Annotated in this window: 47 protein-coding genes and 1 tRNA gene (1 of these 48 only partly in view); 22 read left to right on the forward strand and 26 right to left on the reverse strand. The window is 60.3% G+C overall.

Annotated features, from left to right (window positions below; translation table 11 throughout):
* Positions 1-81 precede the first annotated feature (81 nt).
* The 4 genes from ACWUI2_RS04620 to ACWUI2_RS04635 form a co-directional block, all read right to left on the reverse strand.
* A complete protein-coding gene (locus ACWUI2_RS04620; RefSeq protein WP_486981692.1) occupies positions 82-768 on the reverse strand; it encodes a PEP-CTERM sorting domain-containing protein in 687 nt (228 codons plus the stop codon).
* A gap of 204 nt (positions 769-972) precedes the next feature.
* Positions 973-2,532: a family 20 glycosylhydrolase gene (locus ACWUI2_RS04625; RefSeq protein WP_486981693.1), complete on the reverse strand. Its 1,560-nt coding sequence runs from the start codon at positions 2,530-2,532 to the stop codon at positions 973-975.
* A gap of 80 nt (positions 2,533-2,612) precedes the next feature.
* Entirely contained in the window at positions 2,613-3,521 is a 909-nt protein-coding gene (locus tag ACWUI2_RS04630) for a Gfo/Idh/MocA family protein (protein WP_486981694.1), read from the reverse strand.
* Between the two features lie 87 nt (positions 3,522-3,608).
* Positions 3,609-4,652, reverse strand: coding sequence for a Gfo/Idh/MocA family protein (locus ACWUI2_RS04635; protein WP_486981695.1), 1,044 nt, complete (start codon positions 4,650-4,652; stop codon positions 3,609-3,611).
* Between the two features lie 149 nt (positions 4,653-4,801).
* On the opposite strand from ACWUI2_RS04635, the gene ACWUI2_RS04640 reads away from it, so the two are divergent.
* Positions 4,802-6,694: a family 20 glycosylhydrolase gene (locus tag ACWUI2_RS04640; RefSeq protein ID WP_486981696.1), complete on the forward strand. Its 1,893-nt coding sequence runs from the start codon at positions 4,802-4,804 to the stop codon at positions 6,692-6,694.
* An 817-nt stretch (positions 6,695-7,511) separates the two neighbouring features.
* Here ACWUI2_RS04640 and ACWUI2_RS04645 read toward each other — a convergent pair.
* Positions 7,512-8,237: a type II secretion system protein gene (locus ACWUI2_RS04645; protein ID WP_486981697.1), complete on the reverse strand. Its 726-nt coding sequence runs from the start codon at positions 8,235-8,237 to the stop codon at positions 7,512-7,514.
* Between the two features lie 26 nt (positions 8,238-8,263).
* Positions 8,264-10,909: a hypothetical protein gene (locus tag ACWUI2_RS04650; RefSeq protein WP_486981698.1), complete on the reverse strand. Its 2,646-nt coding sequence runs from the start codon at positions 10,907-10,909 to the stop codon at positions 8,264-8,266.
* Positions 10,910-11,297: 388 nt separating this feature from the next.
* Here ACWUI2_RS04650 and ACWUI2_RS04655 point away from each other — a divergent pair, with 388 nt between their 5' ends.
* Positions 11,298-11,663 (forward strand): VOC family protein, encoded by a 366-nt coding sequence (locus tag ACWUI2_RS04655; RefSeq protein ID WP_486981699.1) that lies wholly within the window; start codon positions 11,298-11,300, stop codon positions 11,661-11,663.
* Positions 11,664-11,678: 15 nt separating this feature from the next.
* Here the strand turns inward: ACWUI2_RS04655 and ACWUI2_RS04660 are convergent, their stop codons facing one another.
* Positions 11,679-12,140 (reverse strand): cupin domain-containing protein, encoded by a 462-nt coding sequence (locus ACWUI2_RS04660; RefSeq protein WP_486981700.1) that lies wholly within the window; start codon positions 12,138-12,140, stop codon positions 11,679-11,681.
* Between the two features lie 166 nt (positions 12,141-12,306).
* Between ACWUI2_RS04660 and ACWUI2_RS04665 the strand changes: the two genes are divergently transcribed.
* From ACWUI2_RS04665 to ACWUI2_RS04675, 3 genes are all read left to right on the forward strand, one after another.
* Positions 12,307-13,470: an acyl-CoA dehydrogenase family protein gene (locus ACWUI2_RS04665; protein WP_486981701.1), complete on the forward strand. Its 1,164-nt coding sequence runs from the start codon at positions 12,307-12,309 to the stop codon at positions 13,468-13,470.
* A gap of 8 nt (positions 13,471-13,478) precedes the next feature.
* On the forward strand, positions 13,479-15,071 hold the full coding sequence (locus ACWUI2_RS04670) for a sensor histidine kinase (protein ID WP_486981702.1): 1,593 nt from the start codon (positions 13,479-13,481) through the stop codon (positions 15,069-15,071).
* 138 nt (positions 15,072-15,209) lie between these two features.
* A complete protein-coding gene (locus ACWUI2_RS04675) occupies positions 15,210-16,517 on the forward strand; it encodes an FAD-dependent oxidoreductase (protein WP_486981703.1) in 1,308 nt (435 codons plus the stop codon).
* A 56-nt stretch (positions 16,518-16,573) separates the two neighbouring features.
* On the opposite strand, the gene ACWUI2_RS04680 is transcribed toward ACWUI2_RS04675, so the two are convergent.
* The 4 genes from ACWUI2_RS04680 to ACWUI2_RS04695 all read right to left on the reverse strand — a co-directional run bounded on the left by ACWUI2_RS04680 (position 16,574) and on the right by ACWUI2_RS04695 (position 20,557).
* A complete protein-coding gene (locus ACWUI2_RS04680; RefSeq protein ID WP_486981704.1) occupies positions 16,574-17,203 on the reverse strand; it encodes a hypothetical protein in 630 nt (209 codons plus the stop codon).
* Positions 17,200-18,360: an AAA family ATPase gene (locus ACWUI2_RS04685; protein WP_486981705.1), complete on the reverse strand. Its 1,161-nt coding sequence runs from the start codon at positions 18,358-18,360 to the stop codon at positions 17,200-17,202. Before ACWUI2_RS04685 ends, ACWUI2_RS04680 begins: the two co-directional genes overlap by 4 nt.
* Before the next feature lie 199 nt (positions 18,361-18,559).
* On the reverse strand, positions 18,560-19,258 hold the full coding sequence (locus ACWUI2_RS04690) for an SOS response-associated peptidase (RefSeq protein ID WP_486981706.1): 699 nt from the start codon (positions 19,256-19,258) through the stop codon (positions 18,560-18,562).
* Positions 19,259-19,399: 141 nt separating this feature from the next.
* A complete protein-coding gene (locus ACWUI2_RS04695; protein WP_486981707.1) occupies positions 19,400-20,557 on the reverse strand; it encodes a MalY/PatB family protein in 1,158 nt (385 codons plus the stop codon).
* 367 nt (positions 20,558-20,924) lie between these two features.
* Here ACWUI2_RS04695 and nusA point away from each other — a divergent pair, with 367 nt between their 5' ends.
* The 7 genes from nusA (at position 20,925) to ACWUI2_RS04730 (ending at position 30,347) form a co-directional block, all read left to right on the forward strand.
* Positions 20,925-22,184, forward strand: a complete 1,260-nt coding sequence (nusA, locus tag ACWUI2_RS04700) for a transcription termination factor NusA (protein ID WP_486981708.1) — start codon at positions 20,925-20,927, stop codon at positions 22,182-22,184.
* A 77-nt stretch (positions 22,185-22,261) separates the two neighbouring features.
* The gene (gene infB, locus ACWUI2_RS04705) at positions 22,262-24,856 is read left to right on the forward strand and encodes a translation initiation factor IF-2 (RefSeq protein ID WP_486981709.1); all 2,595 of its coding nucleotides are present in this window, start codon (positions 22,262-22,264) and stop codon (positions 24,854-24,856) included.
* A 111-nt stretch (positions 24,857-24,967) separates the two neighbouring features.
* The gene (rbfA, locus tag ACWUI2_RS04710; RefSeq protein ID WP_486981710.1) at positions 24,968-25,381 is read left to right on the forward strand and encodes a 30S ribosome-binding factor RbfA; all 414 of its coding nucleotides are present in this window, start codon (positions 24,968-24,970) and stop codon (positions 25,379-25,381) included.
* A 43-nt stretch (positions 25,382-25,424) separates the two neighbouring features.
* Positions 25,425-26,420: a DHH family phosphoesterase gene (locus ACWUI2_RS04715; RefSeq protein WP_486981711.1), complete on the forward strand. Its 996-nt coding sequence runs from the start codon at positions 25,425-25,427 to the stop codon at positions 26,418-26,420.
* 34 nt (positions 26,421-26,454) lie between these two features.
* Positions 26,455-27,180, forward strand: a complete 726-nt coding sequence (truB, locus tag ACWUI2_RS04720) for a tRNA pseudouridine(55) synthase TruB (protein ID WP_486981712.1) — start codon at positions 26,455-26,457, stop codon at positions 27,178-27,180.
* A gap of 134 nt (positions 27,181-27,314) precedes the next feature.
* On the forward strand, positions 27,315-28,256 hold the full coding sequence (ribF, locus tag ACWUI2_RS04725; protein WP_486981713.1) for a riboflavin biosynthesis protein RibF: 942 nt from the start codon (positions 27,315-27,317) through the stop codon (positions 28,254-28,256).
* Between the two features lie 1,599 nt (positions 28,257-29,855).
* Positions 29,856-30,347: a TspO/MBR family protein gene (locus tag ACWUI2_RS04730; protein ID WP_486981714.1), complete on the forward strand. Its 492-nt coding sequence runs from the start codon at positions 29,856-29,858 to the stop codon at positions 30,345-30,347.
* A 151-nt stretch (positions 30,348-30,498) separates the two neighbouring features.
* Here the strand turns inward: ACWUI2_RS04730 and ACWUI2_RS04735 are convergent, their stop codons facing one another.
* The gene (locus ACWUI2_RS04735; protein WP_486981715.1) at positions 30,499-30,933 is read right to left on the reverse strand and encodes a type II toxin-antitoxin system VapC family toxin; all 435 of its coding nucleotides are present in this window, start codon (positions 30,931-30,933) and stop codon (positions 30,499-30,501) included.
* On the reverse strand, positions 30,930-31,178 hold the full coding sequence (locus ACWUI2_RS04740) for a type II toxin-antitoxin system Phd/YefM family antitoxin (protein ID WP_486981716.1): 249 nt from the start codon (positions 31,176-31,178) through the stop codon (positions 30,930-30,932). Before ACWUI2_RS04740 ends, ACWUI2_RS04735 begins: the two co-directional genes overlap by 4 nt.
* Before the next feature lie 229 nt (positions 31,179-31,407).
* Here ACWUI2_RS04740 and ACWUI2_RS04745 point away from each other — a divergent pair, with 229 nt between their 5' ends.
* The 4 genes from ACWUI2_RS04745 to ACWUI2_RS04760 all read left to right on the forward strand — a co-directional run bounded on the left by ACWUI2_RS04745 (position 31,408) and on the right by ACWUI2_RS04760 (position 36,028).
* Positions 31,408-33,702 carry a hypothetical protein gene (locus tag ACWUI2_RS04745; protein ID WP_486981717.1) on the forward strand — a complete coding sequence of 765 codons (2,295 nt, stop codon included), beginning with the start codon at positions 31,408-31,410 and terminating at the stop codon, positions 33,700-33,702.
* 121 nt (positions 33,703-33,823) lie between these two features.
* The gene (locus ACWUI2_RS04750; RefSeq protein WP_486981718.1) at positions 33,824-34,705 is read left to right on the forward strand and encodes a DMT family transporter; all 882 of its coding nucleotides are present in this window, start codon (positions 33,824-33,826) and stop codon (positions 34,703-34,705) included.
* A 728-nt stretch (positions 34,706-35,433) separates the two neighbouring features.
* A complete protein-coding gene (locus ACWUI2_RS04755) occupies positions 35,434-35,712 on the forward strand; it encodes a type II toxin-antitoxin system RelE/ParE family toxin (RefSeq protein ID WP_486981719.1) in 279 nt (92 codons plus the stop codon).
* A 7-nt stretch (positions 35,713-35,719) separates the two neighbouring features.
* The gene (locus tag ACWUI2_RS04760; protein ID WP_486981720.1) at positions 35,720-36,028 is read left to right on the forward strand and encodes a HigA family addiction module antitoxin; all 309 of its coding nucleotides are present in this window, start codon (positions 35,720-35,722) and stop codon (positions 36,026-36,028) included.
* Positions 36,029-36,186: 158 nt separating this feature from the next.
* Here ACWUI2_RS04760 and ACWUI2_RS04765 read toward each other — a convergent pair whose 3' ends face one another.
* Positions 36,187-37,008, reverse strand: a complete 822-nt coding sequence (locus tag ACWUI2_RS04765; protein WP_486981721.1) for a restriction endonuclease — start codon at positions 37,006-37,008, stop codon at positions 36,187-36,189.
* 764 nt (positions 37,009-37,772) lie between these two features.
* Positions 37,773-38,114, reverse strand: coding sequence for a hypothetical protein (locus ACWUI2_RS04770; protein ID WP_486981722.1), 342 nt, complete (start codon positions 38,112-38,114; stop codon positions 37,773-37,775).
* A 182-nt stretch (positions 38,115-38,296) separates the two neighbouring features.
* Here ACWUI2_RS04770 and ACWUI2_RS04775 point away from each other — a divergent pair, with 182 nt between their 5' ends.
* The 3 genes from ACWUI2_RS04775 to ACWUI2_RS04785 all read left to right on the forward strand — a co-directional run bounded on the left by ACWUI2_RS04775 (position 38,297) and on the right by ACWUI2_RS04785 (position 40,598).
* Positions 38,297-38,677 carry a hypothetical protein gene (locus ACWUI2_RS04775; RefSeq protein WP_486981723.1) on the forward strand — a complete coding sequence of 127 codons (381 nt, stop codon included), beginning with the start codon at positions 38,297-38,299 and terminating at the stop codon, positions 38,675-38,677.
* A gap of 70 nt (positions 38,678-38,747) precedes the next feature.
* On the forward strand, positions 38,748-39,623 hold the full coding sequence (locus ACWUI2_RS04780) for a nuclease-related domain-containing protein (RefSeq protein ID WP_486981724.1): 876 nt from the start codon (positions 38,748-38,750) through the stop codon (positions 39,621-39,623).
* Positions 39,624-39,803: 180 nt separating this feature from the next.
* A complete protein-coding gene (locus ACWUI2_RS04785) occupies positions 39,804-40,598 on the forward strand; it encodes a tetratricopeptide repeat protein (protein ID WP_486981725.1) in 795 nt (264 codons plus the stop codon).
* Positions 40,599-40,643: 45 nt separating this feature from the next.
* Here ACWUI2_RS04785 and ACWUI2_RS04790 read toward each other — a convergent pair whose 3' ends face one another.
* The 8 genes from ACWUI2_RS04790 to ACWUI2_RS04825 form a co-directional block, all read right to left on the reverse strand.
* Positions 40,644-43,757 (reverse strand): DEAD/DEAH box helicase, encoded by a 3,114-nt coding sequence (locus ACWUI2_RS04790; RefSeq protein WP_486981726.1) that lies wholly within the window; start codon positions 43,755-43,757, stop codon positions 40,644-40,646.
* Positions 43,758-43,785: 28 nt separating this feature from the next.
* The gene (locus ACWUI2_RS04795; protein ID WP_486981727.1) at positions 43,786-44,217 is read right to left on the reverse strand and encodes a (deoxy)nucleoside triphosphate pyrophosphohydrolase; all 432 of its coding nucleotides are present in this window, start codon (positions 44,215-44,217) and stop codon (positions 43,786-43,788) included.
* Between the two features lie 492 nt (positions 44,218-44,709).
* Positions 44,710-45,630 (reverse strand): nucleotidyl transferase AbiEii/AbiGii toxin family protein, encoded by a 921-nt coding sequence (locus tag ACWUI2_RS04800; RefSeq protein WP_486981728.1) that lies wholly within the window; start codon positions 45,628-45,630, stop codon positions 44,710-44,712.
* Complete coding sequence (locus ACWUI2_RS04805; protein WP_486981729.1) at positions 45,627-46,226, reverse strand: type IV toxin-antitoxin system AbiEi family antitoxin domain-containing protein; 600 nt, start codon at positions 46,224-46,226, stop codon at positions 45,627-45,629. Before ACWUI2_RS04805 ends, ACWUI2_RS04800 begins: the two co-directional genes overlap by 4 nt.
* Before the next feature lie 776 nt (positions 46,227-47,002).
* Positions 47,003-47,785, reverse strand: a complete 783-nt coding sequence (locus tag ACWUI2_RS04810) for a hypothetical protein (RefSeq protein ID WP_486981730.1) — start codon at positions 47,783-47,785, stop codon at positions 47,003-47,005.
* Positions 47,772-48,290 (reverse strand): hypothetical protein, encoded by a 519-nt coding sequence (locus ACWUI2_RS04815; protein ID WP_486981731.1) that lies wholly within the window; start codon positions 48,288-48,290, stop codon positions 47,772-47,774. The genes ACWUI2_RS04810 and ACWUI2_RS04815 overlap by 14 nt, the downstream gene beginning before the upstream one ends.
* A 254-nt stretch (positions 48,291-48,544) precedes the next feature.
* Positions 48,545-48,757 carry a hypothetical protein gene (locus tag ACWUI2_RS04820; RefSeq protein ID WP_486981732.1) on the reverse strand — a complete coding sequence of 71 codons (213 nt, stop codon included), beginning with the start codon at positions 48,755-48,757 and terminating at the stop codon, positions 48,545-48,547.
* 240 nt (positions 48,758-48,997) lie between these two features.
* Positions 48,998-50,005, reverse strand: coding sequence for a Fic family protein (locus tag ACWUI2_RS04825; protein WP_486981733.1), 1,008 nt, complete (start codon positions 50,003-50,005; stop codon positions 48,998-49,000).
* A gap of 392 nt (positions 50,006-50,397) precedes the next feature.
* Here ACWUI2_RS04825 and ACWUI2_RS04830 point away from each other — a divergent pair, with 392 nt between their 5' ends.
* Positions 50,398-51,087 (forward strand): hypothetical protein, encoded by a 690-nt coding sequence (locus ACWUI2_RS04830; RefSeq protein ID WP_486981734.1) that lies wholly within the window; start codon positions 50,398-50,400, stop codon positions 51,085-51,087.
* Positions 51,088-51,218: 131 nt separating this feature from the next.
* On the opposite strand, the gene ACWUI2_RS04835 is transcribed toward ACWUI2_RS04830, so the two are convergent.
* A tRNA-Asp gene (locus tag ACWUI2_RS04835) sits at positions 51,219-51,295 on the reverse strand.
* Between the two features lie 173 nt (positions 51,296-51,468).
* On the opposite strand from ACWUI2_RS04835, the gene ruvB reads away from it, so the two are divergent.
* Together ruvB and wrbA are read left to right on the forward strand one after the other, a co-directional pair.
* Positions 51,469-52,512, forward strand: a complete 1,044-nt coding sequence (gene ruvB / locus ACWUI2_RS04840) for a Holliday junction branch migration DNA helicase RuvB (RefSeq protein ID WP_486981735.1) — start codon at positions 51,469-51,471, stop codon at positions 52,510-52,512.
* 365 nt (positions 52,513-52,877) lie between these two features.
* Positions 52,878-53,519 carry an NAD(P)H:quinone oxidoreductase gene (gene wrbA / locus ACWUI2_RS04845; RefSeq protein ID WP_486981736.1) on the forward strand — a complete coding sequence of 214 codons (642 nt, stop codon included), beginning with the start codon at positions 52,878-52,880 and terminating at the stop codon, positions 53,517-53,519.
* 101 nt (positions 53,520-53,620) lie between these two features.
* Here wrbA and ACWUI2_RS04850 read toward each other — a convergent pair whose 3' ends face one another.
* Entirely contained in the window at positions 53,621-54,109 is a 489-nt protein-coding gene (locus ACWUI2_RS04850; protein ID WP_486981737.1) for a hypothetical protein, read from the reverse strand.
* A 1,559-nt stretch (positions 54,110-55,668) separates the two neighbouring features.
* Positions 55,669-57,671 carry the 3' portion of a YfbK domain-containing protein gene (locus tag ACWUI2_RS04855; protein ID WP_486981738.1) on the reverse strand. 190 nt of this gene lie beyond the right edge of the window, so the window shows 2,003 of its 2,193 coding nt (coding positions 191-2,193); the start codon falls outside the window, past its right edge — the gene reads right to left on this strand; it ends in the stop codon at positions 55,669-55,671.

Consider the following 57,671-nt stretch of genomic DNA (forward strand, 5'->3'; position numbering starts at 1 on the left):
CAATCGCCGCCGCGACGCCCCAAACCTTTATCTTCATCGCGTTTCGCTTCATGGCGGACACCGTGGGATCATGGATACTCATCATTTCGAAGCGCGCCGCCGGACGACCGCCGCGACTCCGAAGACCACGATCCCAAAGATCATCGCGTAGGTCGCGGGTTCCGGAATCGCCATCATCGAATCGACATAGGCGACTTGACCCGCCGACTGAACGGTATTTTCAAAACGGAGCCGGACGTTGGAGACATTGGCCAAGGCCGCCGCAAGCGTGCCGGTTCCCTCCACTCTTCCCATCTCCTGGTCGGACAAATTGAAAACCAGGGTGCTGAACCCGTCGGTGCCGGGCGTTTGCGCCCACTGGGGAAGGGTTTGCCAGATAGCTCCATTCGTCCCCTGAATCGCGAGACGCAGAAGCGTCGGATTTGTCGGTCCGTCGAAACCGGCACGCGGCGCCAAACGGACCACGACCTGGAATTGCGGAAATGCGCCCAGGTCTGTCCCGGTCAGGTTGATTCGCCGAAAGTTCGCGTTGGTGGAATCCTGATTGGCCCCCCAGTTGATCGACAGCGTTCCGGCGTTGCTGCCGCCCACCCCTTGGCCAAGAGCCAGCCCGACCCCGTCGGAGGCGTGACCGAAGCTGTTGACGTTCGTTGTCATCTGGCTGGTCGTCGAATACGAGTTGAAGTCGTCGATCAGCAAGGTCTGGGAGAAAAGCGAGAGACCGGAAGCAAGGGCGGAAAGAATCAGAAGCGGAGTCAGTTTTTTCATGTCCGAATGGGTTGATGAATCGGGTTGGTGAAGGTTGCTCGAATGGAACAGGCGCCCGTCCAGGACGGCCTCTCCCAGTCGCTGCACGGGAGAATCACCCGAACCGACCGCCCCGTCAAGGTTTTTATTTCACACTTGAATTATTCGACGGTGGGAAGACGACGAATTGACTCTGTCGTTCGGGAGTTTCCCACCGGCGGGGAATTAGGATCGGCTCGTTTTCAGATAGGCTTCGATGTTTCCGAAAACCAACCCGGCAATCAATTCCGCGTATTTCGGCGTCATCCAATACCCGCACCAGACGGTCATCGCCTCCCGAGCCGCCGCCGTTTCGGCTATACCTTCCCCCGGCGACGCCTCTCCGTTCACAGTGCGGAAAACCGCCGCGGCGATCGTCGCGGCCAGCGCCTGAAACCTCGCCGCCTGGAACAGCGCGGCCACCATCGCCGGTTCGCCGACCCCGTTGAAATCAAAGGCCCGTAACTGCTTGGCGAGCACTTTGGCACGCTCCAAACCTTCCCCGATCTCTCGTTCCAAACCGGCCCACTGCGCCGCATCTTCCTTCCAGGTTCGCAAGAGATCGGGAAGGTAATTCGACGGCGCGGGCACCGGGTCCTTCAAGTGATTGAACTGCACGCCGTTTTCACGGGTGCGGAACAACGGCACGGTCTTGCCCAACTCTTCCAGAAACGAGGCAGGTACCGGCCCCAAACATGCTTCGATCGACCGTTTCTCGATGGTTTCATACTCGGCCCCGGGATCCGTCCAAGCGTCCGCCGCCATCCGGATCGCGGCTCCCTGGGTTTCCCACGGATGCACCCGGACCCCCCAGCTGGTGACGCAGGCACCGGTCATCTCCTCGCGTCGAGCGGCCTTCGCCACTCCGACGACATTGCGGGCGTGCAACGAATGGGTTCCGACAAAAAACGAGTCCCCAGAGGCGCGGGTGGAGCCGCAGAGGATCACATCCCAGCCGCGGTTTTTCAAAAAGCGGGCGCTGTGAAACGGCTGCAGTTCTCCCGTGTCCGACATCAATTCAGGGATCCGCGCACGCGTTTCCGCGGTGACCGCACTTCCCGAGATCATCCCGCTTCCCCAAACCAAAGTCTTTTTCGGAACGTCCGTCCCATCCCAATAATTCCAATCCCAGATCCGGAAATGCCGCGGCATCGCCTCGATTTGATCCGGATGGGCGAGGAGCATGTCTCCCCAGACTCCCGGTACAATCCCTTTTTCCAACAACGGCGCCGCGACTTCGCTCAAATGCTCGGCGTAAAGCGCGGTCCGTCCGAGCTCGTCGGCCCGCTTCCGGCAATTTTCACACGTGGCGAACCGGTAAGCTTCATCGCCGCCGAGATGAAACTGCCGGATTTCCGGTCCGAACAACTCCAGGATTTCGCGTATCCATTTTTTCAGGAAACTCCGAACTTCCGGATTCGTCGTGCAGTAACAATCGTGCCAGTCGGAGTCTTCCCGCCACCCATGATACTCGGGATGTTTCAACACGTATTCCGCGTGGCCCATGGTTTGGAGCAACGGAATGTTTTCCAAACCGAGCGACCGGGCGTAATCCAGAATCTCGCGGAAACTCTCCTTGGGAAAAGCCTCGGGGGAAACACATTCCGGACACGTTCCCCAGGCAACCTTGTCCTCGAGCTCCCAAAGCACTGCCGTATACCCCATCCCCTTCAACCGCTTCAACCAGAGGCGCAGGTAATCTCCCCTCAACGAGGTGAAATTCATGTCGACGTGAAAAATTAACATCGGTTTCGCCTTCCTCTTTATTCAGCCTCTGACTTCAGACGAACCGGAGAACGGTCGCCCGGTACCTGGAGAATCGAACTTCAAAGAGCCACGGTTCCCCCATGATCCCGGCTGCGGTTCGCGGCCACGATGAAGCGAACGATTTCCACGGTATCCTGCGGATCGATCGGCGGTTGACCGGTGTTGAGCATCGCCAAAACCGCTTCGAGCAACCCGACATAATACGGCCGTCCGCTGTAAACATCGACAAACCGGCTTTCCTTCTCCCGATGGATCACCCCCCCGAACTTGTTGTTCCCCGCCCGGTTTCCCCGGATCGTCCCGATTCGGCCGTCCTTCCAAACGCCGGTCACCAAGTCGTGCGTCTCATTGGTGGCGACCCGCACCTCCCGGCACCCGGGCCCCATCGCGGCGAACAACATTTCCACGGTGTGAATCCCATACCAAAACAATCCGGGCTGCGTCGGCTGGAGAGCCATCGGACCGTAAAAATCCGCCCCGATCACCGACCCGTCGCCACTGTCGTTCATCACGTCGCAGAATCCATCCGCGTAACGCAGCGAGGAGCAACTCATCATCGGAATCCCGTGATCGCGGGCCAAGCGGATCATTTCCTCGGCATCCTCGACCGTCACCGCGAACGGCTTGTCGATGAACACCGGTTTTTTCGCCGAAACGATCTTCTTGAACTGCTCCAAATGCACCCGGCCATCGACCGACGTCAACAAAACCGCATCGCACGATTCCGCCACTTCCTCGATCGAGTCGACGATGCGGACCCCATGCTTTTCCCGCAACTGTTCGACAAACCCGTCAACTCGCGAGACGCTCAACTCGAAGTCCGGCGATCCGCCCGGAAACGCGGCGGTTATCCGGGCGCCCGGCAAATGGTGCTCGTGGGCGGCATCATTCAAAATACCGGCGAACGCCACGCAATGCGAAGTGTCGCAACCGACCAGACCGAGTTTGTATTCTGTCTCGTTACTCATAAGAAACCTTTCCTTGCTGCCGCGACCGCCCGTCCCCGCCACCGGCGAGACGATTCTCTCCCCGGGAAACCGGGGCTCGCAAATGGCTCACCCGAGCCGAAGTTCGCCCGCCTCTCGGCGCGCCCACTCGATGGTCCGGATCACTTCAGCGGCGCTTTCCGGCGTCACTACCATCGCCGCCCCGTCGTTCAGCACGGCGGCGACATTGTCGTAAAACCCTCCTCCAGAAACCTTCGGCCGGATCTCCCGCTCCTCCTCCTGCCAGGGCAACTCCTCTCCGGTACCGTAGCGCCGTCCGGGAGCCGCCCCTTCGACTACCTCCAGGACCGAGACGGCCGCCGGGTCATAATAACGGAGCTTCGCCACCTTCGCGTCGTTCGCTGAAAGTGTTCCATTCGATCCCAGCAACATCGTCCGGGGAACCGGCAGAGCGCAACAACTCGTCAAAGAAATTTCGGCGGCCTGCCCCGTCTCGGTTTTCATCAACAAATGGACATGGTCGTCCGTATCCCCCGCGTCCTTCACATGCTGCAAATCAGCCGCCAACTTCGTCACCGGGGAATCGAGCAAATTCAAAACCAGATCGAGCGCGTGCGGACCATGGTTGTTCAACAAGCCGCCTTGGTTTTTCGCCAACGTCTGCCAGTCGTTGCGACGAGCGTAATTGGCCCAGAAAATCCGAATCTCAAAGATCCGCCCCAGGATCCCGCTCTCGATCACTTCTTTCAGAAAGCGGAATTCGTCGTCAAACCGACGTTGATGATGAGGAAAGACTTTTTTTCCGGTCTTGCGCGAACTCTCGACGATCCGCATCGCGCTGGCATGGTCCATTGCCACCGGCTTTTCGAGCACGCAATGCCGACCCGATTCCATCACCGCGATCGCATCGGCCTCATGCATCGTATTCGGCGTCGCGATCACCACCGCGTCGGCTTCGGTCGCTTTCAACATCGCGGCGAGATCACCATGGGTTCCGCACCCGAACTCCTTGGCGGCCTCTTTCCTCCGCTCCTCGTCGGGATCGGCTACGTCCACGATTTTGAAATCGTCGCGCTCACGCAACGCTTTGACATGGATCCCCCAGCCGGCCCTTCCCAGACCCGCTATCGCAATACGAATCGGCTTGCTCATAAGTATGAGATCATTGAAACTTCCCTCTCCCTTTCAAGCCTATTGAGAAGCGAAAGGAGAAACTTTCCGGCGCACCGCCGGCTTGAAACGCGTCACGATCCGTCCGCAAGGCGCTCGCCCGCACACCGAAACACTCACCGCATCCGATCATGCCTGCCACCCACCACATCGACGTTGAAAACGCACCGGAACATCTGCGGACCGGCCTCCGCTTCCTCTTCCCGGAATACACGCCTTTGTCTCCCAGGCCGGCTCCCGGTCTCACTTCCGTCTCCTTCCGCCACGACCCGGCCCTCGTCGCCGAACGCGCATTCGTCATCCGCCGTTCCACCGATCGGACCGAGATCCGCTACGGCCGCCGCATCGAGGCCTTCCGGGCGCTTGGCCGACTGATGGCTGGATTCGACGGCGACGAACTCCGCGAGAATTGCCGGTTCGAAATGCTCTCGCTCCAATTGGAATCCTCCCGCAACGGTGTCATAACCCCCGCCAACGTCCAAGCCTTCATCCGCCGCGCGAGCCTGATGGGCATTAACACCTTGATGCTTTACCTGGAAGACACCTACGAGGTTCCCGGCGAGCCGTTCTTCGGTTACCTCCGAGGCAAACATTCCCAAGGCGACCTCAAGAATCTCGACGACTACGCCGACGCCTTTGGGATCGAAATGGTCCCGTGCATCCAGGCGCTCGGACACCTCCACCAGATTCTCCAATGGAAGAACGCCTACGCCGACGTCACCGACATCCCCGGAGTCTTGCTGGCCAACGAGGAAAAAACCTACGAATTGGTCGGACGAATGATCGACGCCGCCCGCGCGCCGTTCCGGTCCAACCGGATCCATCTCGGGATGGATGAAGCCGTCGGGATGGGGACCGGTCAATACAAACGGCGCTTCGGCGAACGTCCGGTCTTCGACGTAATGAACGATCACCTCGCCCGCGTCGCCGCCATGTGCGAGGAACGTGGTTTGCAACCGATGATCTGGTCCGACATGTATTTCCGCATCGCCTCCGAAACCCACCAGTATTACGACCTCGACGCCCACGTCCCACCGGAGACGATCGCCCGGATCCCGGCCAACGTCGATCTGGTGTATTGGGATTATTATCACACCGAACAAAGCTTTTACGAAACCTACATCGACCGCCACCGGGCGATGAACAAGGAACCGATCATGGCCCCGGGCGCCTGGAACTGGAGCCGTTTCTGGACCCATATTCCTTATTCCCTCGCCCGCGTCCTTCCCTGCATGGAAGCCTGCAAAGCGAAAAATCTCCGCCAGGTTTTCATGACCACCTGGGGAGACGACGGGATGGAGTGCGACGTTTTTTCAGTGCTGCCGGTAATCCAGGCGTTCGCCGATGTCGCCTACGGGGAAACCTTCGACGAAGCGACCACCGCCCGGAACTTCGCCGCCTCCTGCCTGGCCGACTACCACGACTACTCCCTCGCAAGTCGCCTCGATTTGACCGGCCCCGGCCGGGATCCCAACGAGGATTTTTCGAACTGCTCCAAATGGATGATGTGGGACGATCCGCTGATCGGCCTCTGCGAACCGCATCAGGAGATGGAGTCCGGCCGGGCCCACTTCCATCAGCTCGCCGAGGAACTGGACGCGGCCGCCCGCAAGGAAAATCCCGGCGCCGACCGACTTCGCTTCCCCGCCCAAATCGCCCGCGTCCTCGCCCTCAAATGCGACCTGCGCAAGAATCTGGTGAAAGCCTATCGCACCGGCGACAAAGAAAAACTCCGCGCGCTTCTCGAACAGGAAGCCCAGCCCCTTCGGGAGGAACTGGAGAAACTCTGGAAGATTCACCGCTCCATGTGGCTCGCCACCTACAGACCATTCGGACTCGAAGTGATCGAACTCCGCTACGGCGGCCTCATCGCCCGGGTCCGCTCCCTGATCGACCGGGTCGAAAACTTCTGCGACGGCGAGATCGAAGCCATCCCGGAATTCGAAACCGAACTTCTCCCCTGGGCCTCCGGCCAAAACCTTGGCCACTACCGCCGCCACGTCACCCCAAGCGCGATTTCCTGAAGCAGGCGGCCGAACGCTTTTTTTGTAGTGGGGTTGGCTTTGCCGCCCCATCGTCTGGTCCTCGCAACGCCGAGAACCATGCACTCCGCTCGCGACGAACGACATCCCACGTCGACTCGGACATTTTCGGCCGATGCCGTCGGGCGGCGGAGCCAGCCCGCCTACGGCCAGACTGGCTCCGAAGACCGTCGCCCACGAAATCGTCAACGGCGCCCCGTTCCACCTACGCCAACGGCGTTTCGTCCTCCAGCCCAGGGTTGCCACGCGAATGCGGGGCTACCCTGGGGTTCGTTTCCGTTCGGAACACTACCCCAACGGGGTTGTGCCCCGGCATCCCGGCCAAACACCAAACGGGCGGAACCGCGTTGCGGTTCATGAGACTCCCGCACCGATTCCCAGGGTAGGCCTCATTGCATTCGGCCCAACCCTGGGCTGGAGGACGAAAGCCCGTTGGGCTACCAATCCGAGTTTCTTTCGTGAAACCGGGATATTTTGATTCCGGACGATCCAATTCGCCTCAACCACCGGCATCTTCGGTCGACGTCTCGTTCCACCTACGCCAAACGAGTTTTCATTCGACTAAACCGTCGAGTCCAAGCAGGAGCTTCGTGCTTTAGCCAAAGACCGTCGCCCACGAAATCGGCAACGGCGCCCCGTTCCAACTACGCCAACGGCGTTTCGTCCTCCAGCCCAGGGTTGCCACGCGAATGCGGGGCTACCCTGGGGTTCGTTTCCGTTCGGAACACTACCCCAACGGGGTTGCGCCCGTCGCGGGGTCCAACAACTTTGCCGGCATCCGTGAGCGTCCCGCCCTCCCCTATCGGGTCGGGTAAATGTGACGATATTGCACGTCAGCCTGGCGCATCATGCTGACGCTGGCGTCGGCCCGGACGGTGCCGGCCCGGCCGTCGTGACGAAACCGCAACCGGCCTTCGTCCGCGATGACATCGCGGTCGCCGCGCAAGAGATTGGCTGGAACCGTGGTGGTCAGATCGTTGCTCTGACCCCATTCCGCGAATACGCCCGCGTAGAAACGAGCCGCTGATACTCCGCTGTAATCAGGCACCTGCACCGCATCGCCGATGAGAATGACATCGCTCGGCCGTTGGATGTTGGTGAGGCGAATCGGAGATCGAGCACCGTCGAGATGCGCGCTTTCGCCAAAGGCTAATTGGTTAACGGCATACGTGCGCGCCGGCAGGGGATGGGTGATCGGACGAGTGATCTGAACCGGCTGTTCCGGGCAAGCCAGAATGCCGACTTCATCCGAAATGTAGGGACGCACGAAATAATCCCAATCCCGCAGCGCCCCGTCGTCGCCGAAACCCCGTCCCCATGGCAACAGATCGTTGTTGTCGTTGGCGTAAGTGACGACGGCCAGTCCCAATTGCCTGAGATTGCTGAGGCAGGCGGAGGTCCTCGCCTGGGCCCGAACCTTTCCGACCACCGGGATCAGGATCGCCGCGAGAATTCCGATGATGGCGATCACCGTCAACAATTCGATCAAAGTAAATCCCGCCGCTCTGCTATGTGGTCTCTTCATTTTTTCCTCCCTTGTTGTCGAATAAATCATGGTACTTCCGGCACCGCGAAGGCGGAGAACTCCACGTCCTCGATCGCCAACGCATGATTGTCCCCCGAATGATTTGCGTGGCTCCAACGGATCCACAAACTCTCTCCCGGATTGATCTCCAGACCGGCCACGTTGCCGTGAAGAATCCGCCGGCTACTGGCGCCCTTGCCGTCGAGGTTCGCCGCGGCCCCTCCCGTTTGCGGACTGGTGAACGTCAACCCGGGAAGAGCAATCCAATCGCCCCCCGTCAGACCGGTTCCCCCTTTACGGTAGCTGACCGAAATCTGGCTCTCCACGACGTTCCCGCTATTGCGCCATTGCTCGCCGACATAACCGAGCGAGAAGGACCGAATGGTTTCCGAATCTGTATTCACAATTCGAACACCGACGTGCACGTCGCCGCTCGCTCCCCCGGGCACGCTTCCCAAAGTCTGATTCGTGCTTTCCGACGCCCGCAGATTGTAGAGGCGACTGGTAACGACCGGGTTGGCCGTCGCATAATACTGGGTGAGCGACGCAAACCATCCGGGAAGGGTTTGATCATCCACCCAGGGATGAGCCGCGCCTCCGCTGAACGCCCCGCTCAACGTATTGAAATTCTGGGTGTATTGAATAATTGGAACAATCCGGTCGGCCTTCACCCGGAAAAACCGCCGGTTTTCCTCGGATACCGGAATGCCATCCAAATAGAACGCCGTTTCGGTGCCGAATCTCGTGGGGGCCACGCTCACCGGCGAACCGCCGGGGCCCGCTTCCCACGTGACCAGGTCGGCGCTGCTTTCGACTTCGTAAACCAAGTCACGGGGTTGACCGAGCCGGGAGAATTGCAGGGCTGGAAATCTTTCCGTTCCGCCGTTTTCCCCCACCGTCACCAAAACGAATTCCTGCACAGCTCCGACGGCGTCAAAAGGACCGTAGCCGAAGGCGTATTTGTAAAAGTTCGCGACACCATCGCCGGCCGGTGTGCCCGCAGATCCGCTGATCGCAGAATCTCCCAGCTCGGCGGAGGTGAAATAGGCGGCCCGCCAATCGTCAAACGTCGGCCGGATCCGCCAGGCTTCCCATTCGGCGAGCCGATGGAGTGGTTGGATGTCGATGCCGCGGCCGGTCGCCGCCTCTAATTCCAACATCACCGCCTGCATCTCCTGGAAGTTTTGCCATTCGTATCCTTGCACCCGGAGGGAAAGGATCACTTCTCCGGCGAAATTGGCCATTTCCCACTCGACCGACGAGAGGATCGAGCTGGCGCTCGGATTCTCGAAGGTCATGATTACCATCCCGTCGATGGCCGCGCCGAGGCGGTCGAACCAGGCATTTCGATCGGCCTCGGAATCCCATCCGATTTGTCCGCCGAGATTGGAATACCAGTGGGGAAACGCTCCGTAGATCGGAAGATCCGCGGCACCGTTTTGATCGAGATACAGCCGGGCTTCTTCAAACATTTCGACCAAACCTTCTATCAAGGCCCGCTTGTCGGCCGAAGAACCGTCGCTCCAAGCGGAGAGGATGTGCGGCTCCACGTCGAAATGAACGCCGTGAAAACGGTCCGATCCGGGCCGGGACTCATTGAAAGCGATCACTTCGTTTTGCAATTTCTGCCGCATGCCGTCACGGTGACTTGAATACACCCAATTGGTTTCCGCGAACAGCTGCCATGATTCGATTCCGTTAAAATACAATCTCCGATTCCACGCCGCGATCGTCTCCGGCTCGTCGACGTAGCGGCTCGCCCCGTACGACCCATAGATCCGTCCCAGGTTCCAGCCCCGCAAGATCGCGAGAAAGTCGTCTTCCCGTTGCGGACTCCCGACCACGGCCTGGGTGCCCCAGGGGTGGCCGCTCCCCGACTGCGCCCAGAACCATCCCCCGCGGGTTCCCGGTGTCGGAAACGTTTCCCCGGCGGAGATCGACACTTGATCGATACCCAGGGCGTGGTTCGTCCCGGAATGATTCGGATGGGTCCATCGGATCCAGAGGTCCTGGCCCGGTTGCCAGGCGAAACCGTTGACTGTCAAATCGCCCCGGGTGGCGCGATTGGCCGCGGCCTTCCCCGGAAGATTCACCGGATCGCCGCCCCCGGTGTGGAGGGCGGTGAACGTGAGATTGTCCCAATCGATCCAATCGCCGCCCGTCAGCTCTTCGCCACCGAGACGGTAAGAGACTTTGAGTTCGCTCGCGATGTCGTTGCCGCTGTTACGCCATTGTTCGCCGATATATTCGACCGACAAGTAGCCGAGGACAACGCCGGTCTCGTTGCGGAGACGAACCGCCTTGCTGATATCGCCGCTCGCAGTGCCCGGAACGCTTCCGAGACACATATCGATGCTGCTTCCGTCAGTGCGGAGATTATACATCCGGCTCGTCCACGCAGGATTCCCCTGGGCGATGTATCCGGGTTCCGTGGCATACCACCCCGGGATCGTGGCATTATCAGTCCACGGCTTTAAAGCGTCCCCGGCAAAACTCCCGTCCAGGGCGTTGAAGTCTTCGTGATAGACCGCTTCCGGGCTCGTGTAAGAGATTTGAGAGAAAGCGGTCGCTCCGACGGAAACCCAGAAGGCCGCGCCGAACAGGAAAGTCGCGGACGATCGAAGATTGAGACGGGAGGCGGAAAGAAAACAGGGAAGGAAAGAAAGATTCATGCTTTCGAACAAAGCAGAAAAACGAGGAAAAGGTCAAGGGTTTTTAATTCATGTTTGAATTAATTGCGGTTTGGCTTTTTGGTCTCGGGTCCGAGGTCGATGGCCGACCGAACTTGTCCAGAGACACACCCCACCGCTCTGGCGAGCGGTCCCCCCTCTCAAGAGGGGAACTTCTTGTACGCCGATCCCCTCTTGAGAGGGGGGGACCATGCGCGAGCATGGTGGGGTGTGTTTTCCTTCCCCGCCATGAAAGCCAAAAGCGCTTCCGAATACCTTTTCGAATACCCCCTAGCTATTTCTCGATAACATCTTAAACTTCTTTTCGGGCAATGCGGTGAATCGTTCAGGTTGGCCGTGTGCCAGATGCAAAAACCCGAACTCGAAGCTTATGAAGATCAAAGAAATCGCCTTTTCCTGTTACCCGGTGACCGACATGGAGCGAGCCCGCTCGTTCTACGAAGGGTTGCTCGGCCTGAAGGCCACCATGGACGAAAAAATGGAGGACGCCCATTGGGTCGAATACGACATCGGCCCCGGCACCCTGGCGGTCGCCGTCGTTCCGGGGACCTCCCCCAGCCGCGACGGGTGCAGCGTCGCCCTGGAGGTGGAGGACTTCGATCAGGCAATCCAAACCTTGAAGGAGGCGAACGTCGAATTCGCCTTCGGCCCGATCGAGACTCACGTCTGCCACATGGCTTTCGTGCGGGACCCGGATGGCAATTCAATCGGCATCCACCGGCGGAAGAGCGGCTAAACCGCGGTCCAACGGTCAGACCAGGAAACGGATCCCATGTTCGGCGGCGATCGCGCCGATCCGCGCCATATCCGGCCCTTCCGGTCGGTTGAAGACTTCCGCGCACCGGGAGAAGAAGGTCTCGAAGCCGGCGGGCGAGGTGGAAACCAACAACCGCCCGGTCGTTTCGCCGACGTTCTTGAAGGTGTGTTCCGCCTTCCGGGGAAGAAACACCGCTCCCCCGGGTCCGACTTCTTTCCAGGTTCCTTCGACGAGGAATTGGAACGTTCCCTCCTGAACCACGAACCACTCCTCCTCGTTCAGATGGACATGCGGGGGAGGGCCGCCGCCGGGAGGAACGATCTCGGTCCAAACACAGAGTTGGCCGTTGGTCTGGTCCCCGGTCAGATGGAAGATCACCTCTTCGCCGAACGCATGGACCACTTTGCCCGCACCTGCGGGAACGACAGAGGGAGGCACAGCCGGAATATTTTGCATGCCCTTTAAAAAGAGCAATTAAGGGGAAAATTGCAAGACGGCTGAAAAGGAAAATAAATCCCGGTGGGTCCCTTTTCCCTACCCGCTTCCCTCCCCCTCGCTATTCCCGCTTCCTTCTTTTGTTTTTGCGGTTTTCTTTTGCCCTTGCCTTCGATAGTTTGCCTCGATGAACGCGCTCGTGCCGGACCGGCTTCTCAAACTACGCAATCGACTCGAAGAAATCGCCGAGGAGCGGATTTCGCCGTTCGCCGCGGAGGTCGACGCGGAAGCCCGGTGGCCGGCCGAGGGGCTGCGCGCCTTGCAGGAGGAAGGAATGATGGCGTTGCACGTTCCCCGCCGTTTGGGCGGGATGGAAGAGGGGATGCTCGCCTTGGTCCTGGCATGCGAAACCATCGGACGCCATTGCTCGTCGACCGCCCTTTGTTTCGGCATGCATTGCGTCGGAAGCGCGGTGATCGCCGCCAAAGCGACCCGCCACCAGGAGGATCATTACCTCCGCGCCATCGCCGAGGGCCGGCACATCACCACCCTCTCCCTCTCCGAAAAAGCCGGCGGCAGCCACTTTTACCTTCCCCACACCCGGCTTCGGCAGGAAGGGGACCACTTTATCGCGCAGGGAGAAAAGGCGTTCGTCACCAGTGGAGGTCACGCCGACTCCTATGTGATCAATACCATCGCCGCCGACGGGGGCCACGACGAGGGCGAATTCAGCTGCCTGATCGTCGATTCCGACACCCCCGGCACCCGCTGGGGCGAACCTTGGACCGGGTTCGGCATGCGGGGGAACTCGTCCCGCAATCTCGTGCTGGACGACGCCCGGATCCCGTCCGCCAACCTCCTCGGCGAACCGGGCGACCAGGTCTGGTATTTATTCGAGGTGGTCGTGCCATTCTTCCTGATGGCGATGTCGGCCACCTACCTCGGCATTTCCCAAGCCGCCCTCGATCTGACTGTCCACCATCTCAAATCCCGCCGCTACGAACACTCGGGGGAACGACTCGAGGATTACGAACCGCTCCAAAAACGATTGGCCCTCCTCTGGACCGAGATCCAAAAATCGCGACTGCTCCTCTATTCCGCCGCCGAGTTGGGCGACCGGGGCGACAGCTCCGCACTGTGCCCGACCCTCGCAGCCAAAGCCGACGTCGGCCGGACGGTCTCCTTCATCACCGACGAGGCTCTCGCCCTCGGAGGGGGAAGCGCCTACGGAGCCAACAGCCACCTCTCCCGCCTTCTTCGCGACGCCCGGGCCGCCCACGTGATGTCCCCCACCACCGAAATGCTCACCACCTGGCTCGGCCGGACTCTCCTCAATCAGCCCCTCTTTTGAGTGACCCGATGAGCAAATCCGTTCTCCTATGGATCAGTGAAGCCGACGACCGGGACGACCCCGAGCTTCGACCGTTCCTGACCGGAACCGAGCGGGAAGCCGACTTGCACTTCCTCTCCCCCGGCGAAATCACCGAATTCATCGATCGACAAAACAATGGACGGATCATCGGGGCGATCATCGCCCCATCGGTCCGCAGCAGGGCCGCCCTCGCCCGGCAAATTCTTCAACTCGTCCCCGGAAGCGAAGTCATCTTCATCCTTTCCCCGGAATCCGATGGCTCCCGGAAACAGGAAACCAACCTCGCGTTTCTCTACGGTCATCACCGGACCGTCGACGCCTCCGACGCCGATCAGGCGATCAAGACCGTCCGCCGTTTGATCGACCAAGCCCGACGGCAACGGCGCTCCCGTTGGGCACTCGCCCGCATGAACGAGGAGATTGCCCAGGTCCGCGATCAAAAAGCGCACCAACGGCGGCTCGCGATTTCCGACCGGTTGCTGGTCAGCATCCTCGAGCAATCCCCCGACGCCTTATTCGCGCTCGACCTCGATGGCTACGTGATCGCGAAGAACCGGGCGGCCGTGCGCCATTTCGACCTCGGAGAAGCCGAAGGCACCCACTTCGAAAAGACCCCGCTCGCCCGACGGCTGCCGGAGGTGAAGGCGCTCGTCGGCCAGGCCATCGAATCCCGCCAGGTCCGCCGCCGCGAAATCGAACTCGCGGAGACCCCGGACGAACCCGGTCGTTTCCTCGAGGCGTCGGCCAGTCCGGTGGTCGTCGAAGATGATCATCTCGTCGGCATCACCATCTGTCTGCGCGATGTTTCTCCGCTGAAAATCGCCGAACGCGAATTGCGTAAATTGAACACCCGGCTGGAGGAACAGGTCGCCGCCCGAACGCAGGAATTAACTGAAACCAACCGTCAACTCGAAGGATTGTTGTATTCGGTCGCGCATGACCTGAGAGCCCCGGTCCGGTCGATCGCCGGGTTTTCCCAAATACTCCGGGAAGATTTCGGGGACGATCTCACCGAGGGAACCACCGACTTGTTGAGCAGGATCAACCGCGCCGCGTTGCGCATGGACCTCCTGATCCGCGATCTCCTCAATTACAGCCGGGCCACCAAGATCGCCCTCCCGCTTCGTCCTGTTAAATTGGATACGGCCCTCGAAACCGCCCGGACTGTGCTGGCCGACCAGATCGCCGAAGCCGACGGCGAGGTCGCCGTCGAACTTACCTCCGCAACAGTGGTGGCCCACCAAACCACCTTGGAGCAAGCGGTCATCAACTTGATCTCGAACGCCCTCAAATACCCCCGCCCCGGCGAACCGATCCACATCCGGGTCTTCGCCGAAAAAGTGGACGACCGTTGCCGCCTTTGGGTAGTCGACAACGGCATCGGCATCGATCCGGCCTACCAACAGAAAATCTTCGGGATCTTCGAGCGTATCGAAGTCGACACCGATCCCTCCGGCACCGGAATCGGCCTCGCCATCGTCAAAGGGGGCGTGGAACGCATGGGCGGCACCGTCGGCGTCGAATCCGCCCCGGGAAAAGGGAGTTCCTTCTGGATCGAACTTCCGATAGCCGGAGATTGAATTCCAGACCGACCTCCGCTCCCATTTCAAGATCCGCCCGTCATTGGCCAAACGGTGCGGAGCCCCGCTCGCGAAACTGGATTATCCTCCTCGCCACACGGCGGACAAACCCGTTCGTCGACCAAGGAGGGAGGGGTTATGAAAGAAACGATCCAAGTGGAAGTTTTGGTCATCGGCGCAGGTCCTGTCGGTCTTTTTTCGGCACTGGTTCTGGCCAAACGCGGCGTCAAGGTCGCGATCATCGATTCCCAACCGCAGCGCAGCACCCATAGCTATGCCTTGGCGTTGCACTCCCAGTCCCTCGGGCTTTTCGACGCCTATGGGCTGCTCGACGACTTGCTGACAGACGCCCGGAAGATTTCCCGCGTCGAACTTTACCATAACCACGACCGCGCCGCCCGCCTTGATCTCCGGTCGAACGGATTCGACACTCCGTTTCTCGCCATGGCGGTCGCCGGTCAGGATCAGGTCGAACGCACCCTCGAAGCCGCCCTCGCCAAGGAGGGCGTCCGGGTCCAATGGAGCCACCGCGCCGCCGAGATTCTCCACGATAAACACCAGGTCCGGATCCGGGTGGACGAATTGAGGGAGAACGTGATCGGCTACGCGGTTCCCCACGCGGACGGCTTCGTCGGCCGCAGTCGCGAATACGAGGCGGCCTTCGTGATCGGCGCCGACGGCCACAATTCCTTCGTCCGGCGCCACCTCGACATTCCGTTCCCGGAAGTGGCTCCCCCCGAGGATTTCGCCGTCTTCCAATTCGACTCCGGCGTCTCTGAACCCCACACGGTTCAAATCGTCGACTTCAACGGCTTGGTCAACGTCCGCTGGCCCGTCGGCGACACCAGCTGCCGATGGAGTTTCCAACTGAAGGATGAAGGGGTTCCGCCTCAATTCCTGCGGCGGAAAAACGTCACGCTTTTTCAGAAAATCGGCCACACCGCCACCGCGCCTTTGGACGACGCCCGTCTCGGCGAACTCCTTTCCGAACGGATCCCATGGCATCCCGTTCAGATCCGGAACGTCTACTGGAACCTTTGGGTCCGGTTCGAGCGCCGTCTCGCCGAACGGTTCGGCGAAGGCCGGGTTTGGCTGGCGGGCGACGCCGGACACCTCACCGGCCCGGTCGGGGTGCAGAGCATGAACGTCGGCCTGACGGAAGGCCATGACCTGGCCCGGCGGATCGCCGATTATCTGAGCGGCGATGCCACCAGCACCGTTTTCACCGAATACAACCGCGAACGTCTGGCGGAGTGGTCGTTCCTCCTCGGACAAACCGGCGGTCTGGAACCGACCGCCCGGGCTTCGACCGCCCTGGCCGCCCACCGCGCCCGCCTGCTCTCCTGGCTCCCGGCATCGGGCCCCGATCTGGGCCTTGTCGCCGACGCCCTCGGTTTTGAGATCAACGGCTGGGAAGCTGGCACCGCCCGCCTCGACACCCAATAACCGGGGACCACCCATCGTCTATCGTCTATCTGCGATCGCCTATGCGTCTTCGCCAGTTATCGGCTATGCGCGCGCGGCGAGTCCCGCCACCCATAGTCCGCGATCGCCACCAACGCGCGGTGTAAACTCCGGGAATGGTTCCGCGCCTTTTGCGCGTCCCAGAAACGATGGACGAACTGAAGCAGGCAGCCATTGTAATCCGGTCCGACTTTCCGCCGCCGCCCCGGCCCCGGAACGATCGCCTCCCGAATTTCCTGGCGGGGGGACCTCCCCGCCAGCTCGATCACCAATGCCTTTGGATCCGGGATCGTTTCCGAATCGAGCGGAATCAATCCCGGCGCGATGCCGAAGTACCGCGCCAGCGCCTCCCGGTGCGACAAGACCCATGCCTCCACTTCATGGATCGCCACCCGGAACATCAGGTGGGGATGACGCGGTTCCGGCAACCAGCGGTTCAATAAAACATGAGGGCAGCGGTTTTCGTCGAGATCAGTCAACACCAGGATGCCGATCGCCTCGGCCGCTTTGTTGAACGCCGACATGTTTTTCTGAATGAACCCGAACCCTTCCTTGCCGAGGCAGGCCTGCACCGAAAACTTCCCGGGAAACATCGCCAACATCTTCCGCAGGACCATCTCGCTGAGAATGTCCTCCACGACCAGGATGACCGGTATCCCTTGGTTCATTCGAAGAATCCAAGTTCCTCGATTCGCGACGGCTGGGTGCGCGGCAGAGTGATCTCCCCGATGCTCAACCCTTGGTCGATCAACAGCTGCACTTCCTTGAAATCGGCCGCCCGCGCCACCCCGCTTCCCTGCGGATCACCGGCCAGAAACAGCAACACCTCCCGACCATCGATCCCAGGATCGGCCAACAACTCCGGACTGTGGGTGGTGACGATCACCTGGCCCGGATTATGCCGTTTCAACCGGTAAATCAGACTCGGCAAATGCCGGACCACCGCCGGATGCAACGATACCTCCGGCTCCTCCAGCAACACCGTCGAGTGCGTTTTCAGCAGCGCCCAAAGGATGCTGATCAACCGGAGGGTCCCGTCGGAAAAATACTCCTGCGGGAGGGCCCCTTTGTTCTGCCAATCCTGGAAGATCGCCTCCAAACGAATCCGCCCGTCCCCAGCTTGGAACGACAGGTTTTTCAATTTCGGAATCGCCAACCGCAACGCCGCTTCGATTTTCCCCAACCGGGCCGCCCGCACCCGCTCCGGGGTCGCGAGGATTTCGTCGAGAAACAGCCGGAGCGACTCGTCGTTCGACTGATGGACCGAACTCCTCCCGACCCGCCAGGTTTCCCGGTGGGGGTCCTGCGGAAACAAATGGGTGTAGGAGACCGACCGGAAAAAGCCGCAGACCTCCCGGAAGCCTTCGTTCGTCGTCACGTTTTCCAAGAAGGTCTGCTCCAGGCGGACCGGATCCCGCAAATCATCGGCCCCCGGACGTTCCAAAACCTTTTCCCCCCGGTGCCAAACCCGCTCGAACGCCAGTCTCGGCGTCGGATTCCGCGTCCCCCGCCGCACGATGCCGATCTCATACCGCCATTTCGGTTCAATCTCGCCGTCGTCTCCTTCCGCCAAATCGAACGCCAATTCGATCCCGGGACTCTTCCCGGCCGCCCGGCAACGGAGCGACCCGAGCCCGCCCCGGTCTTCCACCGCCCGGAACAATCCCCCGCCCGGCGCGACCAGATCGGCCATGAAACGAAAAAGATCGAGGAAATTCGATTTCCCCCCGGCATTCGGTCCGACCGCGAAAACCCGCCCTTCCAACCGGATTTCGAGCCGCCGGAAGTTGCGCCAGTTTTTCGCCGATACGCGTGTGACAATCATCGGGACGTGAACACCAAACAACCGCCAACCACGGCCGCAGGCAATGTCAAAGTACGTTCGAAGTCGCAGCGCTTCCCTCGCTACGCCCCCCTACTGGGAGGGATGGCATCCTGCCGTCCACCGTCGGCACCGGTTCAGAAGAAGGTCGGCCGGAAGCCAACCCTCCGATTTGCCCCCAACCCGCATGAATGCGGAAGGTTTATAGAAACGACATCTGCTCCGCATCGTCGGCCGGGGGTGGCTCGAGACAACGGGGGCCTTCGTTCCCGGCTTTGTTGACCCATGGATCGACCGGCCGAACCTCCATCTCCTCCGCGGGAAACGGTCCGAGCAACGGCGGCAATACTTCCGGGGCTTCCGCCGCGGTCGCACCTAACCAACGGCGCGCGACTGCTTCGGTCAGCATCACCGGCATTCGGTCATGCACGTCCGCTAGGACCGCATTGGCCGCCGTCGTCAACAAGCAGAACGTCGCCTCCCGCCGTCCCGGTTCCGCCTCCCACTCCTCCCACAATCCGGCAAATGCGAAGGGACGGCCTCCCCGCAACCGGAAGAAATACGGCAACCGTTTCCCTTCCGCCTTCTTCCATTCGTAAAACCCGTCGGCGGGCACCAAACACCGGCGCCTCCGAAACGCGTCCCGGAAAGCCGGCTTCGACGCCACCGTCTCCGCCCGGGCGTTGACGATCGGAGCCGGTTTCTCCCCGGGTTTCGTCCACCGCGGCACAAACCCCCAAAACAATTCCTCCAAATCCGGGTCTCCGCCTTCATCGAGACGGATCACCTCGCACATCTGCCCCGGAGCGATGTTATAACGCGCCGCCTCCCCTCCCGCCGTCCGCCGGAGATAAGCATGATAAGCCTTCGCCGCTTGAATCAGAGTGTACCGCCCGCACATAGTAGGATCTTCAGCCGGTCTTTTCCGGCCACCCGGACCGCATAAATGCGGAACTCCAACTGGAGGCCGCACTCGTCTTGACGCCTTTCGCGATACACGGCCCAATCTCCACCATCAGTGATTATTAGTGCTTATTAGTGGTTAAAAAGAATTCCCCAAGTGCCCCTGCACCGCCTTCCGCATCCGCCGCAACGCTTCGTCCAAGGTCGCTCGGGGACAACCGAAATTCAAGCGGACGAATCCTTCGCCCCCAAAAAACCGGCCGTCCGAAAGAGCCACCCCGCCTTTTTCGAAAAACGCCGGAGGATCGGGGAGTTGCAGCGCACTGACATCGAACCAGGCGAGATAAGTCGCCTCCACATGGGTGGTCGTTACCCCCGGCAGTTCGCTCCGAACGAATTCCCACACGCGGTCGCGGTTTCCCCGCAAATACTCGATCAACGCCTTCCGCCAGGGTTCCCCGTGCCGGTAGGCCGCTTCGCACGCGACGTAGCCAAAGACGTTCACCTGCGGGACGATCCCCAGCGCCGCCTTCCGAAAGCGGGCCCGCAACGCCGGATCCGGGATCAACGCAAAGGCGCATCCGAGTCCAGGAACGTTGAACGTTTTGCTCGGAGCCATCAACGTGATGCTGTTCGCCGCCAATTCATCGCTCAGACTGGCCGCCGGAATGTGCGGCAGATCATCGAGGATCAGGTCGCAATGGATTTCGTCCGAGCAGAGGACGATTCCGTGGCGCAAGCAAAATGCCGCCAATCGCTCCAACTCCTCCCGGGAAAATACCCGGCCGACCGGATTGTGCGGATGACAGAGCAGAAACAATCGCACTCCCGCATGCACCGAGGCTTCGAGTCGCTCCCAATCCATTTCCCACCGGCCGTCGACCCGGACCATCGGAACGGTGACGACCTCGCGGCCCATGTTGCGCGGCGCCGATAAAAACGGAGGATAAACCGGGGTCGCGGTCATCACGGCATCCCCCCGTTCTCCGACCGCGCGGCAGGTGACGTTCAGTCCGGAGACCAATCCGGGCAGCCAGACAATCCAGTCGAGGTCGATTTTCCATCCGTAGCGGGCCAGGCACATCTCGCCGATCGCCTCGCCCAGCGACGGCGTCGGCTGGGCGTAACCGAAGACCCCATGCTTCACTCGTTCGGCCAAAGCCTCCAACACGGCGGGCGGCGACGCAAAGTCCATGTCGGCCACCGGCAACGGCAAAATATCCGTCCCCTCGTATTTGATCCACTTCTCGCTCCCGGTCCACCGGCGCTCAATCACCTGATCAAAGTCAAATCTCATAGTTTACGATTCAGACCCTCCAGCCTACGGTCCGCCCCTCAAAAAGGGCGAGGCAATTCTCCCAAAGTCCAAAGTGGCTGAGGCGTCCCGCCTCAGCACAGAGCCCAAGCACAGTGCCTCAGTCCAGTGCCCCCTTCCAGAGGCTAAGTCCAGTGCCTCAGCCAGTGCCCAATCCCACGTTCCAGACCTTCCGGCCGCACTGAGGTGGGACGCCTCACCCACTTTCTTCCATAATGCTTTACATTTTCGTCTGCTCCGGGTGGCCGCTTGACAATCGGAAGATCCTTAAATAGCTTTCCCGGTTTAAAGTTCACTTTTAATGGAAAAGTGGGGGATTTCCCGCTTTTTTTTTTCAATACACACAACGATGAGCAGCGAAATTCTTTCAGTCCTGGAATACATGGAAAAGGAGAAGGGGATCAGTCGGGATGACATGATCGCCGCCATCAGTAATGCCATTCACACCGCCGCCCTCAAAGGGGTCAACGCGGGGCAGGACCTCAAAATCGAAATCAATCCCCGCACCGGTCACCTCAGCGCCTGGAGCCTCCTCAAGGTGGTCGATTCGGTCAGCGATCCCAAAACCGAAATCCATATCGAAAAGGCGACCCAGTTGGATCCCAACGCCAAACTGGGGGATGTTTTGCACAAGGAGATCGACCCGGCCTACCTCGGCCGCATCGCCGCCCAGACCGCCCGCCAGGCGATCATGCAGAAACTCCGCCAGTTCGAGAAAGACCGGATTTACGACGATTTCAAGGACACCATCGGCGACATCGTCTCCGGCACCGTCCGCCGCCGGGAACGGGGCGACTTGATCGTCGACCTCGGCCGGGCCGAAGCGATCCTCCCCCCTCGCGAACGCGTCCCCAGCGAGGATTACGCCCCGGGCGAACGGATCCGCTGCCTGCTCAATTCGATCGAACCGACCACCCGCGGCCCGGAACTGATCCTCAGCCGCGCCAATCCGAAATTCGTCCGCCGCCTCTTCGAACTCGAAGTCACCGAGATCGCCGACGGCACCGTCAAGATCGAGGCGATGGCCCGTGAACCGGGCTACCGGACCAAGATCGCCGTTTCCAGCAACGACGGCCGGGTCGATCCGGTCGGCGCCTGCGTCGGCGCCCGGGGAGCCCGGGTGAAAAGCATCGTGCGGGAACTCGGCGGCGAGAAAATCGACATCGTCCGCTACCACGAGGATCCGCGCGAAATGTTGGCCGAGGCCCTCAAGCCGTCGGTTCCGCGCAACGTGGAGATCAACGAGAACACCCGCACCATCTCCTTCGAGGTTTCCGACGAGGATCTGGCGGTGGCGATCGGCAAAAAAGGCCAGAACGCCCGCCTCACTTCCAAGTTGCTGGGATGGAAGCTCGACATCCTCAAGGAAAAGTCCCAGAAGTTCGACTTCGAAGACAAAAAGCGGATGGCGGTCCAGGGCATCAACCAGATTCCTGGCATCGAGCCCGAATTGGCCAAACGCCTGGTCGCCGCGGGCTTCGTCAGTCCCGAGGCCTTCGTCGGCGTGGAGCCGACCGATTTGGCCGACGCCGGCTTCTCCGATGAAGAGGCCGCACACATCATGAAGAAGGTTTCTGCGTTCCTCGATTCGCAGAAAATTTCGCCATGAAAACACCACTTGAATATCGATAAGGCGGGGCACAGTTCATCTGTGGCTCGCGATGAGTTTTAATCAGACAGTTACAGATGAGCGTAAGAATACATCAGTTATCCAAACAGATCGGAATGGAAAACAAAGAGCTGATCGCTCTCCTCCAGGAGCGTGGGTTCGCCACCGTGAAGAGCGCCTCCAGCACGATCGATAACATTTCAGCGGACGCCTTGATCGAAGAGTTCCAGGCGAAAGAGGAAGAGGAGAAGGCCGCGGCCGAGACAGCCGAAGAGGCCGAATCCGGCGAGGAAACGACCGCGTCCGATGAGGAACAGCCGGAGGAAACCTCCGCGCCCGCCGCTCCCGAAGCGAAGGGGTCGATCAAGCTTCCCCCGGGCGTTTTCGTGAAATCCGCCGAGGACGTCCGTCGCGAACGCGAGGAAAAAGCAGCCGCCGCCGAAGCCGCCAAGGCCGCACAGGCCGCAGCCGCCAAACCGGCCGAGGCACCGAAACCACCCGAAGCGCCGCGCAACGCGCCTCCTTCGCCGCCGGCCCCGCAGGGCGCCCGCCCTCCCGCACCTCCTTCACCCGCCGGTCCCGCCCCGTTGGCCCCGCCGCGTCCCGGCGCCGGTCGTCCGCCGGCCGCCGGTTCCCCCGGCACACCACCGCCCGTCCCGACCCGTTCACCCGGTAATCCACCGCCGATGCCACCGCGCAGTTCGCCGCCTCCGGCCGGCGCGCCGCCAGCCCCAATCCGTCCCGCCGCCTCCGATGGTGAACGTCCTCCGGCATCTTCGGCCAGTCCCGCCACCCCTCCGCCCGCGGGCCAACCGGCTCCGGTTAAACCGGCCGCCGAGGTTCCCGCCGCCGACGCCGCCGTCGAAACGGCCGACACCGAAGCCAAGTCCGACGACGTCAAAGTGATCGTGGTAAAACCGCCGATCGTGGTGCGCGATTTCGCCGGCATGATCGGTCTCAAACCGTTCCGCCTGATCTCCGAACTCATGGAAATGAATATTTTCGCTTCCATGAACCAGGTGATCGAAGAATCGGTCGCCAACGAACTCGCCGTCCGCCACGGTTTCCTCCTCGACATTCGCCACCGCGGGGAACAACAAGCCAAGGCCGCCCCTTCCAAAAAGGAAAAACCGGCCCCGGTCGACGAAAGCAAATTCCTCGAACCTCGCCCGCCGGTGGTCTGCATCCTCGGTCACGTCGACCACGGCAAGACCACTTTGCTCGACTACATCCGCAAGGCGAACGTCGTCACCGGCGAGGCCGGCGGCATCACCCAACACATCGGCGCCTACCAGGTCGAACAGAGCGGCAAAAAGATCAGCTTCCTCGACACGCCCGGCCACGCCGCGTTTTCCAAAATGCGCGCCCGCGGGGCCAACGTCACCGACATCGCCGTCCTGGTCGTCGCCGCCGACGACGGTTTCATGCCGCAGACCGACGAAGCGCTCAAACACGCCCAGACAGCCGGAGTGCCGGTGATCGTCGCCATCAACAAGATGGACGCCCGAGGCGCCAACATCGAGCGGGTCAAGAAACAGATGCAGGACCGGATGATCGCCCCCGAAGATTGGGGCGGCGAAACGATCACCGTCCCGGTCTCCGCCTTGAAGGGGGACGGGGTCGACGATCTGCTGGAAATGATCAATCTCCAGTCCGAGGTGCTTGAGTTGAAGGCCAACCCGCAGGGCCCCGCCCGCGGCATCATCGTCGAAGCCCAAGTCGAAGTCGGCCGCGGCCCAACCGCCACCGTCATCGTCCAGAAGGGCACCTTGAAGGTCGGCGACGCCTTGGTTTGCGGCCCGCATCACTGCAAGGTCCGGGCAATGTTCGACGACGCCGGCAAGGCGCTCAAACAAGCGACTCCTTCCACCCCGGCCCGCGTCATCGGTTGGTCGGAAGCCCCCGACTCCGGAAACGAATTCGAAGCGGTCAAGAACGAGAAGGTCGCCAAGGCCCAGGCCGAAGAGAACGCGACCGCCCTTAAACAACGGCCGGTCGACACCGCGCCGGCTCCGCGGCCGACGATCGACGATTTGTTCTCCGCCATCGCCAGCCAGAAAAAGAAAACCTACCGGGCGGTCGTTCGTTGCGACGTCCATGGCTCGATGGAGGCCGTCGTCGGTTCTCTCAACGAGATCCCGAGCGACAAGGTCGACGTCGAGGTGATCGCCTCGGGGGTCGGAATGATTTCGCAAAGCGACGTCCTGATGGCCAGCACGTCGAACGCCGACATCATCGGTTTCAACGTGAAGTTGGAACAGGGTGTGAAGAGCCTCGCCAAACACCACGGGGTGCAAATCCACACCCACGGGATCATCTACGAGTTGATCGACAAGGTGAAGGAATCGATGGCCGACCTCCTCGATCCGGACATCAAGGAAATCAAACTCGGCGCCGCCGAAGTCCGGCAGATTTTCCCGATGGCCAAAGGGGCCGTCGCCGGCTGTTTGGTCACCGAGGGGAAGATCGTCCGCGACAGCAAAGTCCGCTGGGTCCGCCAAGGCAAAACCTTGGCCGAGGGAAAGGTTTCCGCGCTCAAGCGCTTCAAAGACGACGTCACCGAGGTCCGCGCCGGTTACGAATGCGGTATCCGCGTCGACGAGTTCGATTCCTACGAAACGGGCGATTCGATCGAGGCTTACGAAATCCAGAAATCACGGGCGAGCCTCTAAGAGGCCGCCCCGGTCCGTCCATCGCCGGCCGACGGCCGTTCGTTCCCGCCTCGCGCTTGAACGGACGAATCTAAACCGTCGACCGCCGAGGACCGGCATCCGCACATTGTCATGAGTCAGCGAAACGTCAGGGTCAACGAACTGATCAAACGCGAGATCAGCGAGGTCCTCCATACCCGCTACCAGGCGGAAAGCGTTTACATCACCATCACCCGGGTCGACGTCGCCCCGGACCACCGCAAGGCCGATGTCTTTTTCTCGGTCCTCGGCGGCGACGAGCGCATTCGCGAAGCCCGCAACTGGCTGGCCAAACAACGGCGCGAAATCCGCATCCAGGTCGGCAAAAAGGTCATCCTGAAGTTTCTCCCCCACCTGAAATTCCATTACGATCCGTCGATCCGGGAGGGGAACGAGGTGCTCGAACTGCTCGACGATCTCGACGAATTCGAGGAGGGCGGCGACGTTGAAGGACCGGGCGAACACGAGGGGGACGACCACGACGAGGAGGATCACGCCCCCCGTTGATCCCGGGGCTGCTCCGGCCGAATCTTCCCAAGGGGTTCAATCGATGTTTTATCTGGATATCTCCTCCACGGTCCGGGCTCTGGTCGACGAATTGAAGGGCCGGAAAGTCGCCATCATCGGACACATGCGACCCGACGGCGACTGCATCGGCTCCCAGGTCGGCCTCTGCCGGGTGCTGGCCGGAGAAGGAATCGACGCCGTCTGCGTCAACCACGACTTGATCCCCCGCCGCCTCGAATTCCTTGCCGGGGACACCCCTTTCTACCAAGCCGACCAGTTCGAGCCGGACGGACGTCTCGCCATCACCGTCGATTGCGCCGACCACGAGCGGATCGGCCCTCGCCTGCGGACGTTGTTTCCCGAGATTTTCCTCAACATCGACCACCACATCTCCAACACCCGCTACGGTCGGCACAACATCATCGAAAGCCACTCCGCCGCCACCGCCGAAATCCTCGCCGGTATTTCTCTGCAAAACGGCTGGCGAATCGACCGAACCACCGCCCAGGCCTTCTACGTCGGCATTGCCACCGACACCGGACAATTCCGTTTCCCGTCGACCACCCGCCGCGTCTTCTCGATCAGCGGCCGTCTCCTCGACCGCGGCGCCGATCCTTCCGCCGCCTCCCACGAGCTCTACGAACGGGAGTCGCTCGGCAAAATGAAACTCCTCCAGAAGTTTCTCGCTTCCCTCAAGATGGAGTGCGGCGGCCGGGTCTGCATCGGTTTCCTTTCCGCCCGCTTCTTCGCCGAAACCGGCACCACCAGCGAGGACACCGAGGGGCTGGTCGATTACGCCCGCTCGATCGACGGCGTCGACGTCGCCGGCGTCCTGGAGGAACGTCCCGACGGCATCAAGGGGAGCCTCCGCTGCAAAAACTCCCGCTTCCGGGTCGACCAGGTCGCCCAACGCTTCGAGGGCGGCGGCCACACCTGCGCCTCCGGCTTTTACTCCCCGCTCCCGTTCAACGAACTCTACCCCGCTCTCCTCGAAGCGATCTCCAAACAATTCGCCCAACAGGAGGAAAATCAGCCGTAACCCGCGCCTGCCCCGCATCGTCACATTCACTTTCATGGCACTCGAACAACCTGAACTCGAAGGAATCCTCCTCGTCGACAAACCACAGGAGCACACCTCGCACGACGTGGTGGCCCGGCTCCGGGGTAAACTCAAAATGAAACGGATCGGCCACGCCGGCACCCTCGACCCGATGGCCACCGGCCTCCTGGTGATCCTGGTCGGCAAAGCCACCAAGGCGTCCCAATACCTGACCAGCCTCGACAAGGTTTACTCGGGAACGATCGAGCTCGGCAAAGTCACCAACACCCAGGACGCCGAAGGCGAGATCATGGCCACCGCCCCGGTCCCCGACCTCACCGCCGAACAGCTGAAGAAGGAGATGAAGAAGTTCCACGGCGACCAATACCAAACCCCGCCGATGCACTCCGCCGTCAAAATCAACGGCACTCCCCTCTACAAACTGGCCCACAAGGGAAAGAGCATCGAACGGGAGCCCCGCTTCATCCACATCCACAAATTCGAGCTGACCGGCTTCGAATCTCCCTTGATCCATTTCCGCCTCCACTGCTCCAAAGGGACTTACGTCCGCACCGTCGCCCACGACCTCGGCGAACGGCTCGGCTGCGGCGCCCATCTCAGTAAACTGGTCCGTGAGGCGAGCCACGACCTCAACCTCTCCGATGCCCTGCCGCTGGAGGAGATCATGAACCTCGAACCGCGCGAAGTCGCCAAACGCCTCATCCCCGTCCGCGACGTCCTCCCGCGCGCCGTCCTGTAAGAAATGGAAGCCAAAGACAAAGGAGCCCGGACATTCCTGTCCGGGTATTGGACGGACAGGAATGTCCGTCCTCCTTTCTATGCTCCCTTGATTCGTGTTCATTCGTGTCCATTAGTGGTTAAAAACCGGTTCCGGTGAAGCTTCCCGCGACAGTCCAGGATCTTGAAAGCGTCGATCTTCCCGACGTCCCGGTTCACTTGGCCATCGGGATGTTCGACGGCGTCCACCGCGGCCACCAATCGGTCATCCAGACCGCCGTCGCCGACGCTCGCAGATCCGGCGGACTGGCCGGAGTTCTCACCTTCTGGCCCCACCCGAGCGCCCTTTTCCGTCCGGAGCAGGCGGTCCCCCAGATCATGACCCCCGACGTGAAGGACCAGGTTCTCCGCTCCCTCGGCGTCGACCTGATCATCGAGCAATCGTTCACCCCCGCCTTCGCCTCCATCCCGGCCGAAGAGCTGGTCGCCCACCTGAAAACCTGCCTCCCCGGCCTCGCCTCGATCTACGTCGGCGAAAACTGGCGCTTCGGCAAGGGTCGTCAAGGGGACGTCCGCCTCCTCGCCGAACTCGGACCGAAACACGGCATCCAAGTCGCCAGCGCTCCCCGCCTCCTTCACGGCGGCGAACCGATCAGCAGCACCCGCATTCGGGCGCTTCTTGCCGACGGCGCCATCGCCGCCGCCAACGAACTCTTCGGCTTCCCCTACTTCAGCGAAAGCGTGGTCCAGGAAGGCGCCAAAGTCGGCCGCACCCTCGGTTTCCCGACCCTCAACCTCCCGTGGAACCCTCCATTGAAACCCCGCTTCGGCGTTTATGCCGTCGAAGTCTCCGACCCCGGCGTTTCCGCCCCCCTCCCCGGCGTCGCCAACTACGGCCTCCGCCCGACCGTTGACACCCCGGCCGACCAGCCGAGCCCGCCCCTTTTGGAAGTCCATCTCTTAACGGAAGACTCCCCCTGGACCACAGGATCCCCCCTCCGCGTCGAGTGGCACCGTTTCCTCCGCCCCGAACAGAGATTCCCCAACCTCGACCAATTAAAAGCCCAAATCGCCCGCGACATCGAAGCCGCACGCTGATCCGAGCACCGAAGGTGCGACATCCGATCCGTCCGACATCGATCGACCACACCGCAATCCGAAGCGCCGAAGGCGTGGCATCCGATCCGTCCGACATCGGTCGACCACACCGCAATCCGAAGCGCCGAAGGCGTGGCATCCGATCCGTCCGACATTGGTCGACCACACCGCAATCCGAAGCGCGAAGGCGTGGCATCCAACAGCCCAGTCCGCAGGGCTGGGTTTCAATGCATAACATTGCATGCGGCCTGAAAGGTCGCCATTCGATCCACCCACGCCCCTCCCCCCGCCCGCGATTCGATCCCCAGATAGCGACCCTTCAGCCCGCGGATATTTCACGCCGGTTACCCAGCCCTGCGGACTGGGCTATAGAATTGGTCACCTTCGGCGCCCCCCACGAACCGACGCCGCAATCCGAAGCACCGAAGGTGCGGCATCCAACAGCCCAGTCCGCAGGGCTGGGGTTTCAATGCATAACATTGCATGCGGCCTGAAAGGTCGCCATTCGATCCACCCACGACCTCCCCCCGCCCGCGATTCAATCCCCAGATTGCGACCCTTCAGGCCGCGGATATTTCACGCCGGTTACCCAGCCCTGCGGACTGGGCTATAGAATTGGTCACCTTCGGCGCCCCCCACGAACTCCGAAGCGCCGAAGGCGTGGCATCCAACAGCCCAGTCCGCAGGGCTGGGTTTCAAATGCATAACATTGCATGCGGCCTGAAGGGTCGCCATTCGATCCACCCACGCCCCTCCCCCCGCCCGCGATTCGATCCCCAGATAGCGACCCTTCAGGCCGCGGATATTTCACGCCGGTTACCCAGCCCTGCGGACTGGGCTATAGAATTGGTCACCTTCGGCGCCCCCCACGAACCGACACCGCAATCCGAAGCGCCGAAGGCGTGGCATCCAACAGCCCAGTCCGAAGGGCTGGGTTTCAAATGCATACCATGCATGCGGCCTGAAAGGTCGCCATTCGATCCACCCACGCCCCTCCCCCCGCCCGCGATTCAATCCCCAGATAGCGACCCTTCAGGCCGCGGATATTTCACGCCGGTTACCCAGCCCTGCGGACTGGGCTATAGAATTGGTCACCTTCGGCGCCCCCCACGAACCGACGCCGCAACCCGAAGCACCGAAGATGCGGCATCCAACAGCCCAGTCCGAAGGGCTGGGGTTTCAATGCATAACATTGCATGCGGCCTGAAGGGTCGCCATTCGATCCACCGACGACCTCCCCCAGCCCGCGATTCAATCCCCAGATAGCGACCCTTCAGGCCGCGGATATTTCACGCCGGTTACCCAGCCCTGCGGACTGGGCTATAGAATTGGTCACCTTCGGCGCCCCCCACGAACTCCGAAGCGCCGAAGGCGTGGCATCCAACAGCCCAGTCCGCAGGGCTGGGTTTCAAATGCATAACATGCATGCGGCCTGAAGGGCCGCCATTCGATCCACCGACGACCTCGCCCCGCCCGCGATTCGATCCCCAGATAGCGACCCTTCAGGCCGCGGATACTTCACGCCGGTTACCCAGCCCTGCGGACTGGGCTATAGAATGAGTCGCCTTCGGCGCCACTTTTAGGTTTTAATACCACCCCATGACCCACCGCACCGCCACCATTCTCCGCGCCACGGCCGGCCTCGCCGTCTGGCTCTTGATCGTCCTCATCACCGCCGCGATCGGCGGCGCCGGATCCGCCGGGGCGGGCGAGATCTACCAGGAACTCAACCGCCCTGAATGGGCGCCCCCGGGCTACCTTTTCGGCCCCGTCTGGACGGTCCTTTACCTGACCATGGCCCTCTCCGCCTGGTTGGTCTGGCGCTCCGGCGACTGGCGCAAAACCCGCCTACCCCTGACCCTCTTCCTGATCCAACTCGTGCCCAACGCCCTCTGGAGCTGGCTCTTCTTCGCCTGGCAACTCGGCCTCCTCGCCTTCCTCAACATCCTCCTCCTCGCCACCCTGATCGTCGCGACCATCATCTCCTTCTGGCGCGTCCGCCCGACCGCCGCCGCCTTGCTCCTCCCCTATCTCCTCTGGGTCGCCTTCGCCGCCGCCCTCAACTTTTCCATCTGGCAACTCAACTCCTGACGCCGCGCCGATGTCACGCCTGCCTCGCTGCACAGTTTACAGCCACGAAAAGGCGCAGAAATCTCAAAAAAAGAGCGTTGATGCAGGGGCTTGCTTCCCTGGATCAGTCGACCGGTGTTCTTGTACTTGTCTGATGCTTTTTCGAGGCCCGTCACGGATAAACCGAAAAGCCGAGCGCGGCGGCGGCGGTTTTCATCCGGGCATCGGCGGTGGCGACCGTCCTGCACTTCAAGAGACCCGCGGTGGCGAGATGGATGCCATCGAGGGTGCGAACGAGCGGCATTTCCGTTCCTCGGCCTCGACCGTCCAATTCGGCGCAAGCTTCGAGAACATCCCCTCCGACCGGAAATACCTGGATTCGTCCCGCCGTCACGTCTTCGCGAAAAATCTTCGCCAACTTCTCCGCCGCCCCCGGTTTGATTTCCCCTCTCACTTCTTTCTGACGAAGGGCGAAAGCGATTTCAGCCTGCACCAGCGCGCTCGTATACAAAGGCGCTCCTGCCTTCATCACCCGCGCCTGCCATTCATCCGAGTCCCCCTCGGAGACATAAAGCTTCAAAATGACCGATGAATCCCAGTAGATCATAACCGGTCTCCGCGCAAATCGTCCCAGAGTGACTGTGAATCACCGCCTGGCCGCTTGCTTCCGTATTCCCGCCGAGCTTCCTCCAAACGCCGCTCCCACCCCTCCAACTTCGATCCCGCATCGCCAACTTCGACCGCACAGAGCCTCGCCCTCGCCTTTCCCCGGACCGTGATCACGACTTCCTCCCCCCGCGCCGCCTGTTCCACCAACTCACTCAGCCGCGCCTTGGCTTCCTTCAAGTTCATTATCATGTAACCACAGTGGTCACTTTGGTTCAAGGGTCAAGACAGGCCCATATTGGAAAACTTTCATGAATCGAATTTCGGCCCGTTGACCGGGTGACCGTGAGGCGATACTATGAAAGTCCCAAAACGCAAACACCCCGGTTCGAAGCAACGTCCCCCCCCCAGCCTCCCATAGTGTATTGAGCTCCTCGGAACTCGGAAAACGTCCACAAATCACGGAGGAATTATCATGAAAAACATTCGAACATTGGCGACCCTGGCCACCGGTGGAGCAATCCTTGCTGGGGCCTTCGTTTTACCGCTCAACACAAGCGCATCCGAACAGGAACCAGAAGGCGGCGAAATTCCTCCCTGGCTGACGACCGAACGGGCCGGGGAGTATCTTCTGATCGCCACCGGGCGGGACACGCGTCCGCCGCGGTTGATGCGTATGACGGTTTACCATGTGCCGACCCGCGAGGTGGTGGCGGAAGACTGGCCCGGCCCGGTAGGAGGCTGGGAGGGGAGTTCCGGCGGATGGGGGGGAACGGTCGGCCAACTGGTGCTGGGTGCGCCCAATCGTCTCTGGCAGGGAGCAAGCCTTCTGAATCTCGATGACGGCGTCAGCGTGATGTCGTTGGCCTGGGAACGCAAAACCTACGTCATTTCGGCCGACCATCGCCGCGCCGTGATCATCGAAGGGGGCGATATCTGGCGGGGCGAACTCGACTGGGCAACCGGCGAAATCGTCAATCGCGAACAGGTCACCCGCATGGGGATCTTCAACGACCGAATGCGCGCCATCCACTGGCATGGCAACGACCTCTATCTGGCGGCCGCACTGGACCCGGAGAAACCGGTCGTCCGGGTGAATTTGGTTTCCGGCGAACTCGAGGAAATAGCGGTTTCGCCCGCCTTCGATCCGGTCGAGGGATCGCCCGCCACCATGCGACAGCAGTCCATGGGACACAACCCGCCGGGCTGGCTGATCGTGCGCCCCGAGGGGCAGACCGTGCACACCCTCGACCTGCGTACCGGCCGCGCCGGTACGTTGCCCAATCCCGCCCACCGCGAGGATCGGCGGAGCGGACCTGGCTGGCGAGGCGAGGAACTCCAATGGCTCGACGACACCACCGCGGTGCTGGCCACGGACGCCGGGATTTTCCGTTTCGAATTCGCCGCCGATCATATCCTCGCCCTGACGAAACGCCAAGGGGATGACCCGGACCGCGGTTGGGTCCTCAGCCTCGACGACAGTATCGTCGGTCCGACGGTGCGCGGAGACATTCTGCCGGATGGTCAATGGGTGATGGTCTCGGCCAGGAAGGCCCCTCCACCGCCAACAGATGGCAGCCGCACCGCGCAGATCGCCTATTCCCAACGTCTGGACGAAATGCCGCCCGAGTTGTTTCTCTTGAATCTTGAAACCGGTGAAGTGGAGCCGATGGACCTCGACGGACCGCCCCCGCACTTCACCCGCGGAGGGTTTCCCGACGACGAATGGCTGGATGACCGTTACTACGTTTTCACCCGTCAGACCGGAGGCCTCGCGGAAATCGGCACCTGGCTCTATGACCGGGAGCAACGGCAAACCCGCCGACTCGCCCAAATGCCAAGCCGGGGCGGCAGGCTCTGGTTCCCGGAAAGCGAGACGATTGCCTTCCAGGCGGCGGCCCCCGCCAGCGAAGGGATCGGAGCCGGCGCCAGCTACCTCGTCAACGTCGATGGCAGCGGGCTCGCCGAACTTCCCGTGGCCGGACGCGTCGGCCATATCGCCCCCGAGCCGATCGATCTGGGTTTCGACCGGGCCGGGGCCGACCTATGGACCGAGCCGGAATACGAAGTCGAAACTGTCGTCGCAACGCCACCGGAAACTTCCGTCGTCCATGCGGAAGGCCCCCAAACGGTCGGGCCGACCGACGACATGCGGTTGGAAGAGGCGATCGCCGACATGTCCGCCGAAGATCAGGCGATCGTGCGGCGGGCGCTCAAAGAGGTCCAGGACAATCACCATCTCTCCACCCACTATGATCCGCTCGACTTCGCTCTCCTGTTCCAGACCGAGTTCCGTCGATTGGAGCCTACCGCCGATCAACCGTTCGACCTGCCCGACGACGGCGGCTGGACGATTACCTGGCGGGAAGTCATGTCCGAAGGCGATTTGACGCCGGCCTTGTCGAGGGAACGGATGGTCCGGGTATCCGGGGACCGAGCCGAAACCATGAGCGGCGACGCCGACTGGTTCACCCCTGAGGTGAAACATGCCATTGGAGAAGGATACGCCGACGCAGTGATCGCCAACCCGGCTCGAATTGTGAACTCCAGGCAAGCTTCCCGCCTGTTCGTCGAAGTTCTGACCGAACAGCGACGCCTGGCGCAAGGTCACGCGTCTCCTGAGTCCGCGCCCACTCCGGCCGTTTCCCCCGGAGATCCGGACCCGGAGCCCGAGGACCAAAGCGCCGAGGGGGAAAGGGATGCCGTGGACGAAACATTGGAGCGAGTGGAGCAAACCGCGGATCGAATCAGGGGAATCTTCGGCAGGTAGGGTCCTCGCCCTGATCCGCATCCGGAGCCAACCGGCCCGAACGATTTCATCAGCGGTCGGAGGCTCCGCGCCGGAAGTAACGCTGCTTGCAACTCTCGGGTGGAGGAGGTTACGGTCTGGAGTGTTCCGATCCAGGATAATCCTCGCATCAAGCTTCGTCTTACTGTGGAACTCCGGCTTTATCGGAGCGGAATTGGCCCTGCCCCATGCCCCCACCTTCACCTTGCTCTTTTGGCGTTACGGGGCGCTCTGCTTGATGCTCGGACTTTTTCTTGGGTTGGCTCGCCGGCTCCCGTGGCCCGGATGGCCGAGGATCGGGCACGCCATGCGGGTCGGCATTCTTTCCCATGGCGTCTGGCTGGCTTGCGTGATGCTCGCCCTCGACCAAGGTGTTCCGGCTGGAATCGTGGCGCTCGTGGTGGCGCTCCAACCCCTTGTTACCGGGGCCCTATCGGGCCGGGTGACCGGTGAAAAGACCCCCGCTCACCGCTGGATCGGCCTTGCCCTCGGCTTCATGGGAGTTTGCGTGGTTCTCCTGGCACGCATTGATTTTCGGGATGCGGGATCGCTCTTCGGCTATTTGATACCGATGGTATCCGTATTCGCCATTACTCTAGCGACCCTGATGCAACGGCGGGTGGAGCTTCACGAAAAAGAGCTGTTGCTGCCCGCGGACCAAACCTTGTTGTATCAGAGTGTGGGCACGGCGCTCGCCGTTTTCCCGGCGGCACTTTTGTTGGAAGGCTTTTCCACCCAATGGAATCTGGAGCTGGCCCTCTCCCTGACGTGGCTGGTCCTGGGCGTATCCCTCGGAGCCTATGGCCTGATGTGGCAACTCATCGCGCGGATGGACGCGACCCGCGTCGCCAGCCTGTTCTACTTCGGCCCGCCGGTCACGATGGTCATGGGCTGGCTCGCCTTCGGCGACACGCTTCAGTTGGGCGACGTCGCCGGACTCGCCATCGTATTCGCCGGAGTGCTCCTCACTTACGCGCGCCGGTAATCTAAACCGCCCGCTTCGCTCAAGGTCGCCAAGATCGCGAAGACAAAAGAAAAAAGCCGAGCAGAAGTTACTCTATTCTCTCCTTTGCGCTCTTCGCGGCCTTTGCGGTTAAACCTCTTCTCACTGGGAGGGTTGCCTTCCAGGCGACCTTCTTCTGAACCGGCGCCGACGGCGGACGGCAGGATGCCATCCCTCCCAGTAGGCTTCCAAGCAACGGCATTCCCGTAGTCGGGTTGGCTCCGCCGCCCGACAGCAGCGGCCGAAGCCGAAGGACCGGAAATTCGATGTCACGCGTCGCCGATGGGTTCGATTGGCTCCCGCGTTTCGGACACCAAACGGTGAGGCGGCAAAGCCAACCCCACTACTGCGGGCCAAATCGGAGGGTTGCCTTCCAGGCGACCAAATCCCCCGATCACGCCGGAGCTGATGCAAACGGCGGACGGCAGGATGCCCATCCCTCCCAGTGCCCTCCAACCAACGGCATTCCCGTAGTCGGGTTGGCTCCGCCGCCCGATAGCAGCGGCCGGAGCCGAAGGGCCGAAAATTCGATGTCACGCGTCGCCGATGGGATCGATTGGCTCCCGCATTTCGGACACCAAACGGTGAGGCGGCAAAGCCAACCCCACTACTGCGGGCCAAATCGGAGGGTTGCCTTCCAGGCGACCAAATCCCCCCGGTGCTTTGGTCATGCTTGACGTTACTAACGGTATGCGTAACTATTTCTCTTCGTGATTAGCAGCTTTCGCTGTAAAGAGACAGAGAAACTTTTCGGCGGCCAACGTTCCCGAAAATTCCCGGTGGCCATCCAGGCGTCAGCCCTGCGAAAGTTGCAGCAAATCCACATATCTGAGAAAATTGACGACCTGCGAGTTCCACCCGGAAACCGCCTTGAGGCGCTAAAGGGGAAACGAACGGGAACCTACAGCGTGCGAGTGAATGACCAGTGGCGCATCTGTTTTCGATGGACGGATGGCGACGCTAACGATGTAGAGATAATCGATTACTAGAACCGGAATGAACAAAAAGAAAAACGAGCTTCCGTTGCCTACGCCGGGAGAGATGTTGCGAATCGAGTTCATGGAACCGCTCGACCTTTCCGCCTATCGTCTCGCCAAGGATCTCGGCGTCCCGGCGACCCGGATCCATGAGATTTTGAAAGGAAAACGTGCCATCACCGCCGAAACCGGTTTGCGCCTGGACCGCTACTTCGGTTTGTCCGACGGATGGTGGCTCCGGCTGCAGACCGACTGCGACCTACGCGAAGCCCGGCGCATGCATGGCGAAAAAATCGCCCGTGAAGTCCGCCCGCGCTCCGCGGCATAAAGGGGGCAAAAAAGTCCAAAACCGCTAAATCTCGCTAATCTCCGCTAATTAGGCCGGGGGCGGAGAAAACAATCCGCAGCAACTCATGCGGCTCAAATTCGGAATTCGCCATTAGACATTCGCTACAACGTCCGACACTTTCGGCCCAATGCGAGGACCTAGACGATTGTCGCCAGCTCGCGCGTTCCGCGACACTTTGGATAACCCGGGCATCCCCAGAATTGCTGCCCCTTCGTCTCTCCCCTGCCTGCAGTCCGGATCACCATGGACTCACCGCACTTCGGACAGGCCGGAGCTTCGGACAACGGCCGGTCATCGGTCGTCTCGATCGTCCCTTTCGTCAATTCCCCAGAGCTGTTGTGATTCTGCACTTGCCGAATTGCCTTCAATAGGGTCTGCCCATCGATCAATTCCAGCGGCTTCCCAGCCGCGAACATGACAGCGTCTTTCGTGAATGCGCTGGTGGTCACCAGTTCTGCCGACGCGGCTCCTTCGGCCATCATCAAGCCGTAAAGCTCACGAACAGTCGGAACGCCAACGGGCTTCCCTTTCCATCTCTTGCACTGAACCAGGACCTGCACTCCATTCCTTCTCAAGACGAGATCAACGCCGCCATCCGCACCTCCACCGAGCGACTCCTCGACCCTGTAGCCCCCTCTTCGATACCACGCCGCCACCAAATCCTCGAACCGTTTCCACGGAAGCGCACGCAAGGAGTCGAGGCTCGTCTGCTCATCGAACAACAGCCGACTCCGGCGCGCACGAAACGCAGACAAACCAGCCAAGATCAGAAGCACCAGAACGACGATTGGCGCGAAATTCCGCCCCGCATTCGCCACCGCAAGACCGATCATCCCGTCTCCAGCGAACAATGGAAGGAGAAAGACCAGAGCAACATAGACGATCACGGCCAAAACCACGCTAACCCACCAAGGCAACAAGACCAGGAGATCGACAAAAGAGGAAGACTTCTTGGGCATCGGAGAATCATCGCGGACCACGACCCATCGTCAACCTCTGGATCCAGTCGCTAGAACCCCGAAGCGACGAGTTCTCAGCCACCGCAAACCTCTCCATCGGCCGAGCCTGGAAATTGGATCCCGCCGTAGCGATGAAACCACGCCTTCATCGACCGACGTGACAGGCTCCCACGTTTCGAACACCAAACGGTGAGGCGGCAAAGCCAACCCCACTACTGCTGACCAAATCGGAGGGTTGCCTTCCAGGCGACCAAATCCGCCGTACACGCCGGAGCTGATGCAAACGGCGGACGGCAGGATGCCATCCCTCCCAGTGCCTTCCAAGCAATGGCATTCCCGTAGTCGGGTTGGCTCCGCCGCCCGACAGCAGCGGCCGGCGCCGAATGGCCGAAAGTTCGATGTCGCGCGTCGCCGATGGGTTCGGCTGGCTCCCGCATTTCGGACACCAAATGGTGAGGCGGCAAAGCCAACCCCACTACTGCGGGCCAAATCGAAGGGTTGCCTTCCGTCAATGACTTTTTCAAGAAAATGTCGAAAAAGCCCTTACTTGCCGGATCGCGAAGGAATCTTAACCGCAAAGATCGCAAAGAGCACAAAGACGAAGATTAGGCAGGCAAACGCCAAACCGCTAACTTTCGCTAGCCTCCGCTAATCAGGCCTCTTGCAGTGTCGGGGTTCCGGGGAGCGACCCCGCATCATTTTCAAGCGGCAAATTCGAAATGCGTGATTGCGTTCGAGTGTTTCGGGAAACATCCGCCTGCTTGTTAAGGAAGCGCGTCTGCACGCTGCGGAGAGCGTCGGCGGCTGGGTTCAACCTGTTGCAGTTGCGCATCGGCAATATCGAACAGCGCGTATGCGAGGACGCGAAAAACACACAACGAGAGTATTTGAATCACGAAAATTGCAAGCCAGCCAATCAAAAGCAGCGGACTCATTTGAATCACTGGCCCCAATAGATGCACATAAAAGCCAAAACCTATCAGTCCGCCCACCAGCGAAATCCAAAAAAGAACATCAATCAGCAGTCGGGGGCCGGCGTAAGCGGAGATGGCACGCAGCTCACCGAGCGTTTTGTCTCCCGAATCTTCGATGTAGAGGTCGTTCATTGAAAGCCGAGCCTGTTGGCATGGTTCAAAATGTAAAGCATCCAAACCGACTTCAATGCCCCAGTTCCGGGAACGAGGGAGATTTACTCGGCATCCGAATATCATCGCGCTCAGGATTACTCGTCGACTTCGGAGTCGTTAAGAATTGCCATCTATGGACGCCCGGATAGCAAATTGAGGCTATGAAATTTTGCCCGGTCGCCTTTTTTCTCCTGATTCTTTCGCTGCTTCTTGCAGGCTGTGGAGAGAAGCTCACTGGACGTTACGAAGGGGTTATTCAATATCCCGAGGTGCGCGTCCCGGAAGCGGACCCAGCAATCCAGAATCAGGTGAACCAAGCACTCCGAACGACCCAAGGTAAGAGCGGAATGAGCCTCGAATTCAGCGGATCCAAGGTGCGAATGAGTAATGGATTTGTTATAACCGAATACCGGTATCGGGTGAATGGAACCAGACTCGAACTCACGGCAGATGCCATGGGACAAAAGATGATTATTCCGATGACCATTCAACCAGATGGATCAATCACTTACCAAATGATTCGCTTTCATCGCGTTGAATAGCTCGATGCTGAAGAAGGCCTTGTTCTGTATTCCCTCGACATCCGGGACCGTGAATTCCTGAATCTCCACTGTGTTTGCCAAGCTTATACTCGTCGCGATCTGCCTGATACCGCTCGCCTACCTTCTGACCAGGATCCACCTTGAGCGGCGAAAGACGAAGCTACTTAAGAAGTCCCCCTTCACGGATCTCCTCTTGCGTCCGGCTGGCGAGAGCCTCCGGCTCAAACTCAAGGAAATGGATGAGAAACTGACGGACCAACTTTTGCCAATGATCCTTCTTCCTGTCGGCATGGCGGTAACGTTCCTTTTTCTAGCCCCTGCAATTCAGTCCAACTGGGAACTGGTTGTACTGGCGCCGATGGCTCTCGGGGCAGTTGGAATAGCTTACGTTATTTGGGGACGTCATATCCCGCAGTTGATTCGCGACATGCGTGATCACGAACTTGGCTTCCAAGGCGAACGCTACGTCGGCGAGGAGCTGAACCAGTTGCTGAAACAAGGGTTCCGGGTCTACCACGACCTCCCCTTTAATGGTTTCAATATCGACCACGCCCTTGTCGGACCGCCGGGGGTCTACGCGATCGAGACAAAAACCCGCCGCAAGCCGATCGGGGAGCGGGGCAAAGCCGCCCACAAAGTCATCTTCGACGGCGCCAACCTCCACTTTCCCTGGGGAAAAGACACCCATGGCCTCGAACAGGCCAAGCGCAACGCCGACCACCTCGCCTCCTGGCTCTCCAGCGCGACCGGGGAAAAGATCAAAGTCGAGGCAATCCTCACCCTCCCCGGCTGGTGGGTCGAGCGGACCGCCCGCGGAGGCGTCCATGTTGTGAATACAAAGGAAATCCCAAAGATCTTTGCCGGCAAGGCTCCGTCTCTCTCACCCGAACAAATCCAGCGCATCTGCCACCAAATCGAGCAGAAGTGCCGGAACCTGGAGGTGTAAGGCGCTAAAGGAAAAAAGTGAGAACGCTCAACAGCACCGATCGACATCGATGAGAACAACTGCAGCGATCTCCAGAAGGTTCCCGGCTTCACACTACCCATTCCAATGGAAATAGCTCGTTGATTTGGTATTGCCCACACTCCGCGCGATCAACATAAGGATCCCGATAGACCCTGATATATGACCCGAATCTACTTTTTTCTTTTCCTGATTGCATCGACGATCGCCACGTTCATTCCGTTGAAAATCGATGCGAACGATGTCCCGCGACTTGCTTCGATCAAAGCTGGTGCCGAAGCGGGCAATCCCCAGGCTCAGCTTGAGTTCGCAAATACCTTTTCGAACTCAAGCGAGTTTGAAGCATGGCTCAGAAAGTCAGCTAATCAAGGGTATCCCCCGGCCATGGATCAACTTGCGGCCTTTTTATTGAACCGGATTGTCGGGCGGATGAAATGGCCACCATCCCATACGGAGGGGGTGGTATGGGCTGCACGCGCTGCTGATTCGGGCCAGGCTCGGTCTGCCCGATTGCTTAGCGAAGCCTATCATCGCGGGATGGGCATCGAGAAGGATCCGAGAATCGCCTACACTTGGCTTCTTGTTGCCCAGCGTTTTCCTGCTCAACGTCCCTATCTTTCAACTATTGAACGGGAATTGCTGCAAATCTTGTCACTGGAAGAGGTCCGGAAGGCACAGTCAGCGGAAAGCGCCTTCCGCCCCCACCAAGGTATCGCCTGGCAAACGGTTATCACATCCATCGTGACAGAAAGACTTGCCTTTACCGGCGCACTTCAGCGACAAGGCGAAACGATCGCCCTCATTAACGGCAATCCCGTCAGCGAAGGCCAGCGGTTCTCGATCACGCTCGCTTCCACCGTTATTCCGGTCACCTGCACGAAGGTAAATTCTAATGAGGTCCAGTTGTCCATCCAAAACCTGTCCACACCGGTCATTATCCGGCGCCAATTACAGTGATTCCGAGATCCTGAAGATTCGGAACAAACGACATTAAAATCCGTATCACGCGGTTCTCGCGGCTTCAAAGAGTTCAGCGGGCATGAAGTGGTTCAGCTCCCAAACCATCTGGATCGGACGGTCAGATTCGTAGGTGAGAAGATCTTTAGCGGGGCCAAGAAAGATGAAGGGCGCCGTGGCGCCTTCGATGCTCTTTTCCAAGCGAGCGAAGAAGAGGATCGTGTAGCCGCGTTCGCGGAAGTGGATGTAGTTCTGCCCTGTCGCGCTGTTTTGCGTGATGGCGGCCTGGCTTTCCCAGTGGAGGCGGGTTCGGCTTATCGGGTAGTCTTTGTATCGGGTTGTGGGTGAGAAATCCTTCTCCTCCTTTCGGAAGGTCACGAAGTGGAGATAGGCCTTCTGCTCCTTTAAATGAACCACGCCGGTTCCAGTTGGGCCGGTCGTTTCAAGGTTTGCTTTCCCAAAGGCAGCGGTGATTTCTCGCAAGCCGTAGGCGGCGTGGAGGCGAAGGGGGCAGGGAATCCCGACGTCAACGCTTTGGGTGGGAAATGGGTGCTGGCTCAGGCGCCATTTCGCGATCTCGATGAAATCGGCGGCTGCTGATTTGTTCTGCTGCCAACGCCTGAAGGAATCTCGATGCGTGGAGACGCCAAGGGCTTCTCCTTTTTGGGACCAAAACAGGTAATGAAGAGCGTTCGCTTCGCCTTCAGTTAGGCCATAGTCGGCCGGGTCCTCAGCGACGGCCTCGGAGGAGATCCGAATCGCCTTCTTCAAAAACTCAGGATCGGTGCGGAGCGCCAGTCGCCGCAGGGCCTTCCGGGCATCGGTGAGGTGGGGGTCCTGAACTGTTTCAGCTCCACGGGCGAGGTCTTTCCATTCGGACCAGGTGCGATTGCTCAAAACCTCCAGCGGTGATAACTGGGTTTCTCGAATGAAGTTCCCGAAGGTCAGCTCCTGCTGCGTTTCAGCTTCGAAGGTCTGGATCGCTTCAGGGACAAATGCTCGCAGGTTGCCGAGGCTTTGCCGGATGTTGGCGAGCACGTATTCGCGGGCGACGCGTTCGAGGTGGATGTTGCAGCCGGGAGGCAAGTTCGGAAAATCCCTCTCGATTTCTTGGTCGATGCGGCGGCGAGTCGTTCGCAGCAGGGCGCTAAATTTCCGGTCGATGCGATATTTGGGGTGAGCCTGCCCAACGAAATCAAGCACCGTCAGGCACTCCTTTTCCGGTGCGTGGCGCAGGCCGCGGCCGAGTTGCTGAAGAAAGACAGTGAGGCTTTCGGTGGGGCGCAGGAAGAGGACGAGATTGATTTCCGGAATGTCGACGCCTTCGCTGAAAACGTCGACAGTGAAAAGAAAGGTAATCTTCCCTTCACGAAAACCTCGTATCCGCTCAGCTCGGACATCACGCGGCGTTGTCCCGAGGACGACTTCGGCGGTTTGCCCGGCGTCCCTGAAATTTTGCGCCATGTATTCAGCATGTCTGACGCCAGCGCAAAAACCAATGGCACGGGTATTGGTCAGATCAGGCTGGTAGCGTTCGATGCTTTTCCAAATGACATCCAGCCGCAATTTCGCCCGCAGATCGTCTCCGCTGTAAACGTCCTCGAGAGCGCCTGCATCATACTTGCCGTTCTTCCAGAACCGCTCTTCAGCAACCGACACCGGATCGGAAACACCGAAATAATGGAACGGGCACAGCAGTTTTTCTTCCAGCGCTTCGGGCAAGCGTATTTCGGCGGCAAGCTCGTTGTCGAAATTTGGAAGGATTGAGCTCCCGTCCATTCGTTCGGGAGTAGCAGTCAGGCCAAGCAGAACCTTCGGCCTCAAGTGCTCAAACAGAGGCCGGTAACTGTTGGCGGCCCCGTGATGCGTCTCGTCGACGATGACGAAGTCGAAATGTCCTGGGCCGAATCGCTCCCAAGGCTTGCGATTGTTCAGGCTTTGAACCGAGGCGAAGACGTGATCCCACCGATCGGGAAGTTCTCCATCGACGAGCAATTCGCCGAAGTTGAAATCCCGCAGGACTGCCCGGAAGCAATCGCGCGCCTGATGAAGGATCTCTTTCCGGTGAACAACAAAAAGCAAGCGGGATGCCTGCGGATTTTCCCGGCGGAAACGGGAATAGTCGAATGCGGCCATTACGGTCTTTCCGGTCCCGGTAGCAGCGACCACGAGATTCCGGTTGGACCCAGCCATCCGAGCAGCAAGCAATGCTTCAAGAATTCGCTCCTGGAAAGCGTGCGGCTTAATGTCTGCGAAAAAGTGGGGACCCGCTGCTGGGGTTGACCGCTTGGCGTAAGAAATCGCTTCGCGGAAGCGAGGCGCCTGGGCTGCGTCGAAAGACACGAACTCCTCCCGCGCCCAGTAGGTCTCGAATTCGGCCGCGAAGCGGGCCAGGATATGCTGCATGTCCTGCGCCGTAACCTTGACCGTCCATTCCAGCCCGCTCGTCATCGCTGGATGGCTCATATTGGCGGAGCCGATGTAGGCAGTCGAATAACCGGTCTTGCGGATGAAATGGTACGCTTTCGCGTGCAACCGTGTCCGCTCTGTATCGTAGGAGACGCGCACTGAGAAGCTTGGTTGAGCCGCCAGCCACTCGACCGCGTGCGGATCGGAAGCTCCCATGTAAGACGTAGTGATGATCCTTACTTCCACACCTCGTTCCGCCAAGGATTCAAACGCTGGCAACAATAGCTTGAGCCCGGACCATTTGATGAACGAAACGAGAATGTCCACCCGGTCAGCCGTCATCATCTCTGTGCGCAACTCCCGCTCAAGCTGGGGATCGTCAGCAGATCCGGTCAACAGGCTGCTCACGCTCAGGGGTGTGGCCGGTTCGGGAAATGGACTTGCCTGGTCCGTTGACCTTATCTGCCGGAGAAGCGTCTTCGGTTTTTCAAGGAGGCGCTTTCGTTGTGTATAATCAAGACCGTCGATACTGCTGAGCAGCTCTATCAGGCGGTTCGTGATGGCGCGGCGCTGGTCATCCTTTACGATCAGCAAAGCCTTCAAGAGCACCTGGCCCAAAAATTGGCTATATGCCTGTGGAGCGTTTTCATCATCGAGCTTCTCGAAGATGGGGGAAAGCTCCGGATGAGCCGAGAGCAAGTCCTCCAGCTCCTCGTCGAGCAATCGATCGTATAAACCCTCTGGAAGCATCAGCAAAGCGTGCGAAAGCAGCGTAAGTTCAGCGCGGATACAGGGCAACTTTGTTCTTCAGATTCCTTTGTTGCAAGAGAGAAAGTAGTTCGGCAAGGATCGGTAAATCCGCGGGGGCCCATTTGATGGAGTGGGCGTCACTCGCATTCAGCCACAGAGCCGCGGAATGTTCCACGAGCTTCAGCGACGGGCGGACATCGCAGCGGGCCAGGAAGGGAACCAACCGGATGGAGCCGAAATCATATCGGTGCGTGACAGAAGTGAGCGGGTGAAGAGAATTGACCGTTAAGTGAAGCTCTTCCCGCAGCTCTCGCCGCAAGGCTTCCTCTGGTGATTCACCCTTCTCCACCTTTCCGCCTGGAAACTCCCAGAGACCGCCAAGAGATTTTTCGGGCGGCCGCTGGGTCGCGAGAAAGGTGTTTTGGGAATCCAGGAGGATGAGGCAAGAAACGGTGACCATGAGGCAATGAACGAAAGCGAACCCAATTCAGTTCCATTTGGCAAAAGCAAAACCACAAAGATTCAGGAGGACCAGTAACTCGTCGCGCGTCCAGCGCTTTCCGGCAGCCATGGGGAAGAGGTTGAACCACTAATGGACACATATAAAACACGAATCTGCGCACGAAGGTCGAATCTTCGGGGAAGATTCGCTACGGGTTTGGGCTCGTCTCGTAGCGATGATGCCACGCCTTCATCGACCCGGCTGGAAGAGTCTCTCCACCATCGTTCCGAGGATCGGGTGGGCGATTTCGTTTTTGGGGACGCGGACTGGTTCGTAGGCGGGGTTGTCCGATTTGAAGATCCAGTGGGTGGCGTCCTGGGTGATTGATCGGCGGAGCCGATGTTCCTGGTTCTTGGTGCTTGGTTCTTTCCGTGTGTGGCGGGGGCAACACTTCGGTATGGCTCGTGGCACTCCGTCTCGGAGCCACTGTGTGGACAAACGTGAACGGAGTCAGGATTGCTCACCTAGGGCGGTCCATCCGTGGTCGGGCACCCATTTCAGGTCGTCTGCCGCGGAAGGGCCGAGGTTCGGCATGAGGAAGTCTGCGATTCTTTGGACGACGGTGGGCAGCTCCGGCGAGTTGAGCCGGTTTCTTCTGAGGAAGGCCTGCCATTGCTTTGTTTTATCCTCAGAGTCGAAGAAGGCTTCGGTCAGGCCCTGGGGCAATTCCGTCGGGAGCGATGTGCGGCGCCGTTTGAAGGTCGCCTCGATGGCTTTCCGGAGAAGAGCGCCGTCAAACTGGAATCGGCCCTGCAGATAGTGCAGATCGTAATAGTCTTTCATGCGACTATTCATGAGTCCGAGTTTTACGACCGCTTCGAATTTCTCCGCCACGACCGTGTAAATGGGGTAAGCGCGAAGCACGGGGCGCGGAAAATCCAGGAGGCAGGGGTAATCCGCCCAGTCAGCCCCGGGAGTGACTGGATCGCCCAGCCCGATATCGACCTGGATCGGGAGGCGTCCGCTCCCAAGCCGGGCTGTGATGTTGATGCGGATACCGCCGTAGGCGTTATCTTCCCTGATCTCCGTGGCGGATACGGATTCGGGGTCAAAGGAGACGCCATCGTCTGGACAAGGAGTTTGCGTGATGACGCGAAAGATCTCTTCGATCTCGGGCAGGTCGCGGGAAGGTTGCCAGAGGAGATCAAGGTCACGAGTGGGCCGGTGGGTTTCTCCTTCCCAGAGGACAAAGAGCATCGCTCCCTTCAGGAGGAAAGAGTTCCGGTGGTTGGATATCGAAAGGCGGTAAAGGAGTCGTTCAATCGCATAGCGGACTTCAACGAGGTTGTATTCCGTTTTCGTGACGCGGGCGTGATTGAGGAGCCTTTGCCGGACTGAGGCGGCCATGTTGGCGGGATGTTGCCTGCTCATACAATCGCCTCGATGTAGGGGGTCATGACTCGTTCGACGCGGCAGATCCGGGCATAGTGGATGAGGTCATCCATCGAGAAGCGGCGATTTCGCCATCCTTCGCGCAGGGCCTCAACCGCGACGTCCGTTCCAACCTTGTTTCTGAATTTGAAACAGTCGGCGATGGTTTTTGCGGGATTATAAACCCGAATGGCGGCGCCCTCATCCATGGCCTGCTCGACGCCTTCCTGGAAGGCGCGGCCGGAAAAGCGAATGTAGTGAAGGGGCGGATATTCGGACCTGGGCGGATGGGCTTTGTGTTCAATAGCCATCCAGACCTCAGCTGGGTGCTGGGTCCCGATCTGGTGGAGGGCGAGTGCGGAGAGGAGGGCAACGACTCCGTTGGGAACCTGCTTGCACGCGAGGGCGAGACTGTGCCAGCGGGGCATTTCGGCGTCAGCATGGGCGTAGACCCCCCTGGACTGCCTGACCGCCAGCCCGCGCTTTTCGAGTTCGGAGAGATACGACATGGGGAAGCCGATGGAGGGAAGCTCTCCAGTCCGCAGCATGCCGCGTTGACGCAGCAGTTTCTCAAGTTTGTCCAGCTTTGTGGCCATCGAAGAAAGATCGGCAGATAGTAATAAGTGCCGAGATTACTTAAATCCGGTCGAGGCGCAAGTTGGAAGAAATTTTAACCGGACACGAATAGACACGAATCGGCGCGGGAAGGTCGAATCTTCGGGGAAGATTCGCTACGTCTGGAACTCGTCTTGTAGCGATGAAGCCACGCCTTCATCGACCGGAGCAGGAACTCCGGCCCGACCTCCAGTCGAGTCCGCAGCTCATCGCGGATCTGGGGGAGCAGCGGGAGGGGCGAGTCATCGGGCGAAAGGCCGATGCTGCACGGAAAAGCATCATCGGGCGAAAGGCCGATGCTGCACGGAAAAGCATCATCGGGCGAAAGGCCGATGCTGCAACGCGCAGGTAGACTGCCGACGGAAGACATTTGGGCGCAGGGAAGAGTCTCAATGGCCTGCCGAAATTCCTGCGCGCTCATCGCGATTTCTGCGCAAGCGGGTTATCGCCGATTGGCAACGCCGGCTTCCTGCGGTTTATGGCAATCTCGAATTTGCCCATTCCCCCTCTGGAACCTCAGGATCACCTTGTCGTGTTTGTCATAGCGGGCATAGCCGTGTTTGCAGAGGCATTCGAGGTCGATCCGATAACAACCAACCAGAAACGGCTTGGAGGACTTATCGCGCTTCCAGTAGAGGGACATCGTGATTGGCGATTGCTTCCATGGAATCCGCCCAAAGTGGTGCCTGAGCACATCGCGGCCAGTCCATTTCCTACTCGTCCGGGCATCTGGGGAAAGAGGTGTGAACGCATGATTTCATACGCTTGACGAGGATGCCATCTGCTGATCGGAAGGCAAGACTGCCGGGCTACTGCCGCTGCTCCGTTCCCCAAGCAGACGATCATAGAACCGACCGCTTCGCGATGTCGCGAAACTTCCCTCGCAGTCCGGGTAAGCGAGCCTGGCTGGCCGAGTCAGGCGGAAGATGCCCGGACAGCGCTTCCTGAAACGATGGCGTCTCCCACAGAGCGTTAATCGCGCAACGACGTAGCCGCGCAAGTCTGTCGGCGCATCCTCAATGTCGCGCACGATGCCGGAGCGACCGTCAATGACAGTGATCAGATCCTCCAGGTCGTGGCTGGCGTAATAATCGTTTTCACCGCGGTCACGAAAGGCCACGTATTTGGTGGCAATAAAGGCGACCGGGGAAATCAACCGGAGGCGCGTATGGGCGATCTCCTGTTCGGTGGCTGTGGCAAGCGCCTCGGCAAACCACGCCGTATTCAATCCGATCTTCGCCCCCTCGGTCGGCATGATATCGACGGTGAGTTTTCCAAGGACCCAGCGGCAAAGAGGCGCATCCTCACGGGTGTCGTGGGCGAAGCCAAGGTTGCGGAGACGAGCCTCCAGATCAGAATACCGCCTGGCGGTGAAAACCTCGATAATCACATCGACATCGTCGGTCGGTCGAACCGGGGATAGCTCGGGCTCGTCTACCAGGAGTTGAACGATAGCCCCGCCGACAAACGCGTAGTTGATGCCGAGTTTGTCGAGCCGATCGGCGACGGCTCGCATGGCGCCAATGTTAGGCTGCGACATGGTGGACTTTCAAGCGTTTGAAAAGTTCTCGTTCGGCGACACGGCGCTCGCGGGCCCGCCCGATACGAATGGCATCCACCAAGGTCAGCAGATCGTAGAGGGCGTCGTCATTGCGAGCCGCGAGGGGGACGCTGCGATAAAGCGGTTCGACGCCGGCCCCCTGGACCCGACCTTCCGGGTCCGGCCACACGGGAGGGATCTGACCGCCGGACTTAAACTGGCCCGCCATTGCCGGAGCGGCCCATGCCGTCGGCATTCCCCTTGTAACCTCCGACAAGTGCGCTGGAAAGGCGTGCGGGACCCCATACACCAAAAACTTTGCCAGCGCCTCGCGGTTGATCTGTTTCGACTCCGCGTCCGCCAGCCGCGCCTTTACCAGGCGCCGTATCCCGGCGTGAACTTCGGCCGCGCTCATTCCCAGCGCTTTAGCCAGCTCCGCGTAGCTCGGCCGGCTCGAGGTCAGAGTGAGCTTAAGGGCAATTGGAATATCCTGCGGTTTCGTCATCCCGATCATACGCTATTCGCGAATCGCGAATAATCAAGCCTCCTTTCGTGGGTGCGTCTTAAGGATTGGGAGAATCAGTAACTCGTCGCGGGGCCAGCGCGTTCCGGCAGCCATGGGAAATCGGCGGAGCCGATGTTCTTGGTTCTTGGTTCCTCCGTGTGTTCCGTGTATTCCGTGTTTGAAAAACGGCTGTGGGCTCGCTCCTTTGGCTGAACCGGATGCAGACAGAAGAACACTGGTGTCCAGAAACAACCTCACTTCCGCTTCTTCGGCTTCCGAACATTCTTGAACGCCTCCATGGCCTTCTCATCTTCAGCAATCCACCCGCGAATCGTGGCCTCGGGGAGATCGCGCACAGGGACCGCCGTGGCCGGCTCTAGAAACAGTTTGCCGTCCCTTTCCTCAGCAAGAAGCATCGGGTTCTCCAGCCGGTCCAGACCCAACTTGGACCGGAGATCGGGAGGCAACGTCACCGTCCCACGTTTACTTACAGGCAGTATTACAGGCATACAGTAAAGCTGCAATGCAGCATCGCAAAAGTCAAGATGACCAGAGTATGTCGAGGGGAGGTTTAACCACTAATGAACACGAATAGACACTAATCGGGGGGAGCGGATGACCCGTATCTTATAACGTGGGCGGATATGGTTAATCCGCCGACCGACAAGGACACGGTAACGAGTTTCGCCCTGCCATTTCCGCCTTGTTCATGGGTGTTTGAGGGAGTATTTACCGGTCTTCTTGCCGCCGACTTTTTCAACCATACCGGCATCCAGCAGTGGGCGCAGGAGATCCATCGCGCCTTGGCGGGAGATCGCGAGGGCGGCCCAGATTTCTGAAGGCGACATGCTGCCATGATCGCGCAACAGTCGGAGCAGGCGTTCCTGTTTCGGACGCAGCACGAGCTTTTCGGAGGATCTCCCTTGCAATGCCTGCACCCGCAGCCAAACGCGTTCCAAGGTCTGGCGCAGTCCTTCGGCGCAATATAAGAGCCAGCCGGTGAGATCCTCTCCGGCCACGCGCACGGCATCCAGCGCCGCGTAGTAACCGGGACGGTCTTCCCAATAATATTCGTCCACCGAGAAAATGTGATGGCTGTCGAAACCGCGACGGTAAAGCTCCCAGAGCGCGAGCGCCCGCCCGGTGCGGCCGTTGCCATCGGCGAACGGGTGGATGTGCTCGAACTGGTAGTGCAGGATCGCCGAACTCAGGACCGGCGAAAGCTCCACCGCCTTCTTGTTCCACCACTCCAGCAGTTCGAACATCAGCCCGGAAACATCGGCGGCGGCCGGCGGAAAATGCCGTCCCACCCGCACCTGGATCGTTCGGTAGCTGCCCGCCGTGCCCTGATCCATCACCTTGTCGGCCAGCAGGCGGTGCAACTCAAACAAATCCTCATGGCGGATGGTCTTCTTGCGGGCGTGCTTTTCGATGTATCGCAACCCCGCGAAATAGTTCAACACCTCCCGGTTCGAGCGGGGATCGGAGGCGACCGGTTCGCGGCCTTCCTCCAGCGCGCGCACCTGCTCCAACGTCAACGGGTTTCCCTCGATGGCGGTGGAGGCGTGGCCGTTGCGGGTCCGCGTGTCCTTTTGCAACGCCGGGATCCACAAAAGCTCGATGGTCGCCCCCAGAATCCGCTCCCGCAACGCGGCAATCGCTTCCACCAGCGATAACAGACGGGGCGTGATCGTGAATTTCGGTTCGTAGGCCACGGCCGTAAGTCAAGTTTTAGTCAATCCGTCAGTCAAGTCAGAAGGATCAGTATTCGTCGCGCGCCCAGCGCCTTCCGGTTCTTGTTCTTGGTTCTTTCGTTTTTACCTTCGTGTCCTTGGCGTTCTTGAGCGAAGCGGGCGGTTTAAGGGGAGTTTTAACCACGAATGAACACTAATGGCGGGGGAAACGGTTGGTTACGTCGAGTTGATTGCGGAGCCAAGTCTTGTCGGATGTGACTGGTCCAAGGTCTGAGCCGCAATGATTTTGCCGGCAATGATTTTGTCCTGAATGGGATAAGTTGTGGAGAGGTGCTTCTGGACAGAATCATGGAAACCAATCGACACAAATACCCGTCTTGAAAAGAATGATTAAGGTCGCCACTTTCCAGAGTATGACTGACGAATCGCCCGCGTTCCCTCGGTTGCCGACATCGCTCAACATCCTGCTTATCGTTCTCCTGATCGCCGTTCATTTCGGGAGCATCCCAATGTTGCTCTTTGCTTCCTTCGGTCTGGGTATCTTTCTTTTGCTTCTCCTCGGCGCCCAGTTCGTTTTCTGGACGATTTTTCGATCCCTCATCAAGAATCGGCTTTGTTGGACTGCCTTCCTGATGGCGCCCTCTTTGCTATTGGCGGTCTACGTCGGATATGCGGCGCTTCCGAGCACCAAAATCGCTGACATCCTTCATGCCGCACGCCTTGCGGATCTTCCCGCATCCGCCACGACCATCCATTTTGAAAGATCGCTCGGACTCTTCTCCGGGGAGTCGCGTTTGACTTTTCGAACCGACGCGACGGAAGTCGAACAATTCCTTTCTTCTTCGCCCAGTCTTCAGGGCGTGACGCCCAAGAACTACTCCCAGGATTACCGGAGGGTGCCCTTCCCGCAAGACGGCGTTTCATGGGATCTTGAGCGGTTTGACTACTTTCGTCCCTCCCCTCGTGCTCCATCCTGCTGGAGGGACGAGGTTTCTTCCGGTCGCGGTTATGAAATCCCGGCAGACGACAGAGGAAACAACTGGGGCATTCTCCTTTACGACGAAGAATCTGGCACCGTTTTCATTCACGTGGTGCACAGTTAATAACCCACAGCCTCACAAGATCCGCGCCCATCTGCACCCATCTGCGGTTCAAGACTTTTCCCCGCGCTCCTTCGCCGAGGCCGTACACAAAGAAACCGACCTGTGGCCGGCTTCTCTACACCATGAAAAAATGGCGGGATAGACGGGACTCGAACCCGCGACCTCCTGCGTGACAGGCAGGCGCTCTAACCAACTGAGCTACTACCCCCCGAAAGGGTTCCTCCAAAAGGAAAGTATCAACCTTAGAATCTGACCCTTCCAAGTCAAGCGACTATTCCGGGGTTTTCCGAAAAAATTTCCCGGTCCCCGTTCCGCCCGTTTCACCCGACCAACGACAAATGGGCTTGTGCCCCCGAATCCCGCCCCCTTTGATGGCAACCGATGAGCGATCCGTCAGCCAAGGGAGGCAATTACATCAAAGACGTTCTCTCGGCCCCGCCCAGCGCGGTCGAAGCCGCCTTGCGCCCGTCCGGTTTCGACGACTTCACCGGCCAAAAGAAATCGATCGAACGGCTCAAGGTGATGGTCGGGGCCGCTCGCCGCCGGGAGGATCCGCTCAACCACATCCTGCTCAGCGGTCCGCCGGGTCTCGGCAAAACCACCCTCGCCTTGATCCTCGGCCACGAGATGGGGAAAAACGTCCGGATCACCTCCGGCCCGGTGGTCGAACGTCCCGCCGATCTCGCCGGCCTCCTCACCAACCTCGAAGAGGGCGACATCCTTTTCATCGATGAAATCCACCGGATGTCGAAAACCGTCGAGGAATACCTCTACTCGGCAATGGAGGATTACTGCATCGACATCCTGATCGACCAGGGACCAAACGCCCGGAGCGTCCGGCTCACCATCCCCCGCTTCACCCTCGTCGGCGCCACCACCCGGAGCGGCTTGCTGACCGCCCCGCTCCGGAGCCGCTTCACCCTCCAAACCCGCCTCGATTACTACTCGAAGGAGGATTTGATCACCATCATCTTCCGCAGTTGCCACCTTCTCGGGGTCGAGATCGACGCCGACGGCGCCGCCGAAATCGCCGCCCGGGCCCGCGGCACCCCCCGGGTGGTCAACAACCTGATCCATTTCGTGCGCGACTTCGCCGAAGAACGGGCCGACGGGAAAATCACCCGTCCGGTCGCCACCGACGCCCTCGAGCTCCTCGAGATCGACGCCCGCGGCCTCGACGAGATGGACAAACGGATCCTTGGCGTCATGGCCCGCAATTACAAAGGAGGACCGGTCGGACTCGGCACCATCGCCGTCGCGGTCGGCGAAGAGACCGAAACGCTGGAAGAGGTCCACGAACCGTTTTTGATCCAGGAGGGTTATCTCCAGCGCACTCCCCAGGGGAGGACGCTCACCCCCCGCGGTTACGAAGCGATCGGACTGAAGGGGCTGACCGGACCGGACCAGGGCGATCTGTTCGGTTGAGTCGGAGTTGGGTTGGTTGCTTTTCGCGCTGAAGGGACACACCCCACCGCTCTCTAGAGGGGAACTTTGTGTAGGCAGATCCCCTTCTTCTATGAAACGTTAAGCGTTCATGCGGTTTGCGAGGCTAAATCGGAGGGTTGGCTTCCAGCCGACCTCACCCTGAAACGACGCCGACGGCGGACGGCAGGATGCCATCCCTCCCAGTGGCGAGGAAGTTTCATTCCATGTTGTTCCCCGGGCGCAGCCCGGATTTTTGCTCTTGAGAGGGGGGGACCATGCGCGAGCATGGTGGGGTGTGTCATTCCTCTTGGCTGTGGACCACGTTCAAATTTGCCGATCGACGCCTCTCCGGGTATCCTTGGAGGATGAGCGATCAACCGGTAAAAATTCTCGTCGTTTACTACAGCACCTATGGCCACACCTTCCGGATGGCGAAGGAAGTCGCCGCCGGTGCTGAGAGCGAGGGGGCCGAGGTGCGGCTCCGGCGGATTCCCGAATTGGAGGAAGCGAAGAAGGCGCTGTCGGGACAGGAGGGCTACAAACAAGCCCTCGAAAAGCAGTCCGAGATTCCGGAGGTCAATCACGACGATCTGCGGTGGGCCGACGGCATTCTCTGGGGGACTCCGACCCGCTACGGCAACATGACCGCCCAGATGAAGCAGTTCATCGACACCACCGGGCCGCTGTGGCAGGGCGGCGACCTCGAAGACAAGATAACCGGGATCTTCACCAGCACCGCGACTATCCACGGGGGACAGGAAAGCACCATCCTGACTTCCCTGGTGCCGTTGCTCCATCTCGGGATGATTTTCATCGGCACTCCGTATGGTCAAAACCCGCAGATCATGACCACCGACGGCATCGGCGGTTCGCCCTATGGTCCGGCGACGCTGGCCGGAGGCGACGGTTCCTGCCAACCGGTGGAACCGGAGTTGGTGACCGCCCGCAACCTCGGCATCCGCGCCGCGAAAACCGCCGGGCCTCTCCGGGTATTGCGGAAGAGTTAGCGGTTAGCGGATCGGACGGGACGCCGCGCCGGGGGACGGCCGCGGGTCGTGGGTCGTGGGAGGAACGCCGTTTCGCGGCGTCCCTCCAAGGGATCGTTGGGCTACCCTAATTTCTCCCCGTTTCGCCGGAGGATTTTATCCACCGGGGGATGCGGATCATAGGAGGCCTTGTCGGCCTGGTGCCATTTCCCTTCGGGGGTCTTCCACCAAACGCTCAGGTGATCGCCAAACTCGGTGTTCAAGACGAACCGATCGGATTCGGTGTAGGCGTGGTAATGGACCCCGGCCCGGTCGATGGCGGCCATCGCCTCGGCATCCTTTGCCCTCCCGGCATGCACCCGGAGGATTTCGCCGGGACGCAATGGCCCTCCCGTCTCCTTCCAATAAACCCGGGTCGCCTCCTGGATGGCTCCTTCGGCATCAAAGGTGGCGTCGGCCAAGTGGAGACTCGAGGCCGGCAACGGGCGGGTTCCCGTATTCTGGAGGTCGACCCATTCGCCGAGAAGGGTCGCGGGGGCCGGACTTTCGCCGGCTCCCGCCTTTCCCGCCGGGTTTGGTTTGGCCCGGATGATTCTGATTGCATAACTCATCGTTCAATATCCTTTCAAGCCGCCCGCTCCGGCAGTCCGGAGCTCACGGCATTTTGCTTTCAATTTCGTCCGGCCTGGTCTACCTTCGCGGCTGCGACACTGGGAAGGAGGCTTCGGCCAAACTTCTGGTTCCAAGCCGCGGGAGAGACTGCTTTCCCGCGGCTTTCTCGTTTAAAAGGACCTATTGTTGAAAAGTTCCTTACGTTTGATAAAAGATGAACAAACGATCACCAGCAAGGTCTTTTTTGAAAAAGCGATCATCGAGTTTTGTCGGGTTGGCGAAGAACATCAGACGGAGCCGTCCTAACAACGGCAGACGGACGCCGACGGACATCCGGCGAAAGCCGGGATGCTACAACCGGAGTTACGCGGAGCAATGTCGCCGTGGGGTTCCCGAGCATATGCTGGAGCTTCGTGCTTTAGCCGAAGACCGTCGGGCGGCGGAGGCAGGCTGAGCCATCCCGATTGCGGCAGACGGACGCCGACGGACATCCGGCGAAAGCCGGGATGCTACAACCGGAGTGATGCGGAGCAACGTCGTCGTGGGGTTCCGGAGCGTAAGCCGGAGCTTCGTGCTTCAGCCGAAGACCGTCGGGCGGCGGAGCCATCCCGACGACGGCAGACGGACGCTGACGGACATCCGGCGAAAGCCGGGATGCTACAACCGGAGTTACGCGGAGCAACGTCGCCGCCTGGGGAGTCCAGAGCGTAAGGCGGAGCTTCGTGCTTTAGCCGAAGACCGTCGGGCGGCGGAGCCATCCCGACGACGGCAGACGGACGCCGACGGACATCCGGCGAAAGCCGGGATGCTACAATCGGAGTTATGCGGAGCAACGTCGCCGCCTGGGGAGTCCAGAGCGTAAGGCGGAGCTTCGTGCTTCAGCCGAAGACCGTCGGGCGGCGGAGACAGGCAGAGCCATCCTGACAACGGCAGACGGACGCCGATGGACATCCGGCGAAAGCCGGGATGCTACAACCGGAGTTACGCGGAGCAACGTCGTCGGGGGGTTCCAGAGCGTAAGCCGGAGCTTCCTGCTTCAGCCGAAGACCGTCGGGCGGCGGAGACAGGCGGAGCCATCCTGACAACGGCAGACGGACTCCGACGGACATCCGGCGAAAGCCGGGATGCTACAACCGGAGTTACACGGAGCAACGTCGTCGTGGAGTTCCAGAGCGTAAGCGGAGCTTCGTGCTTTAGCCGAAGACCGTCGGGCGGCGGAGACAGGCAGATCCATCCTGACGACGGCAGACGGACGCCGATGGACATCCGGCGAAAGCCGGGATGCTACAACCGGAGTTACACGGAGCAACGTCGTCGTGGAGTTCCAGAGCGTAAGGGGAGCTTCGTGCTTTAGCCGAAGACCGTCGGGCGGCGGAGACAGGCAGAGCCATCCTGACAACGGCAGACGGACTCCGACGGACATCCGGCGAAAGCCGGGATGCTACCGGGAGTGATACGGAGCAATGCCGTCGTGGGTTCCAGAGCGTAAGCCGATCCAAACGACGGCGGCTGAAGCGCGCCGCTCCTTCATCTTCGCCGGGTTCGCAACGGCGAAAGCCTATTCCTCGCCGGCGAGGCGGGCCGCGCGGTCGATCACAGTAACGAATTCGGCGCGGTGCCCGCCGGGGTCGCGGCCGAGAGCGTCGAGGGCGATGGCGCGGATCTCTTTCCACTCGAAATCACCGACGTGCTCCGAGGCGCGGAGGCGCATGCCGAAGGCGGCGACCGCCGCGCCGAATCGGAAATCGGCGTTCGCCTCTTCAAACGGCTTCGGCTCACCGGCTATCAGATATTCGACGATCAACCGGCTTTCCTCTTCCCCGGGGCGCTTGTAACGCACCTTCACCGTGGCCAGTTCTCCGTCGGCGGCGACCGGGGCCGGGCGCACCAGCGTCTGGTAACGCAACGGGTCGACCTCCGGCAGGGATCCTTCAGCTGCGGCCGGGGGAATGATCTCATAAAATGCGACCACCGTATGCCCGGGTCCGATTGACCCTGCCGGCTTGGCGTCGTCGTTAAAATCTTCGGCATTGAGCATCCGGTTTTCGTATCCGATCAGGCGATACCCGGCCACCTCGGCGGGATTGAATTCGACTTGGATTTTGACGTCATGGGCGATGCTGAAGAGATTGCCGGTCAGTTGCTGGAGAAAAAACTTGCGGGATTCGGCCGAGGTGTCGATGTATCCATAAACTCCTTTACCTTTGTTCGAAAGTGTTTCCAACATGTTGTCCTTGTAGTTCCCCATGCCAAAGCCGAGAACCGTCAGCGAAATCCCTTTTGCGGCCTGGCGGGCGACGAATTCGCCGAGCTCGCCCCGGTCAGTGATGCCGACGTTGAAGTCGCCGTCGGTGCAGAGGATCACCCGGTTGTTCCCCCCTTCGATGAAGTGTTTCCGCGCCATCTCGTAGGCCCGTTGGATCCCCTCGCTCGCATGGGTGGAGCCGGAGGCGACCAGTTGATCGATGGCGTGACGGATGGTTTCGGTGTTGTTGGCGGTGGTCGAGGGGAGCGTGATCGACGCCGAACCGGCGTAAACCACGATCCCGACCCGGTCGCGCTGGTCGAGCCGGTCGACCAGCAGACCGAGCGCTTCCTTCACCAGCGGCAACCGGTTGGGACGGTTCATCGACCCGGATACGTCGATCAGGAAAACCAGGTTGGACGGCGGACGCTGATTCCACGGAAGTTCGTAGCCTTTCAACGCCACGCGGAGGAGCCGGTGTTCGGGCGCCCAGGGAGCGACGGCCTGCTGGAGATGAATGGCGAATGGATCTCCGCCCTCCTCGGGCGACAGCACCGGGGGCGCGTCCTCTTCGTAAGGGAAATAGTTAATCATCTCCTCCAACCGAACCGCGCTCGCCGGGGGGAGTTGGCCGCGGTTGAGCATCGCGCGGACCTGCGGATACGCGGCGGTGTCGACGTCGATCGAGAAGGTCGACAACGGGGCAACTGTCGGCGAACGGAAACCGGTTTCCTCAATCGGATCGTAGGCGTCGAGATTCCAGGGAACGGCCGTCCCCGGCCATTCGGGAGGAGCCGGAGTCGGCCATGGCCTCGGGTGAAAATCGAACGACGGTGCCGCGAAGCCCCGCTCCAACAACGGCTCCGCCGTCGCGAAAGCGGGTTGTTCGCGGGTTCGGAGAGAAGGTGCGATTCTCCCCGCTTCCCGATAATCGTCGGTCATGGCTTGGGCGAGAGCCGGGGCCTCCGACGGTTCGGGACGGAGACGCGGTCTTGGATCCGAACTCGGTCGCGCCGGGGCTGGGGAAGCGGCGACGGAATCTTCGCGGGCGATCATCGGTTCCGGAGCGGCTTCGGCAGAGTCGGCTTCGCCGGGAGCGCTGACGATCTGAAATTCGCCCTCCCGTTCCGGCATCATCACCGGAAACAACAGAAACCCGACCAAAATCACCGCCGCGGCGGCGCTCAACCACGGCCACGAAAACCATGGACGATCGGTCTGGGCCGGGTGTTCGGTGCGGGGTTCACCTCCGCCTCCCTCTCCGCCTCCGCCGATAGCGGTGGCGGCGGCGTGGATCGTCGCTTTTTCGGCGGCGG

The organism is Verruconatronum alginivorum (assembly GCF_056590205.1).

What these genes read in the sequence shown, in the direction of transcription:
- ACWUI2_RS04620 (WP_486981692.1), bottom strand. Translation starts at nt 768, where the DNA reads ATGAAAAAACTGACTCCGCTTCTGATTCTTTCCGCCCTTGCTTCCGGT.
- ACWUI2_RS04625 (WP_486981693.1), bottom strand. Translation starts at nt 2,532, where the DNA reads ATGTTAATTTTTCACGTCGACATGAATTTCACCTCGTTGAGGGGAGAT.
- ACWUI2_RS04630 (WP_486981694.1), bottom strand. Translation starts at nt 3,521, where the DNA reads ATGAGTAACGAGACAGAATACAAACTCGGTCTGGTCGGTTGCGACACT.
- ACWUI2_RS04635 (WP_486981695.1), bottom strand. Translation starts at nt 4,652, where the DNA reads ATGAGCAAGCCGATTCGTATTGCGATAGCGGGTCTGGGAAGGGCCGGC.
- ACWUI2_RS04640 (WP_486981696.1), top strand. Translation starts at nt 4,802, where the DNA reads ATGCCTGCCACCCACCACATCGACGTTGAAAACGCACCGGAACATCTG.
- ACWUI2_RS04645 (WP_486981697.1), bottom strand. Translation starts at nt 8,237, where the DNA reads ATGAAGAGACCACATAGCAGAGCGGCGGGATTTACTTTGATCGAATTG.
- ACWUI2_RS04650 (WP_486981698.1), bottom strand. Translation starts at nt 10,909, where the DNA reads ATGAATCTTTCTTTCCTTCCCTGTTTTCTTTCCGCCTCCCGTCTCAAT.
- ACWUI2_RS04655 (WP_486981699.1), top strand. Translation starts at nt 11,298, where the DNA reads ATGAAGATCAAAGAAATCGCCTTTTCCTGTTACCCGGTGACCGACATG.
- ACWUI2_RS04660 (WP_486981700.1), bottom strand. Translation starts at nt 12,140, where the DNA reads ATGCAAAATATTCCGGCTGTGCCTCCCTCTGTCGTTCCCGCAGGTGCG.
- ACWUI2_RS04665 (WP_486981701.1), top strand. Translation starts at nt 12,307, where the DNA reads ATGAACGCGCTCGTGCCGGACCGGCTTCTCAAACTACGCAATCGACTC.
- ACWUI2_RS04670 (WP_486981702.1), top strand. Translation starts at nt 13,479, where the DNA reads ATGAGCAAATCCGTTCTCCTATGGATCAGTGAAGCCGACGACCGGGAC.
- ACWUI2_RS04675 (WP_486981703.1), top strand. Translation starts at nt 15,210, where the DNA reads ATGAAAGAAACGATCCAAGTGGAAGTTTTGGTCATCGGCGCAGGTCCT.
- ACWUI2_RS04680 (WP_486981704.1), bottom strand. Translation starts at nt 17,203, where the DNA reads ATGAACCAAGGGATACCGGTCATCCTGGTCGTGGAGGACATTCTCAGC.
- ACWUI2_RS04685 (WP_486981705.1), bottom strand. Translation starts at nt 18,360, where the DNA reads ATGATTGTCACACGCGTATCGGCGAAAAACTGGCGCAACTTCCGGCGG.
- ACWUI2_RS04690 (WP_486981706.1), bottom strand. Translation starts at nt 19,258, where the DNA reads ATGTGCGGGCGGTACACTCTGATTCAAGCGGCGAAGGCTTATCATGCT.
- ACWUI2_RS04695 (WP_486981707.1), bottom strand. Translation starts at nt 20,557, where the DNA reads ATGAGATTTGACTTTGATCAGGTGATTGAGCGCCGGTGGACCGGGAGC.
- nusA (WP_486981708.1), top strand. Translation starts at nt 20,925, where the DNA reads ATGAGCAGCGAAATTCTTTCAGTCCTGGAATACATGGAAAAGGAGAAG.
- infB (WP_486981709.1), top strand. Translation starts at nt 22,262, where the DNA reads ATGAGCGTAAGAATACATCAGTTATCCAAACAGATCGGAATGGAAAAC.
- rbfA (WP_486981710.1), top strand. Translation starts at nt 24,968, where the DNA reads ATGAGTCAGCGAAACGTCAGGGTCAACGAACTGATCAAACGCGAGATC.
- ACWUI2_RS04715 (WP_486981711.1), top strand. Translation starts at nt 25,425, where the DNA reads ATGTTTTATCTGGATATCTCCTCCACGGTCCGGGCTCTGGTCGACGAA.
- truB (WP_486981712.1), top strand. Translation starts at nt 26,455, where the DNA reads ATGGCACTCGAACAACCTGAACTCGAAGGAATCCTCCTCGTCGACAAA.
- ACWUI2_RS04730 (WP_486981714.1), top strand. Translation starts at nt 29,856, where the DNA reads ATGACCCACCGCACCGCCACCATTCTCCGCGCCACGGCCGGCCTCGCC.
- ACWUI2_RS04735 (WP_486981715.1), bottom strand. Translation starts at nt 30,933, where the DNA reads ATGATCTACTGGGATTCATCGGTCATTTTGAAGCTTTATGTCTCCGAG.
- ACWUI2_RS04740 (WP_486981716.1), bottom strand. Translation starts at nt 31,178, where the DNA reads ATGAACTTGAAGGAAGCCAAGGCGCGGCTGAGTGAGTTGGTGGAACAG.
- ACWUI2_RS04745 (WP_486981717.1), top strand. Translation starts at nt 31,408, where the DNA reads ATGAAAAACATTCGAACATTGGCGACCCTGGCCACCGGTGGAGCAATC.
- ACWUI2_RS04760 (WP_486981720.1), top strand. Translation starts at nt 35,720, where the DNA reads ATGAACAAAAAGAAAAACGAGCTTCCGTTGCCTACGCCGGGAGAGATG.
- ACWUI2_RS04765 (WP_486981721.1), bottom strand. Translation starts at nt 37,008, where the DNA reads ATGCCCAAGAAGTCTTCCTCTTTTGTCGATCTCCTGGTCTTGTTGCCT.
- ACWUI2_RS04770 (WP_486981722.1), bottom strand. Translation starts at nt 38,114, where the DNA reads ATGAACGACCTCTACATCGAAGATTCGGGAGACAAAACGCTCGGTGAG.
- ACWUI2_RS04775 (WP_486981723.1), top strand. Translation starts at nt 38,297, where the DNA reads ATGAAATTTTGCCCGGTCGCCTTTTTTCTCCTGATTCTTTCGCTGCTT.
- ACWUI2_RS04785 (WP_486981725.1), top strand. Translation starts at nt 39,804, where the DNA reads ATGACCCGAATCTACTTTTTTCTTTTCCTGATTGCATCGACGATCGCC.
- ACWUI2_RS04790 (WP_486981726.1), bottom strand. Translation starts at nt 43,757, where the DNA reads ATGCTTCCAGAGGGTTTATACGATCGATTGCTCGACGAGGAGCTGGAG.
- ACWUI2_RS04795 (WP_486981727.1), bottom strand. Translation starts at nt 44,217, where the DNA reads ATGGTCACCGTTTCTTGCCTCATCCTCCTGGATTCCCAAAACACCTTT.
- ACWUI2_RS04800 (WP_486981728.1), bottom strand. Translation starts at nt 45,630, where the DNA reads ATGAGCAGGCAACATCCCGCCAACATGGCCGCCTCAGTCCGGCAAAGG.
- ACWUI2_RS04805 (WP_486981729.1), bottom strand. Translation starts at nt 46,226, where the DNA reads ATGGCCACAAAGCTGGACAAACTTGAGAAACTGCTGCGTCAACGCGGC.
- ACWUI2_RS04810 (WP_486981730.1), bottom strand. Translation starts at nt 47,785, where the DNA reads ATGTCGCAGCCTAACATTGGCGCCATGCGAGCCGTCGCCGATCGGCTC.
- ACWUI2_RS04815 (WP_486981731.1), bottom strand. Translation starts at nt 48,290, where the DNA reads ATGACGAAACCGCAGGATATTCCAATTGCCCTTAAGCTCACTCTGACC.
- ACWUI2_RS04830 (WP_486981734.1), top strand. Translation starts at nt 50,398, where the DNA reads ATGACTGACGAATCGCCCGCGTTCCCTCGGTTGCCGACATCGCTCAAC.
- ruvB (WP_486981735.1), top strand. Translation starts at nt 51,469, where the DNA reads ATGAGCGATCCGTCAGCCAAGGGAGGCAATTACATCAAAGACGTTCTC.
- wrbA (WP_486981736.1), top strand. Translation starts at nt 52,878, where the DNA reads ATGAGCGATCAACCGGTAAAAATTCTCGTCGTTTACTACAGCACCTAT.
- ACWUI2_RS04850 (WP_486981737.1), bottom strand. Translation starts at nt 54,109, where the DNA reads ATGAGTTATGCAATCAGAATCATCCGGGCCAAACCAAACCCGGCGGGA.